Here is a 57,671-nt window from a genome sequence, read left to right as displayed (position 1 = left end):
TATCCTAACGAAGAGGTTATTTCTCCTGGAACTGTAATTATTTCGGCAGCAGGAAATTGTAATGCAATTTCTAAAGTTGTTGAGCCTTTATTTAAGAAAAATGCTGGAGATATTTATTATATAAATCTATCTCAAGATCATTATAAATTAGGAGGAAGTTCTTTCGCTCAAATTTTAAATAAAGTTGGTAACGATGCGCCAAATGTAAATGATTCTACATTTGTAAAAACAGTATTTAATACCATTCAAAAACTAATTAAAGACGAGCAAATTGTTGCAGGACACGATGTTGCTTCTGGTGGTTTAATTACTACTCTGTTAGAATTATGCTTTGCAGATACTAATATTGGAGCAGAATTGGATATTACAGCTTTAAACCAAAAAGACTCTCATAAAGTATTATTTGCTGAAAATGCAGGTATTGTTTTTCAGTCTAAAGATGCCTCAATAGAAACTGTTTTAAATGAAGCAAATATTGAGTTTTTCAACATAGGAAAAGTTACAGATACAGATGTTTTAAGTATTATTAATAATGCTGAAGTATTTACCATGACTGTATCGCGTTTACGTGATGTTTGGTACAAAACGTCTTTCCTTTTAGACCAAAAACAAACCGCTAATAATCTTGCTGAAGCACGTTATAAAAACTATGCTGTTCAGCCTTTAAAATATACATTCCCAAAACATTTTACTGGAAAACTACCAGTATTTGATGCTAATAAACCAAGACCAAAAGCCGCAATACTACGTGAAAAAGGATCTAACTCTGAACGCGAAATGGCAAATGCAATGTATTTAGCTGGTTTTGATGTTAAAGATGTACACATGACCGATTTAATTTCTGGTCGTGAAGATTTAAAAGACATACAGTTTTTAGGTGCAGTTGGAGGTTTCTCTAACAGTGATGTTTTAGGCTCTGCAAAAGGTTGGGCTGGAGCCATTAAATACAACGAAAAAGCGAATAGAGTTATAAACGACTTCTTTAATAGAGAAGACACGCTTTCGGTTGGTATTTGTAATGGTTGCCAGTTATTTATGGAATTAGATCTTATTAATCCTGAGCACGATGTACATGGAAAAATGATTCATAACGACTCTAAAAAACACGAAAGCTCGTTTACTTCTGTAAAAATTCAAGAAAACAATTCTGTAATGCTTTCTACTTTAAAGGGAACAGAATTAGGTGTTTGGATTTCGCATGGCGAAGGTAAATTTAACTTACCAAAACCCGAAGAGCAATACAATATTGTAGCTAAATATGGTTATGAAGGTTACCCAAACAATCCTAACGGATCTGACTTTAACACCGCAATGCTATGCGATAAAACAGGAAGACATTTAGTAACTATGCCACATATTGAACGTTCTACTTTCCAATGGAATTGGGCAAACTATCCTGAAGGTAGAAAAGACGAAGTGTCACCTTGGTTAGAAGCTTTTGTAAACGCAAGATTATGGATTGAGAATAATTAATACCATTATACATTTTTAACAGTCTCAAGCTATTTTATAAATATAAGACGCTTTAATATGTAATTGATTTCAATTTGAAATATATTAAGCTACAAAAATGCACTAATTTTAATAAGAAAAATCGTATTTTTGTAATGCTACTTAATTGATAAATTACAACCAACCATATGATTTATAAAGCTTACAAGAGTACAGACTCTTGTAATTTAATAGACGAGTTTTTTGAATTAAAAATAACAAAATCCGCATTACCTTTTCAAAGTAAAGTACTTCCTCTTGGCAAGCACTCTATGGCTTATACATATAAAGGTTTACACAAAATTACTGTAGGAGACAAAGTGTTTAATGGAAAAGAACTTATTGTTTCTGGACAAATAAAAAAATCTTATTTATTAAATGTTGATGAAGAAACTCATTGTCAAGGCATATTGCTTCACCCAACAACACTTTATAAATTAACAAAATTAGATGTTTCCACTTTAAATGATAAACACATACCTTTAAGTGTTTTTTCTCAATCACTCCACAACATATTAAATCCATTTTTTGTAAAAAAAATGAATGGTGATAATGCTCTTAAAGCTTTAGAAGATATTATTAAAAAGCAACCACTTACACTAAATAATCACACTAAAAACGTAGATAAAGCCTTAGCTATAATTAATAAAAAGGAAGGGAAAATTTCTATTAATAACCTTTTAGAGCAAATACCAGTTTCTCAAAAAACACTAGAAACCAAATTTAAACTCATGGTAGGTTTAACTCCAAAAAAATATGCTAGACTATATAGGTTTGGTTTGTTAATGAGAAAATGCAATGAAAAAGAATTAAGTTTTAAAGACTTAATAGAAATGTATAATCTTCATGATAGCTCACACTTTTTTAAAGAATTTAGGTATTTTATGAACCAATCTCCAAAATCTTACTATAAAAACGAGAGTGATTTTATAAAAAAGTATTTAAAACCCTAAACATTACGATTTTTTACATTTTTTTTTTAATATAACTGTTTATCTTTACGAAGAATTTATGTAATATTTATTTAATTAAATGAAAGTTAAGGGATTCATTTAAAAATAGTTAGTTATTAAATAAACAAAATTAAAACATAAATTCTTGCTATCAATCTATTAGCTGAGGAGCTGTTTTTAACAGCTCCTTTTTTTTCATACTATTTGAAATGCACTTAAAAATTCATACTTTGCAAGACTTTTAACTTCCAATAAAAAGAATGACAGAAATCACACGCCTTTTCGATTTTCCATATTATCAACTTGAAAAATATAATCTCGAAGCCGCTTTAGTAACTAAATACGACGGTATATGGACTCCTATGTCTACAAAAGAATATGTGGATAAAGCAAACGCGGTTAGTCGTGCTTTACTAAGAATGGGAATTCAAAAAAATGATAAAATTGCTGTAATTTCATCTACTAATAGAACCGAATGGAATATTATGGATATAGGAATTCTGCAATTGGGAGCACAAAATATTCCAATATATCCAACAATTTCATCAGAAGACTATGAGTATGTTTTAAATCATAGTGAATCTATATATTGTTTTGTTAGCGATGAAGAAGTTTTAGCCAAAGTCAATAAAATAAAAGCTAATACAAAACTTAAAGAAGTATACTCTTTTAACCATATTGAAGGTTGTAAACATTACTCAGAATTATTTGAACTTGGTAAGGATGAAAGTAATCAAAACGAAGTGCAAGCAAGAATGGATGCGGTTTCTCCACACGATTTAGCAACCATAATTTATACTTCTGGAACAACAGGTAAACCAAAAGGTGTTATGTTATCTCATAATAATATAACAAGCAATGCTTTAGACGCTTCGGAACGTTTACCATTTATGAATAGTGAAGAAAATAGAATTTTAAGCTTCCTCCCTATTTGTCATGTATTCGAACGTGTACTTATTTATTTGTACCAATACGCAGGAGCTTCAATTTACTTTGCAGAAGGCATCGATAAAATTGGTGATAACGCAAAAGAAATAAAACCTCATTTAATGAGTGTTGTACCTAGGTTACTTGAAAAAGTTTACGATAAAATCATGGCTAAAGCAGAAGAGTTATCTGGTGTAAAAAAAGCACTATTCTTTTGGGCCGTTAATTTAGGTGAGCAATGGCAACCTTATGGAGCCAATGGTGCTTGGTACGAATTTAAACTAAAAATTGCTAATAAACTTATTTTTAGCAAATGGCGTGAAGCACTTGGTGGAGAACTTAATACAATGGTATCTGGTTCTGCAGCTTTACAAGTAAGACTTTCTAGAATATTTTCTGCAGCAGGAATGCAGGTTATGCAAGGCTATGGTTTAACAGAAACATCTCCTGTAATCTCGGTAGAAATGTACCGAAATAATCATTTTAGATTAGGAACCGTTGGTAAACCTATAAAAAATGTTGAAGTAAAAATTGCCGAAGATGGAGAAATACTTGTTAAAGGACCTAACGTAATGTTGGGCTATTATAAAGATCCTGAAAAAACCACAAGTGTAATGACAGGAGACTACTTCCACACAGGAGACAAAGGCGAGATAGATACAGACGGTTTTTTAAAAATTACTGGGCGTAAAAAAGAAATGTTTAAAACCTCTGGTGGAAAATATGTTATACCAACACTTCTAGAAAACGAGTTAAAACAATCTCGTTTTATAGAGCAAGTAATGGTTGTTGGAGAAGGAGAAAAAATGCCAGCAGCTATAATTCAACCTAATTTTGAATTTATAAAAGAATGGATTCAAAAAAAGAAAAAAAACATTGGCACCTCAAACCAAGAGATAGCAGAATCTCAAGAAGTTATAGATAGAATTCAAAAAGAATTAGATATTTGTAACAATCATTTTGGTAAGTGGGAACAAATAAAACGATTCGAACTTACTTCAGAAGTTTGGTCTATAGAATCTGGACATCTTACTCCTACCATGAAAATGAAGCGAAGTGTCATAAAAGAGATTCATCAAAATCTTTACGATAAAATTTACAGATAAATAAAAAAAAGCTCCTTTAATTAGGAGTTTTTCATTTTATAAACAATATTTTCTTAATTTATTATGCATGCATAGTAAATTTTTGTATATTTGAATATCAAAAATTTACTATATGAAAGATGCCACTATAGATTATGTACTTAGGACTACATGGTTAGCGGTAACCAAAATGTATAACGAAGAAGCCGCTAAATTTGATAGCACTATGGCTACAGGTTTTGCCCTACTAAGTATAGATCCTGTAAATGGTACGCCTTCTACTTCTCTTGGTCCAAAAATGGGTATGGAAGCAACTAGCCTTTCGCGTACTTTAAAAAATATGGAAAATAGAGGATTAATAATTAGAAAACCAAATCCTGAAGATGGACGTGGTGTACTTATATTTCTAACCGATTTTGGAAAAGAAAAACGTAATTATTCAAAAGAAAAAGTACTCACTTTTAATGAAACTATTAAAGCAAATGTAACTCAAGAAGAACTCGAAAATTTTCATAGAGTAGCAGAAATCATTAACAATATGATTTCAAACAAAAAAATATACAATCAAAAACAATCTGTTTAATATAATGAGCACACGTAGAATTAAAAAAATAGCAATTATAGGTTCTGGTATCATGGGATCTGGTATTGCATGTCATTTCGCAAACATTGGTGTTGATGTCTTACTATTAGATATTGTACCAAGAGAACTAAATGAAAAAGAAAAAGCTAAAGGCTTAACATTAGAAGACAAAGTGGTAAGAAACCGCTTAGTAAACGATGCCTTAACAGCATCTTTAAAATCTAAACCATCACCAATTTATCATCCATCATTTGCCAATAGAATTACTACTGGTAACTTAGAAGATGACATTGCTAAAGTAGCAGATGTAGATTGGATTATGGAAGTTGTAGTAGAAAGACTTGATATTAAACAACAAGTATTCGAAAAACTAGAAAAGTATAGAACACCAGGAACACTAATTACTTCTAATACTTCTGGTATTCCAATTAAATTTATGAGTGAAGGAAGAAGTGAAGATTTCCAAAAACACTTCTGCGGGACACATTTTTTTAATCCAGCACGTTATTTAAAATTATTTGAAATTATTCCAGGACCAAAAACAGACGCTTCTGTTTTAGAATTCTTAAATGGTTATGGTGAAAAATTCCTAGGAAAAACTTCGGTTATAGCTAAAGATACACCAGCATTTATTGGAAACCGTATTGGTATATTTAGCATTCAAAGTTTATTTCACACAGTTAAAGATTTAGATTTAACAATAGAAGAAGTAGATAAATTATCTGGACCAGTAATAGGTAGACCAAAATCGGCAACCTTCCGTACGGTAGATGTTGTAGGATTAGACACTTTAGTTCACGTAGCAAACGGAATTAGAGAAAACTGTCCAAAAGACGAACGTTTAGAGTTATTTGAATTACCAGATTTCATCAACACCATGATGGAAAACAAATGGCTAGGAAGTAAAACAGGTCAAGGTTTCTACAAAAAACAAGTATCGGCAGATGGTAAAAAAGAAATTTTATCATTAGACCTAAACACATTAGAATATAGATCTGCTCAAAAAGCAAAATTTGCAACCTTAGAACTTACAAAAACGATTGATAAAGTCGCAGATCGTTTTAAAGTATTAATAAAAGGAAAAGATAAAGCAGGAGAATTTTACAGAAAAAGTTTCTCTGCACTATTCGCATACGTTTCAAACCGTATTCCAGAAATTACAGACGAGCTATACAAAATTGACGACGCCATGAAAGCTGGTTTTGGCTGGGAACATGGACCATTCCAAATTTGGGATGCTATAGGTGTTGAAAAAGGTATCGAAATGATGCAAGCTGAAGGTTTAAAACCTGCAGACTGGGTTGCAGATATGTTAGAATCTGGTAGCGATAGCTTCTACTCTATTAAAGATGGAGCAACCTACTTTTACGATATTCCTAAAAAAGTACAACAAAAAATACCAGGACAAGATAGCTTTATCATATTAGATAATATTAGAAAAACTACCGAAGTCTTCAAAAACTCTGGAGTATCTGTACAAGATTTAGGAGATGGTATATTAAACCTAGAATTCCAATCTAAAATGAACACTATTGGTGGCGATGTTTTAGCAGGAATTAATAAAGCCATTGATATGGCAGAAAAAGATTTTGCAGGTTTAGTAGTAGGTAATCAAGGTCCAAATTTCTCTGTAGGAGCAAATATTGGTATGATTTTTATGATGGCTGCAGAACAAGAATACGATGAGCTAAATATGGCAATTAAGTATTTCCAAGACACAATGATGCGTATGCGTTATTCAGCAATACCTACAATTTCTGCACCTCACGGTATGGCTCTTGGTGGTGGCTGTGAAATTTCGTTACATGCAGATAAAATTGTAGCAGCAGCAGAAACTTACATGGGACTTGTAGAGTTTGGTGTTGGCGTTATTCCTGGTGGTGGAGGTTCTAAAGAAATGGCCTTAAGAGCATCAGATACCTTCAAAAAAGGAGATGTACAATTAAATACACTTCAAGAATACTTTTTAACTATTGGTATGGCAAAAGTATCGACTTCAGCCTACGAAGCTTTCGATTTAGGCATCATGCAAGAAGGTAAAGACGTAGTTGTAGTAAATAAAGATCGCCAAATAGCAACAGCAAAAGCACATGCAAAAATAATGGCAGACGCTGGATACACACAACCAGTAAAAAGAAACGATGTATTAGTACTTGGTAAACAAGCATTAGGTATGTTTTTAGTAGGAACAGATTCTATGAAAGACTCTAATTACATTAGTGAGCATGACATGAAAATCGCAAATAAATTAGCTTACGTCATGGCTGGTGGAGATTTATCTGAACCAACTAAAGTAAGCGAACAATATTTATTAGACTTAGAACGTGAAGCATTCCTTTCGCTTTGTACAGAACGTAAAACATTAGAAAGAATTCAACACATGTTAACAAAAGGTAAACCTTTAAGAAACTAAGAAAAAGATGAAAACAGCATATATAGTAAAAGCATATAGAACAGCAGTTGGTAAAGCACCAAAAGGCGTGTTCCGTTTTAAAAGAACAGATGAATTGGCAGCAGAAACCATCAAATATATGATGAAAGAATTGCCAAACTTAGACCCAAAACGCATTGACGATGTTATTGTTGGTAATGCAATGCCAGAAGGTTCTCAAGGATTAAATATGGCACGTTTAATCTCTTTAATGGGATTAGACGTTGTAGATGTTCCTGGAGTTACTGTAAACCGTTTTTGCTCTTCTGGAGTAGAAACTATTGGTATGGCAACAGCAAAAATACAAGCTGGAATGGCAGATTGTATTATTGCTGGTGGAGCAGAAAGTATGAGTAGCGTACCAATGACAGGTTTTAAACCAGAATTAAATTACGATGCCATTGTAAAAGCTGGTCATGAAGATTACTATTGGGGAATGGGAAATACTGCAGAAGCTGTAGCAAAACAATTTAATGTCTCTCGAGAAGACCAAGATGAATTTGCTTACAACTCACACATGAAAGCATTAAGAGCTTTAGCCGAAGACCGTTTTCAAGATCAAATTGTACCTATAGATGTAGAACAAACATATATTGATGCTAACGGTAAAAAAGCAACAAAATCTTATACTGTAACTAAAGACGAAGGTCCACGTGCAGGAACAAACAAAGAAGCACTAGCAAAACTAAGAGCTGTATTTGCTGCTGGAGGAAGTGTAACTGCCGGAAACTCATCGCAAATGAGTGATGGTGCAGCATTTGTAATGGTTATGAGTGAAGACATGGTAAAAGAGTTAGGTCTTGAACCAGTTGCAAGAATGGTAAATTATGCTGCTGCAGGAGTTGAGCCTCGTATCATGGGAATTGGACCAGTAAAAGCAATCCCTAAAGCATTAAAACAAGCTGGTTTAAAACAAGACGATTTAGCACTAATCGAATTAAACGAAGCTTTTGCCTCACAATCTTTAGCAGTAATTCGCGAATTAGACCTTAACCAAGATATTATTAATGTAAATGGTGGAGCCATTGCACTTGGTCACCCATTAGGATGTACTGGAGCAAAACTTTCTGTTCAGCTTTTTGATGAAATGCGTAAGCGCGACATGAAAGGAAAATATGGAGCAGTAACGATGTGTGTTGGTACAGGTCAAGGTGCTTGTGGAATATTCGAATTTTTAAATTAATTAAAAGAACTTAATACAATACTATAAAATGGCAGATACAGAAAAAGATATCCTACGTGGAGGTCAATTCTTAGTAAAAGAAACAAAATGCGAAGATGTTTTTACTCCTGAAGATTTTTCAGAAGAGCAAAACATGATGAAAGAATCCGTAATGGAATTCAACGAACGTGAAATTATTGCTCACAAACCAAGATTTGAAGCTAAAGATTATGCTTTAACTGAAGAAGTTATGCGTAAAGCTGGAGAAATGGGATTTTTAGGCGTGGCCGTACCTGAAGCTTATGGCGGATTAGGAATGGGCTTTGTTTCTACCTGTTTAACTTGTGATTATATTTCTTCTGGTACAGGATCTTTTAGTACTGCTTTTGGAGCGCATACAGGTATTGGTACTATGCCAATTACTTTATATGGAACAGAAGCTCAAAAACAAAAATACGTTCCTAAATTAGCCTCTGGAGAATGGTTTGGTGCTTATTGTTTAACAGAGCCAGGCGCAGGATCTGATGCTAACTCTGGAAAAACTACAGCAGAACTTACAGAAGATGGTAAGTCTTATAAAATTAACGGTCAAAAAATGTGGATCTCAAATGCAGGTTTCTGTAGTGTGATGATTGTTTTTGCTCGTATTGAAGACGATAAAAATATTACTGGTTTTATAGTTGAATACGATCCTGAAAATGCTAATGGTATTACATTAGGTGAAGAAGAACATAAATTAGGTATTCGTGCAAGTTCTACACGTCAGGTATTCTTTAACGACACTACAGTACCTGTAGAGAATATGTTAGCTGGTCGTGGTGAAGGTTTTAAAATTGCCATGAATGCTTTAAACGTTGGACGTATTAAATTAGCTGCTGCTTGTTTAGATTCTCAAAGAAGAATATTAACCACAGGAGTACAATATGCAAACGAAAGAAAACAATTTAAAACACCTATTTCAGACTTTGGTGCAATTAAAGTTAAGTTAGCTCAAATGGCAACTAATGCTTACGCTGGAGAATCTGCAACATATAGAGCTGCTAAAAATATTGAAGATCGTATTGCATTGCGCGAAGCTGCAGGAAATACACATCAAGAAGCAGAGCTTAAAGGTGTAGAAGAATATGCTATTGAGTGCTCTATTTTAAAAGTAGCTGTATCTGAAGATGTTCAAAACTGTGCAGATGAAGGTATCCAAATCTTTGGTGGTATGGGATTCTCAGAAGAAACACCAATGGAAGCCGCATGGAGAGATGCTAGAATTGCTCGTATTTACGAAGGTACAAACGAAATTAACAGAATGCTTTCTGTTGGTATGCTTGTTAAAAAAGCAATGAAAGGTCATGTAGATTTATTAAATCCTGCACAAGCTGTACAACAAGAATTAATGGGTATTCCTTCTTTTGAAACACCTGATTATTCTGAGTTGTTTTCTGAAGAAAAAGCTATGATTGCAAAGCTTAAAAAAGTATTCTTAATGGTTGCTGGAGCTGCTGTTCAAAAATTTGGACCAGATTTAGAAAAACACCAACAGTTATTAATTGCTGCTGCAGATATCTTAATTGAAATCTATATGGCAGAATCTACAATTTTAAGAACTGAGAAAAATGCTAAACGCACAAGTGAAAAAGAACAAGCTGTACAAATTGCAATGTCTAAATTATACTTATACAATGCTGTAAGTATCGTTGAAGGAAAAGGAAAAGAAAGTATTATTTCTTTTGCTGAAGGCGATGAACAACGCATGATGTTAATGGGACTTAAACGTTTTACAAAATATACAAATTACCCTGATATTGTTGATTTACGTAACGAAATCGCGGAAAAAGTAAAAGCAGAAAATAAATACTGTTTTTAATCTAGTTTTAATTTTTTAGTAGAAAAAAAGTCAATACTCATAGAGTATTGGCTTTTTTTATTAACTAAACTTTAGTTTTTATCAAGTGCTTTTAAGTAATCAAAATTGTAAATTTGAATATACCGCAACATTTTCACTAATATTTTAAAAACACTTTTTTATGGAATGGATATATAGTACTAGTGACCCAATCTTACAAACCTTAGTAGGTTGTTTTCTACTTTTTATAATAATTATATTCCTTACACGAATTATTGGTTTAAGATCATTTGCAAAATTTACAGCATACGATTTTGCTTTTACAATTGCCATAGGTAGTATAATCTCTTCTACCCTTACCTCTTCAACATCTATCGCTCATGGATTTACCGCTATAGCTGGTTTACTAATACTTACTTATATTTTCTCTGTATTACAACGTAAAATAAAACCTTTAAGTAAATTAATATCTAACGCACCATTACTATTAATGGATGGCAATACTATTTTAGAAGATAATTTAAAACATGCCAGAATTGAAAAAAAGCAACTTATAGCTAAACTTAGAGAAGCAAATGTATTAAACTACAATCAAGTTGTGGCAGTAGTTTTAGAATCTACTGGTGCTATTTCAGTACTTCATAAAACAGAAAATAGCGACGAGAAATTTAATAAAGAATTACTTTTAGGAGTTAGAAAAACACCATAAATATATTATATTTTAAAGTTTTAAAATATTTAAATAAGTCATTTAATCAAAAGACAACTTTTTATTTTTTACTATTTTTAGCTAAAATTTTATATATGAAAATTAATAAATTCCTTGTATTACTATTTACTTTATTTATAACTTCATTTTCGTTTTCTCAAGGTTTATTAGAAGAAAAAAATAATTTCACACATCAAGATACACTTCGTGGTAGCATAACACCAGAACGCGAATGGTGGGATTTAACGTATTACCATTTAGACATTAAGGTTAATCCTGAAGAAAAAACTATTATTGGTAAAAACACAATAACTTATAAGGTATTACAACCTTATCAGGTTTTGCAAATAGATTTACAAAAACCGTTAACGTTAACTAAAGTAACTCAAAACGATCAAGAATTAGAGATAAAACACGATGGCAACGCACATTTTGTAACACTTAAAAATCAACAAAACGTAGGAGACATTAACAGTGTTGTTGCACATTACAAAGGAAAACCACGTGAAGCTGTACGCGCACCTTGGGACGGCGGAATTTCTTGGAAAAAAGACAAAAACGGAAAGCATTTTATTGCTTCATCTTGTCAAGGTTTAGGAGCTAGTGTTTGGTGGCCAAATAAAGACCACATGTATGATGAAGTAGACAGCATGGATATTAGCGTTACAATACCAAAAGAATTAATGAATGTCTCTAACGGAAGACTTAAAAGTATTGTAGATAATAAAAACGAAACCATTACCACAAATTGGCATGTAGCAAACCCAATTAATAACTATGGTGTAAATATTAATATTGGTGATTATGTTAATTTCTCTGAAGTTTACAAAGGTGAAAAAGGCGATTTAGACATGAACTATTATGTACTAAAAGACAACCTTGACAAAGCAAAAGAACATTTTAAAGACGCACCAAAAATGATGAAAGCTTTTGAGCATTGGTTTGGCCCATATCCATTTTACGAAGACAGTTTTAAACTTGTAGAAGTACCTTATTTAGGTATGGAGCACCAAAGCTCTGTAACGTATGGAAACCAATATCTTAAAGGTTATTTAGGCAAAGATTTATCTGGTACTGGTTGGGGATTAAAATTTGATTTCATTATAATACATGAAGCAGGACACGAGTGGTTTGCTAACAATATAACTAACGTAGATATTGCAGATATGTGGATACACGAAAGTTTTACTGCATATTCTGAAAGCTTATTTTTAGACTATTATTATGGTACTCAAGCGTCTGCAGATTATGTTATTGGCACAAGACAAAGCATTCAAAACGATAGACCTTTAATTGGAAAATACAATGTAAATAATGAAGGTTCTGGAGATATGTATTATAAAGGTGCAAATATGTTACACACCTTACGCCAACTTATAAATAACGACGAAAAATGGAGACAAATACTACGTGGTTTAAACAGTGAATTTTATCATCAAACTGTTACAACGCAACAAATCGAAAACTATTTAGCACAAGAATCTGGACTAAATCTACAAGGTTTTTTTGATCAATATTTACGTACTACAAAAATTCCTGAACTACAGTATGCCATTAATGGAAAAAAACTAACCTACAAATGGAATAATGCAGTTAAAAACTTTGTAATTCCAATTCAAATTGAAGTTAATGGTGTTTCACAATGGATTACTCCTACTTTAGAAAACCAAACCTTAAAATTAAAAACTAAAAACCCAAAAATTGTAGTGGATAGAGATTTCTATATTAAAACTAAAACGCTTTAAAATGAATCAAGAAGAGCTCTATTTTAAAACAGATAAAGAATGGCGGGAATGGTTACATGAAAATCATGAAAACGATAATGGCATTTACCTTATCTTTTACAAAGTTGGACACGAAAAACAAAGCATGCGTTGGGAAGAAGCTGTAAAAGTTGCTTTATGTTATGGCTGGATAGATAGTACAGTTAAAAGTTTAGGTAATGGAAAACGCAGACAATATTTTTGCAAACGTAAACCAAAAAGTGTCTGGAGTGCTGTAAATAAAAAATATATAGAAGTTTTAATTGCTGAAAATTTAATGCATAAAAAAGGAATTGACAGTATTGAAATAGCAAAACAAAACGGCAGTTGGACAGCTCTAGATGCTGTTGAAAAAGGAATTATTCCAGAACTATTACAAACAGCATTTAATGCAAACCCAAAAGCATTTAAAAACTACAATAACTTTGCGCCTTCTTACAGAAAGCAATATTTATATTGGGTAAATCAAGCCAAACGAGAAATCACTAAACAAAAAAGAGTTTACGAAATTATAAAATTATGCGAAGCTAATATTAAGTCACGAGGAAATTGGTAAACCTTCTATTTTTGAAAGGCTAATTCTTTTTTACGACTGATTATAGAAACTAAAGAAAATGAACATTCAAAAAGTAACCTTTAGCAATACTAAAAACGAAACATTAGTTGGACGTTTAGAGCTGCCTGTTAATCAACATCCTCATAACTTTGCAATATTCGCACATTGTTTTACTTGTAACAAAAACTTATCTGCGGTAAAAAATATAAGTAGAGCACTTACAGCAAATGGTTTTGGAGTATTACGCTTCGATTTTACAGGTTTAGGTGATAGCGAAGGTGATTTTGAAAACACTAATTTTTCTGGTAATGTTGAAGATTTAATTCATGCTTCAAACTTTTTAAAAGAAAATTATAGTGCACCAACTTTAATTATTGGCCATTCATTAGGTGGCGCTGCTGCAATTTTTGCAGCTTCAAAAATAGAATCTGTTAAAGCTGTTGCTACTATTGGCGCGCCTTCAAACCCTAAACATGTTCAGCATTTAATACAAAGTAGCGTTGAAGAAATTAAAACTACAGGAATAGCAAATGTTAATATTGGAGGTAGACCTTTTACAATTAAAAAACAATTTTTAGACGATATTGAAAGTAAATCTTTACCAGAGGTTGCACAAAAACTTCGTAAAGCATTGTTGGTTATACACTCGCCACAAGATACAACGGTAGGCATACAAAATGCCGAAGATATTTATGTTGCAGCAAGACATCCAAAAAGTTTTGTTTCTATAGATGGTGCAGACCATTTATTATCAAACAAAGAAAATTCTAACTATGTTGGAAAAATTATTTCTAGTTGGGCTATACGTTATGTAAATATTCCTAAAACTGAAATTATAAATACACAACATGATGTGGTTGCAAGTTTAGATGCTTCTGAAGGTTTTACAACTAAAATGAAAGTAGGCAATTACTATATTACAGCAGATGAGCCTACAAGTTATGGAGGTAATGATTTTGGACCTTCGCCATATGAGCTTGTATCTGCAGGATTATCGGCTTGTACTGCTATGACTATACAAATGTATGCTAAGCGTAAAGGTTGGGATATTGAAAATGTTGAAGTGCATAGCAAATACTCAAAAACACATGCTGAAGATTGTAAAGATTGTGAATCAACTTCAGCAAAAATTGATACTTTTCATAGAGAAATAAAACTTACCGGTAATTTAGATGAAAAGCAAATACAACGTGTGCTTCAAATTGCAGATAAATGTCCTGTTCACAAAACATTACATAGCGAAACACAAGTAATCACTAAGTTGATTTAATGTTTTTTATAAAAAAAGCGCAGTTAAAAATAGCTGCGCTTTTTACTATTTCATTTTTATAAACCGCTTATAAAACTTCCATATGGGTCTTTAAATTGAATACCTTCAGTATAGCGATATTTACTAAGTTGTTTATACTCCACTAAAGCCCATAAAACAAATTCTTTAACAAAATAGCTTTCGGCTTTATCTAATTTTGGTTGGTATTCTCCTAACAAATCATCTAACGGAGAAATAGCATCTAGTAAGCCTTGGTACTCTTTGTCTCTTAAATCGTCTAAAAGTTCAAAACCATCTCGGTTATTAAAAAACCATGATATAACATCATCATAAGGACTTTCGTCTCCTTGTTTCTGTAGCTTTTCAATTTTAGGAAAAAACTCTGGGAATAAACTTTTTACAGCTTCGCCTATTAAATTAAAAGCAACTTTTGCAGCGCCTTCTTGTTCTCCTTCGTAGACCAATTCTACTTTTCCAGTAATAGCAGGAATGATACCTAAAAAATCACTTAAACGCACCATTGTTTTACTGTCTCCTGTTTTTAAAGCACGAAGTTCTGCTGTACTTAATAAATTTTCAAAAGCAGTAATACTTAATCTTGCACTAACACCACTTTTAGCGTCTATATATTCGCTTTCTCTGGCTTCAAAAACAATTTGTTCTAGTAAATCTTTAGCCAATTCTGGAATGGCAACCGCATTTGTTTGTCTTGTATCAAGCTTTGCTTCTTGTTCTGTAATTATTTTTGCAGTTTCAATATCTTCTGGATAATGCGTTAAAATTTGTGAGCCAATTCTATCTTTTAAAGGCGTTACAATACTACCTCGATTGGTATAATCTTCAGGATTTGCAGTAAATATAAATTGCATATCTAAATTTAACCTTAGTTTAAAACCTCTAATTTGTATGTCGCCTTCTTGTAAAATATTAAACAAAGCAACTTGTATTCTGGCTTGTAAATCGGGTAATTCGTTTATAACAAAAATACATCTATTGGCTCTTGGAATCATACCGTAATGTATTACACGATCGTCTGCATAACTTAGTTTTAAATTGGCTGCTTTTATAGGGTCTACATCACCTATTAAATCTGCCACAGTTACATCTGGAGTGGCTAGTTTTTCGGCAAAACGCTCGCTTCTATGCAACCATGCTATTGGAGTACTATCTCCTTTTTCTTTTGTTAACTCTATAGCAAAACGAGAGATTGGTTGTAAAGGGTCGTCATTAATTTCGCTGCCTTCAACTACAGGAATATACTCGTCTAACAAATTTAACATTAAACGTGCTAAACGTGTTTTTGCTTGACCGCGTAATCCTAATAAGTTAATATTATGTCTAGATAAAATAGCGCGCTCTAACTCTGGAATTACAGTGTTTTCATAACCATGAACACCTTTAAAGGTGGTTTCTTTATTTTTTATTTTTTCAATTAAATTATCTCTAAGTTCATCTTTAATAGATTTACTTTCGTAACCTGCATTTTTTAATTCGCCTAAAGTTTTTATTGTTTCTATTTTCATATTTATTTTTTTTGTGATAGCTCGACGACGCTCGACATTACACTTATATTTTGTACTTAATTATCCTTTAATTCGTTTTTTTCTATTGGTTTCATAATCTTCAAATATCATTTCTCCCAATCCTTTTAATCCTGTATAAAATGCTTTGCCTTGATTAGCTCTTGTAAATTCTTGAACAAACTGCATCAAATAATTATCTTGAGCAATCATAAAAGTTGTTATTGGTATGTGTAATTTTCTAGCTTGTTGTGCCATAGCATAACACTTATTGGTTATGTGAGGATTTAAACCGTTACTGTCTTTATAATAAGTACCATCTGGCAAACGCAAACAACTTGGTTTTCCATCGGTTATCATAAATATTTGTTTATTAGTGTTACGTTTTCTTCTTAACAAATCCATAGCTAATTGTAAGCCTGCAACTGTGTTTGTGTGGTATGGCCCAACGTTTAAATATGGTAAATCTTTAATTTTTATTGGCCAAGCATCATTACCAAAAACCAAAATATCTAATGTATCTTTTGGGTAACGTGTTGTAATTAATTCGGCTAAAGCCATAGCTACTTTTTTTGCAGGAGTAATTCTATCTTCACCATACAAAATCATACTATGGCTAATATCTATCATCAACACTGTACTCATTTGAGATTTGTGCCTTGTTTCTTCTACTACCAAATCGTCTTCGGTAATAGTAAAGTCACCAATTCCATTATTTATTTGAGCATTTCTAAGGCTTTCTGTCATAGAGACTTTATCCAAACCGTCACCATATTGGTAATTTCTAAAATCTCCAGTATGCTCATCTCCTATTCCAACACCTTTACTTTTATGGTTTCCACTTCCACTTCGTTTAATTTTTCCAAAAATTTGATCTAAAGCCGCTTGACGAATTGCACGTTCTGTTTTAGCTGTAATGCCAATTCCTTTTTTGCCATCTGGTTTTATTTCTTCTCTTATAAAACCTTTAGCTTTTAAATCTTCAATAAAATCGTCTATTGTATAATCTGCCGTGGTAAGTTTATATTCTTTATCTAATTCTCTAAGCCAATCTATGGCTTCGTCAAAATCACCTGAAGTATGTGTGATTAACTCTTTAAATATATCAAAAAGTTTATCGAAAGGTGATTGCGAAGGTGCTTCATAATTTTTAAAAACAAAGCCTTTTTTCTGTATATTATTTTCTTTCATTGCATTATAAAAATACAACAAAATGCCATCAAAATATACCTCTTAACACCTTTTTAAGATTATGTTGCTTAACTTTATGCAAACTAATCTACTAAAAATGAAAAAACTTTACATTTTACTACTATTACTCTTTTCTATTTCATCATTTTCGCAAGATTTCTCTATGGATTTGGTTAAAAACATGACACCAAGAAATATTGGTCCTGGCGGTATGTCTGGACGTGTTACAGCAATTGACGCTGTACATACAAATCCAGATATTATGTATGTTGGTACAGCTTCTGGTGGTTTATGGAAATCTACTTCTGGAGGTATTAAATGGGATCCTATTTTCGATAATGAAGTTACAGCATCTATTGGTGCTGTTGCTATACAACAATCTAACCCAAGTGTTATTTGGGTAGGAACAGGTGAAGGTAACCCAAGAAATAGCTTAAATGGCGGTTACGGTATTTATAAATCTTTAGACGCTGGAAAAAGTTGGAAATCTATGGGTTTAGAAAAAACACGACATATACATAGAGTTATAATAGACCCAACAAACCCAGATGTTGTTTATGCTGCTGCTATTGGTAGTCCTTGGGGAGAACACAGTGAGCGTGGTGTTTATAAAACTACAGATGGTGGTAAAACATGGAAAAATATATTATTTGCAAATAATAAAACTGGAGCTGCAGATTTAGTAATGGATCCTACAAATCCTAACAAATTAATTGCGGCTATGTGGGAGCACAAACGTGAGCCATGGTTTTTTAATTCTGGTGGCGAAGGTTCTGGTTTACATATTACTCACGATGGTGGTAAAACATGGAAAAAAATTACAGAAAAAGAAGGTTTCCCAAAAGGAAATTTAGGCCGAATTGGTGTTGCAATTGCTAGAAATAAACCTAATATAATTTATGCTTTAGTTGAAGCTAAAAAGAATGCGCTTTACAAAAGTGAAGATGGCGGATTTTCATGGAAAAAAATAAACGATAAAAGCGACATTGGAAACAGACCATTTTATTATTCTGAAATATATGTAGATCCACAAAATGAAAACCGTGTATATTCTGTATTCACTTATATTAATGTAAGTGAAGATGGCGGTAAAAGTTTTAAGCAACTTATGCCTGCTTATGGTGCAAATAATGGTGTGCACCCAGATCATCATGCCTGGTGGATACATCCTGAAAATGGAAATTTTATGATTGATGGTAACGATGGCGGAATGAATATTACAAAAGATGGCGGAAAATCATGGCGCTTTATTGGCAACATGCCAGTGGCTCAATTTTACCATATAAATGTAGATAACGAGTTCCCATACAATGTTTATGGTGGTATGCAAGATAATGGTTCATGGCGTGGTCCTGCTTATGTTTGGAGAGCTCAAGGTATTAGAAATAGCTATTGGCAAGAAATAAGTTTTGGTGATGGTTTTGATGTTATTCCAGATCGTGATAATTCGCGTTACGGTTGGACAATGAGCCAACAAGGTTATGTAAGCCGTTACGATTGGCAAACAGGTAATAATTATATGGTTAGACCAACACATCCAGATGCAGATGTTTTACTTCGTTTTAATTGGAATTCTGCCATAAACATAGACCCATTTAATAATAGTACAATTTACTTTGGAAGTCAATTTGTGCATAAATCGACAAACAAAGGTGATACATGGAAAATTATTTCGCCAGACTTAACAACTAATGATCCTGAAAAACAAAAACAACGCGATAGTGGTGGATTAACAATTGATGCTACAGGTGCAGAAAACCATTGTACAATATTAGTTATCGAACCTTCACCTCTAGAAAAAAATATGCTATGGGTTGGTACAGATGATGGACGCGTACACATTACAAAAAACGGTGGTGACACTTGGGAAGACGTTAGTAAAAACCTTAGTGGTTTACCAAAAGGCAGCTGGATAGTACAAATAAAAGCAAGTAATAAAAATAAAGGTGAAGCGCTTTTAGTTGCAAATGATTATAGAAGGTTTAATTATGAACCTTATGCATACAGAACAAAAAACTATGGTAAAACATGGCAACGTATTGTAGATAGTAATGATGTTGAAAGCTACGCGCTTTCAATTGTAGAAGATATTGAAGAACCAAACCTTATGTTTTTAGGTACAGATGACGGATTGTACATATCTACAAACGCAGGAAATAAATGGACAAAATGGACAGAAGGTTTCCCAACAGTTCCTGTAAAAGATTTAGTAATTCACCCAAGAGAACACGATTTGGTTATTGGTACTTTTGGTCGTGCCGCATGGATTTTAGATGACATTAGACCATTAAGAGCTATTGCTAAAAACGAAATTTCTAATAAAAAACTAGAATTATTTTCGCCACCAACAGCCTACAAAGCAGCTTACCAACAACCAACTGGTAGCCGTTTTGGAGCAGACGCTATGTATAACGGCGAAAATAGAGGTTCTGGAGCAAGATTTAGATATTTTGTTAAGGTAGATGAGCCAACAAAAAAAGATAAAGAAGATAAAAAAGAATCAAAAAAAGAGGAAAGCGAATTAGATGAAAATATTGTAAAATGGGACTCTATAAGCATTAAAATTTACGATAACGATAGACTTATTAGAACGTTAAAACGAAAAACTCCAGATACAACAGGTATATATAACTGGACTTGGTATATGCGTGAAAGCGGAAAAGATAGGCCATCAAAATCATTACGCAAAAGATCAAGCGAACCAGGAGGCGTGACAGTAAAACCTGGAACTTACAAAGCTGTAATGCATTATGGTAATTTAACTTCGGAAGAACTAATTACTGTAGAAGAAGATCCTAGAATAGAAGTTTCTACTCAAAATACAAACGAAGTTTATACAGCTCTAAAGGCTATTGAAGATTTAAGACAAACCATGGCAGATGCTACAAAGCAATTAGCCGAAAGTAAAAAAACAGCAGAAAAATTCAAGAAAAACCTTAGCAGTTTAGACAAAAAGAAATACAAAGAAGAGATAAAAGCATCTAAAGAAATAATTAAAAAAATAGACGAACAATTTGCTGTTTATTTTGGTAAAGAAGATGACAGACAAGGTATAACGCGTAGTAACCTACCAACAGTTAATTCTAGAATAGGAAATGCAAGTAGTTATATAAGCTCGAGACAAAACGGTTTAACTAGTACAGAAACAACACTACTAAACCATGCAAAAACAGCCTTAAAAGAAGCTTTAAAAGAAACAAACACCTTTTTTAATACAGATTGGAAAAACTATAGAAACACCATTGAAAATTTAGATATTTCTGAATTTAAAGCCATTGAAAATTTTTCCATAGATTAAAGAAAAAATTATTTTTTGATGAGTAAATAACTAAAAATGTGAGATATAAAATTTAAATTTAATCTTAAAGCATAAATAATTAAAAGATACTTGCAAAAAACTATTAATAACCTTAAATTACCTATAATGATAATTAAAAAAACTAATCCAATGAAAAAAATAGTATTATTAGCACTTTTAGGTGCATTTACAAGTCTTACCAGTTGTAAAAAAGATGCAAAAGATAAAGTTGAACCAGTTACAGAAGCAGAAAAAGCTGTAAAAGTTAAGTTCGCTTTATCACCAAAAAGCGACAGTAATGTAAAAGGTAATGTTGTTTTTACACAAGAAGACGGTACAGTAGAAATGACAGCCATTTTAGAAGGTTTAGATCCTGGTGAACATGCAATACATATTCATGAAAAAGCAGATTGTTCTTCTACCGATGGAAAATCTACTGGAGGTCACTGGAACCCAACTGCAGAACCACATGGAAAATGGGGAGACGCAGCAGGATACCATAAAGGTGATATAGGAAATTTTAATGCAGACGAAAAAGGTTTTGCTGCTGTAAACTTTTCTACAAACGAATGGTGTATAGGCTGTGGAGACGACACAAAAGACATTTTAGGAAAAGCCATTATTGTACACCAAGGTACAGATGATTTTACTTCTCAGCCAAGTGGTGCTGCAGGTAGCAGAATTAGCTGTGGAGGTATAATTCAATAAATTTTATAAAAGTATATGCAATTAGAAACATTAGTACTTAAATTTCAAGAAAAGGATGAGAAAGCCTTTGAGAAATTATACAATATGTATAGCGAAAGCATGCATGGTGTTATATATAATATCGTTAGAGATCATGACATTGCACAAGAAGTTATGCAGGATGTTTTTATAAAAGCATGGCATAAATCAGACTCTTATAACTCTAAAAAAGGACGTTTTTTTACTTGGATTCTTAATATTTCGAGAAATGCAGCAATAGATAAAACGCGCTCTAAAAGTTTTAAAAACAGTTCTAAAAACCTTAGCTCTGATTATTTCGTAGATATCATACCAACTCAAGATGACCTCAACACTTCTACCGATGCTATTGGCATTGCAAAATATGTTGGGAAGTTAGCCGAAAAGTGTAAAAAAGTAATAGATCTACTTTACTTTAAAGGTTATACGCAAAAAGAAGCATCTGAAACATTAGAAATTCCTATTGGGACAATAAAAACTCACAATAGAAATTGTATTAAAGAATTAAGAGAATTGGTATTAAATTAATATGGAAAAAGAACAATACATAGCATCTGGAATACTAGAACTCTATGTTGCTGGTTCGCTAACCGAAGCAGAAAACGAAGAGGTACTTAGTATGATGCAAAAACATCCTGAAGTTCTTCAAGAAGTTTTAGATATTGAAGCTGCTGTAATTAAATTAACTAAAGCTGCAGCTCCAAAAAATAAGATTTCATTTAAAACGATCCTTGATAAATTAAAAGGAACAGATAGCCAAAATAAGGTAGTAACTTTAAACAATAAGCCTAAAAATAATTGGTATAATTATACTGGTTGGGCTGCTGCACTTATTTTAGGTGGTGGATTATTATGGATGAATAATCAAAATAATACATTAGAAAATAAAATTACTGAAATACAAACTGAAAAAGATTTCTTTGAAACACAAATAGAAGATTTAAACAGTGATTTAGCAGACTCTAAACAAATAATTAATGTCTTTAGGGATAAAGATGTAATTGGTGTTCCTCTTGCAGGACAAGCTGTTTATCCTGAAGCTTATGCAAAAGCTTATTGGAATAAAGACAACAAAACTGTTTACTTAGATTTAGCAGGTTTACCAGAACCTCCAGAAGGTAAAGTTTACCAAGTTTGGTCTTTAACTTTAAATCCTCTTACACCAACAAGTTTAGGTACTATTGATAATTTTATATCTGATGATAACAAAATATTTAGCTTAGAAAACACAAACGAATCTCAAGCATTTGGTATTACCTTAGAACCAGCTGGAGGAAGTGTTTCTCCAACGCTTGAACAATTATATACTTTAGGAGTTGTTGAAAAAACTTCTTAAATATATAATTTTAAATATTTATTTAAGTCGGCTGTTATTTTATAACAGCCGACTTTTTTTTATAAAACAGTTTTGTAAAAACAATTAAACATTTACTTAATAATAGCGCATAAAAAAGCTCAGATAAAAACCTGAGCTTAGTTAATAAAGTAATTGTCTTCCCTTACATTACTTTATTTTGATAAAGAAAGTCCTTACTTATATAGTTAGGAATAAGCAAGGCACTTTCCAAATCAACCAACAAAAAAACAAACAAAATTTATATCTTTTTCATAGCTTTAAATCTTATATTTTAATGTTAATGGATGATTTTAAAATACTTACGTAAAATTCATCCATAAGGTTTTAAAAATTATAAGTTAAAGTTGCTTTAGCATTAAATGGAGTTCCTGGTGTAAAATGAATTTCTTCTGTAGAATCAATTTCATTTTGTAGTCTAGACTCTGTTAAGAATTGAGTTTCGTTCCACTCTGTATCAAATATATTTTCTATTGAAATACCTAATGTTAGGTTTTTATTAAACTTATAATTAAGATTAAAATCTGTTACAAAATAACCTTCTGCTGTAACAGAATAGTCTTCGTTTGCAGCTCTATCATCTAAAAATCTATAACTTAAAGCTCCAGAAAAACCTTTATAATTATTTAAAGCTAATCCTCCAACCATAGTAAAACTTGGTGCTAATGGTATATAATCTTCACCATCATTTTCTTCAATACTTCTAGCTTTTGTTAATGTTGCATCTGTATTAAAATATAAATAATCGTTTAATTGGTATCTTAATCCTAAATCTAAACCTAGACGTTCTGTTTCTCCGCTAGGTTCTACAATTCCAGCATCTCCAACGTAAACAAATTCTTGTTCTAAAAACAAATACCATGCTGTAGTATTAATCACTAAATTTTTAGTTGGTTTCCATACATTACCTAAATCTACTCCATAAGCTTTTGGTAAAATATCTCTTCCTTGTTGGCTTACTACTACTCTAGCATCGTTAGAATGAAAACCAATTCCAGACTTTAAAAACCATTGTAGATTATTGTTTTGATTGTATTGTATGTTAAGCTTTGGTAATAATGCTGTTTTAGTTTCAGATTGCGTTTCATAATCTTCGCTTAAAGCATCATTATATAAAAATTTAAAATATTCTAATCTTAATCCTGGAGTAATTTTAACTTTTCCTAAATCGAATCCAGCTTTATAATAAGCAAACGCATTGGTTTGGTTTATATCGCCAAGTTGTATAAATTCTAAAGTGGTATTTCTATTTAGTGTATGAGATAACTCTACATCATTAACCTTATCATATCTTAACCCAATTCCGCTAGTAGTCTCAATAATTTCATTATTAAAGGCATTTTGTTCTTTTATTTCGGTATTAAATCCAAAAATAGAGCGGTCTTCTTTTTGTTTTATCTGGTCTCCATTAATAGGGTCGTCAAGAAAAAAGGTAAAGTTAGAATACAGTTCAAAATCATAATGAGAATAAAATGCATTAGACTTTACTGTGGTATCATCACTTGCAAAAAACTTGTGTTCTAAGTTTATGTTTGTTCTACTTGTATTGCCTCCTTCGGTATCATCAATAGCACCAAAACGGTCTATCAATCCGCTTTCAACAGCACGATTTGGTATTTGTCCAGAAGCATCCCAACGACTATTAAAGTGAGTAACAGTTGTTGTAATTTTATTTCTATTTTGTAATAAAGTAGAATACTTACCAATAAGATTAAGTCTGTTGAAGTTTTGAGAGCTATTAAATGGGCCATCGGTTTCAATATATTCTATACCTGCATAGGCGTTAGAATTTTTATTGTTATCTGTTAAATTAAAAAGACCTAGTGTTCTAATGGTATTAAAATCTCCATAAGATAATTTAATAGTATTATTTTCTATACTACTTTTAGTTTTAAAATCTACATAACCTGCTGTTGTAAAATCTCTAGCATTAGCATAATATGGTCCTTTACCAAAGTTAATACTCTCGATAGTTTCTGGAATAACAAAGTGTAAATCGCTGTAACCTTGACCATGTGCATGAGATACATTGTTTACCGGAATTCCATCCACATTTATAGAAATATCTGTACCATGATCGATATCGAAACCTCTTAAAAAAATCTGTTCGGCTTTACCTCCACCAGCATGCTGCCCTATTATTAATCCTGGTATTTTTCTTAATATTTCTTGAGAAGAATTTATAGGTGACGTTTGTACATCTATTTTTGTTAATGTATTTAATACATTTTCTTGTTCGGACAAGACCAATTCATCTAATTGAAAAATTTTACGTTCTAGATTTATACTAATTGTAGTATTAAAATCTTCTTCTTTAAGAACTATGTTTTTCTTTTTAAAGCCTAATAAACTTATAGTTATTGTGTCGTTTACTTTATTGTTTTCTAAAACAAAATATCCATTATCTGCAGTGTGAGAGTGCGACTTTGTATCTAAATTATAGATATAAGCGGTAGCTAAAGGCTGTTTATTATTTAAAACATATCCTTTTACTTGTTGTGCAGTAAGAATTTTGAAACTTAGAAAAAAGATAAAGAATAATGCAATGCGCAGAATACTTTTTGGGTTTTTCATTTTTTATTTATAGTTGGTTAATTTTAATTTCGGTTACAGGTCCTAACTCGTATGTTGCACCAAGTAGTTCTTTTTTTAATGGTTGTAGTTCATCATTCATATTATTTGCCTTATATATCTCGGCAATATGATATAATACTTCTGGTTCGAATGTTTTATTAATTATATGTTTATCTACAATTTCTAAAGCTTTTTTATATTCACCTTTATTGTAATAAGCCCAAGCCAATAAATCGTAAGATTGAGGTGTTGCTCTATTTTCTATTTCTTTTTTAGAAATTGTAATTGCAGAGTCAATTAGCGTTTTGTCTTCAGCAAATAACTTAGCGTTATAAGCATTATACATCTCGCCATATTTACTATTTTGTACTGCTTTTTTATAAGACGCAATATAATTATTTTTAGAATTTTCGTCCTTTAAATATTCTGAAATTTCAGCTTTTAACAGTAAGTAATCTGGCGCACTATACGTTTGAGTAATTGAGTTTAAAATACGTAACGCCTCTTCTGGATTACGCTCGTAAGAGTATATAATCCAAGCTATACCTTTTTTTGCATAAGAATTATTGGGATCTAATTCTAAAGCTTTAAGAAAGTATTGGTAAGATTTATCTAATTGGCCATCGTGACCATAAAAATCTGCAATATTAGTATAAGACCAAATTTTTAAATTTTTAAGATTTGAAGACTCTGCTTTAATCATAGCCATTTCCATATATTTAATAGCAGCATCTAGATTTCCAATATGGTCATTCCATTTTGCTGTTCTAATTAAATAATCGAAACTGTTTAAATCTACTAATTTTTCTAGGTAGGATTTAGCTGTATCAAAGTTGCCAAGTTCCATATGCACATCAAACATCATTTTTTGAGTGCTTTCTAAATCATCACCAATAGTTTCGGCTTTTTTTAAAAGTTCTAAAGATTCTTTAAAACGGTGTTGAGAAATGTAATTTCTTGCTAAGGCTCTTAATTCTCCACATTTTTCAAAATTATTTTTAGTGTTTAGTTCTAATAAATAATCTTCAGATTTTTTAAGATTTTCAATATTTCCTGTGGCATCAAATAATTGGTTTTGAGCATTTGCAAGTTGGGAAAAATAACTTACAGGATGTGGTGTTTTTTCTTGTTTTGCAGACCAAAATTTATATTCTTCGGTTGCATTTTCTAATTTTTTATTTTCTGCAATTAGATATCCATCATAATTTTCAGAATTTGTAATTGTTTTGGCTTTTTCTTCGCAACTAAAAAACAAAGTTAAAAAGAATAGGAAGTATAAATATGTTTTCATGTCTGTTTGTGTTTGTTGGTAAGTATATTATATAAAAAAACCAGAGCACTAAAAAAAGCACTCTGGTTTAATATATTATTTAGTGAGGTGTTGCTAAATAAGGGAAAGATGTTAAAAAATCTTTATCGTTTCCTGCAACATAATCCGTTGTTAAAGTAGGATTATCTGTACCCATTGGTCCACCAAAGATTAATAACAATTCTGTATCAATAACATCGTCTGCAAGAGTTCTTCCTGTTAAAACGTTAGTACCATCGAAAAAAGTGGTAACACCATCTAAATCTACACTTAAAACATCTGTAGCTAAAACGCCTGTAAAATCTTCTGCATTTAATCCTAAAGCATTAGTAGTATAAGCTCCGTTTAAAGCTAATAATCTAGTTTCGAAACTTGATTGAAAAGCTGGTCCTTGTGCAGAAGGCACTGTTGTATTAAATGTGTTTTTCTGGCTATCGCCTACACTAAACACAGTGTTTATAGCAGGTCTACCCATTTGGTCGTCTTGTGTGTAAGTACCTGAGAAATCTATAGTAGCTTCTCCTATTGGTGTTACTGCATTATCATCATCATCAGAGCAATTAAATGCTGCTCCAGAAATTAATAATGCTATCATTAATGTTTTTATATTTTTCATAATTATATATGTTTTTAGGTTGATTATTATTATTTAGACTTAGTTTCTAACCAAGTATTAATTGTACCAGTTCCACCAATTAAAGTTTTTGGTACTTCTACAACTATTGACAGTACATTTGTACCAGCAAACTTATCTGTTCCTGGGTTGTTAAATCCTCCTGGTGCATTACCAGCTAAGATTTCATTGTACTGATCGAAATCAAAATAAAATGGATCATCTCTAGGTCCTGCAAATGCTTTAACTCCATTAGAAGCGTTAGTTGCTGTAACTGCTGCATCATTGTAACCTGTAATATCTACTACTGTTAATGGAGCAGACGTGTTAATTGTACTATTTAATCCTGCTGAAGATCCAGCTGCAAATGGTCCAAATACATACATTTTTCCATCTCTTGCTACTGCTTGAATTAATAAGTCTTCTACAGTATCTGCATCTGTATCAATGTTAATTTCTACTAATACATTCTCATCAAACTGTGCTGAAGCTGATGCTGTTGGACTTAATAAGCCTTGTACATTTGCAACAAATGCAATGTTGTCTTGATCTTGTGCTCTAAAAGCATAGAAATCTGTAATGTCACTTGTTCCACCTGCAACTGCTGGTGCGTCAATGTGATCGGCTGCTACCATAAAGAAACCTGCAACTGCAATAGCCGAAATTCCTAATAAAATTTTTAATTTTTTCATAATTTAATGAGATTTTTGTTAATTAATTTTTTGGTTCTCAGTCTACATACGAGAAAATGCAGAAGTCGGTTTTGTTAAACTTGTGTTAACAACTTGAACCACTTATAGTCTATAAGTTTCATTTAGTATAAGTAACTTAGCGGCTAAAAACTAATAATAAGTGAACCCATCTTCATTTGGCTGGATAAATAAGCAAACTTTAATATTTCATAAAGTTTTCTCTAACAAAGCTTTAACACTTATAAGTCTTTATCAAGAATTAATAACTTGTGGTTATATATATGGTAGCAATACGGATATAGCTCTATCTTATATTGATAAGGCAGATTTTTCTTCTGAAGAAATATGTAAAATCAATCATCTTACTGCTTTAATGGTTGTACATCAATCTGTTAAAGCAAATGAAAATTTTATAGAAGATACCGTTTTATTTTACAAAAAAATTAATGCACATAAAACGCATTTTCTATCTGAGATTATAAAGAAAAACAATAGTACTGAAGCTTTAGAAAAAATAATACATAAGCGCATTCAAATAGATAGCAACCTTATTAATAAAAGCTTTAACTATTTTATTACAAATGCATTGTTATTTATAGATGTATTGGCTTATAAAGAATATTTAATTTCAGGACATATTACCGAAGCCTCTATTATTAACGAAGAAAGTGCAATAGAAACCATAGTTTTAAAAACTTTAAATGCTAAAACCGAAAAAACTAAGTACGATAATAGCCTTATTAATCTATTTGAGCAGTCTTTACGTTACCAGCAAACGAACCAGCTTACTTATGCTCAAGCTATTAAATATTTAAAAACACCTTTAGAAAAGCAATACATACTAGATTTAGCATGTATGGCAACCTGGACAGATAAAACTATTGATGATAAAGAGCGTTACTTTTTATTTAATTTAGGTAAAGATCTAAAGCTAAAAAATACAGATGTAACAACTGCCATGCAGTCTATTTCTACTTTTTATGAAACACATAAAAAAGATATTGTATTATTAGGTTCTAAAAATATTGTAAAATCTTTTTATGATAACTCAAGTAAAATTGTAATTAAACTAATCTCTAGAAATAGTAAACGTTTATTAAAAGAACTATCTCAAAGTAAAGAGTTAATGATTTTATTAACAAAATCAACAGTTAAGGACCTCTCTAAAGAAGAACAAAAAAAAGTAAACGAGCAATTATTAGATATTTTTAAAGCCATACCAAGTCTCGCTATTTTTATATTACCTGGAGGCGCACTATTACTTCCGTTAGTTATTAAATTTATTCCTAAATTATTACCATCTGCTTTTGATGATAATAGAATTGAAGATTAACTATTCTAACCAAGACTTAAATTTTTTAACACGCTCACGAGCTACAATAACTTCTTCTCCTTTATAAGTTTTTAGTTTTATTTGTAACCTTGAATTTGTGTAGCTTACCATATCTTCTATTGCTTGAATATTTACAATAAATTTTCTGTTTATTCTAAAAAAATGTTCTGGAGCTAACTCTTCTTCTAAACTATCTAAAGTAGTATCTAACAAATAACTTCTGCCTTGATTTGTATGTAAATAAGTGCCTTTATTTTCACTATAAAAACATTCTATATCTTCTATATTAACTAATTTTAAATGCTGGCCTACTTTTACCGAAAAACGTTTTTTATACTCTCGTTCTATAGGATTAATTAAAAGTTTTTTAATTTCATTAAAGTCTAAAGAAACTGTTTGTTTTTTGGGTAAGCGTATTTTAAATTTAGATACCGCTGCTTCTAACTCTTCGTCATCAATAGGTTTAAGTAAATAATCAATACTATTTAATTTAAATGCTTGAAGCGCATACTCATCGTAAGCAGTTGTAAATATTATAGCTGAAGTTATATCGATTGCATCAAAAATTTCAAAAGACAAACCATCGCTTAACTGTATATCTAAAAATATTAAATCTGGATGCTCGTTATTTTGAAACCATTCGATGGATTCTTCTACAGAGTGTAACATGGTATCGGCCTCAATATCTAGCGCTTTTAACATGCGTTGTAAACGTCTGGCAGAAGGTTTTTCGTCTTCTATTATTATTACTTTCATAATTATAGGTTGGTGAACTTTTAAAAAATTACTTAATAGTTTTTAGCGCTTTAATTTAAAGATAATTACTCCCACACATTGTTTTCATTCTCCATAATTTCTTTAATTTTTCGTTCTTCCCAATTTGTTCCTAATATAAAATTAGGTAAAAATACAGTTAGACCATGGATAATTAATGGTATTCCCCAAATGGTTAATGTTATAAAATTATACCATTGAAAATAAGATTGTCCGGGTTTTAAATTATCAATATTTATAAACACAATAACTGTATTAATTACAATATAAATTAACAAGTGTGTATAAAAACCTTTTATTCTTTTTACACGTTTTTTTGCACGTTCTAAACGTTGTTGATCTATTTGATTTGTGTTCATGTTTACTCCCATTTTTTATTTTCTTCTTTTAAATACTTTTCTATTTTTCGTTTTTCCCAAGCTTTACCAAACAAAAAGTTTGATCCAAAAACGCCTAAAAAATGAAACAACAATCCAATTCCCCAAAAAATTACTGTTGAAAAGACATTAAACGACCAAAATTTTTCTCCGTTTAAATTTTGAGAAATAACATATAAAATAAAAATATTAATTACTATATAAGATGCTAAGTGCCAATAAAAGCCAAGAATTTTTTTAACTCTTTTTTTAGCTCTTATATAAGCTTCTTCTCTATCAAAATTTTTATGAGAATTAGTGTTGTTATATGGATCTATATTTTGAGACATAATTATAGATTGTATTGGTTACCTTCTTCTTCTTTCATAAATTTTTCAATTTTACGCTCCTCCCAACTTCTGCCTAAAACGCCATCGTTTACAAAAACCTTATAAGCGTGTATACTTAAGCCTAATCCCCAACCAAAAAGCGGAAAGAAAAACCATTTAAAATCCCAATATGTGTTATAATTTATAAATATTAAAAATGGAATAACACAGCAGTAAGAAATTAAATTATAATAAAATTCTTTTAATTCGTCTACTCTTTTACGAGCTCTTATATAACTGTCGTCGTATTGTTTTATTGGTGTTTGTTTCATAACTATAATTTGTTTTGTTAGCATTGGAATAGCGACCTTAAATTTGGTTTTATCCTCTGTTATACTAACTGTTTTATTTGATAATAGCTGGTAACGCTGTTTAATATTACTTAAGCCTACTCCGCTACTCTTTTTTATTACTTGTTTGGTTTGTAAATTGTTTTCTACAATTAAATTTCCGTTGTCTTCGTAAATTTTAATGTGTAAAGGTTTGCTTTCTGTTACTGTATTATGTTTTACTGCATTTTCTAGAAGTAATTGTAGTGATAATGGCACTACTTTACTTTCTGGGTTTGATGCTTTTTCAAGAATATTAAATACAATACTGTCTTCAAAACGCATTTTTAAAAGCGACATATATGTTCTTGCAAATTTTAGTTCTTCGTCTACAGTAACTAAATCTTTATTTTTTTGCTCTAAAACATAACGATAAACTTTAGATAGACTAGTTGTAAATTTTTGTGCACTATCCGGATTTTCTTCAATTAAACTAGTTAATACATTTAAGCTATTAAACAAAAAATGTGGGTCTAACTGGTTTTTTAAAGCATTAAACTTTGCACTTGCAGTTCCAGCAATTACTTTTTGTTCTTTTACCTTACGATCCTGTTTATTTTTGTAATAATAAATACTATAAAAAATTACAGTAATTAAAATTGAAATTCCTAAAGCAAACAGATAACTACTTAGTGTTTCGGTTTTTAAAAAATTACTAAACGTGCTGTTATAAATTATTACTCTTGTTATGTATCGAATACAAAAAATAGATAGTATCGAGACTCCAATAGATAATATTACAGCCATAATAAGGTTTTTAAACTCGAAGAGTTTGTAACCCATTTTATCTGTCATGTAATTAATTGAAAAAGAATTTGCTAAATATAAAATAACCGAATAAGCTTGATTATATATAAAATATTCCAGTAGATATTTATCGAACGCAATAGTATCTCCATTAATAAATCTAAAAATACCTATTACAATAAATACTAGAATACCAATGCTAAAGGCTTTACCAAATGCTTTTAAGAATTTAATCATACTTATTAATTACAAGATTTAATCATTTGCTCTGCTCTTTCCTTTCCCCAATTTGGGTGAAATTTAGATTCTGGTTTAAAGTTAACAAAAAGTTCTAAGGCTTTATTAAATTCGTTACAAAATGGCTTAGTGTCTTGACCAAAATATCTTGCGCTTCCTATGTTCCACTCGGCTCTATTTAATACTACTCTTGGGTTTTTAGAATCAAGTTTATATGCTTGTTCATACAACTGTGCTACTTTTGGCGCTAAGGTCATGCCATATTTTGCTCCATCACTTGCAACATAAACGGTATGCAATAATGCTTGCATAACTAGAATTTCGACGTTTTCTTTACTGTTTGTTTTTGCATCGTTAATAAAATTTTGAGCTCGTTTTAATTGCGCATCTAATTTTTCTGAGTCTTGAAGTTTTGTAAATCCATCAAGGATTAATACTTGAGCTGCATAGTAACTTGGTAACCAATTTTCGTTTTCTGCACTCGAGATACGCTCGAATAAATTTACAGCTTCCTCTGTTTTTTGTTCTTCCCATAAGCTAAATGCTTTTAACATACCGGTTTCATATTTACTTTCGGTTTGTGCATTTAAATTAGAAGTAATCATCATAATAACTAATAGTGCTAATCTGTACATAATTTTGTGGTTTTAATTGTTAGGACAAATATCTTGCACAAATACTTGTTTAAAAAAAACGAATTACCGAACTGTTATTTTTTAATACTGAATTGTAAAAAACTATAAAACATTACATTCCTTAACAATTTGGAAGCATAAATTTTAAAATTAATTACTTAACTTTAAGCTGCTATTAATTTAACTATAAACACTAAACAATGGATTATACATTAATTGTGCAAATTGTTATTGGCATAACCATTTTATTCCTAATACTTTTTAATATCTATTTGTATTTTAACGATGTAGAAAATGACACTGTAAATTTTCTAATCAAGCGTTGGGCATACCATAAATATTTTTTTCTAACAACTGCTTGGGGAATTTTAGGTGGACATTTTTTTTTAGGAACAGAAGTTCCACTTTTAGGACCTAACGCCTGGCTTCCAGTTGTTTTAGTAGTTGTTTTATTAATTGCCTTATTAATAATAGGATTAAAACAGGACAAAGATTTTGTAATGAAACGACGTATACAATTACTACTATTAATTTTGGGAGTTATTTATGGTCACTTTTTTTGGTCGCAGCGTCATTTAGATTATTTAGACATATTTAATTAAAAATCATGCAAAACTTAGAAACGTATTTTGAAACACATCCTAAATTAGTTCGCATAGTGCAATATATTTTAATTGGCTTATTTGTACTGCTAATTATATTCGATATTATTTTAGCGGCGACTAATAATATTACCATTAGCGAAGTTATTAAAGGTGAAACCGAAAAGGCATTTTTTGTACTTACTTATTTTTGGGGAGCAGTTGCTATAAACTTATTTTTTACACGAAAAAGCAAAAAATTAGTTCACGAAGTTACTGGTACAATTATACTTTTTTCAATTGCGGCATTAATTTATTTTTTAAAAATTGGACCTTTTTTAATTGAAACTGTAGCAAAAATACCTAACCAACCAACACAAAACGAAATACGCATAGCACATGCAATATCTATGGTCTTTGGATTATTAATTGGTTATTTATTTTGGAGACAAGATCATGTGGAATAATCTAAAATTTATGGATTTAAATAAAAATGAAATATTAAGTAATACTATAAAAATGAAACCAATAAAACACCTTTTTTTAAAAAACACACTACTTCTTTTTTGCGTATTACTTTTAGCTAACTGTAAAACCTATTTAGCACCTAGCTATAACCAAACAATTATAGATAAATCTACAGAGGCTACAACAGAGACTTTTTTATTTTTAGCAGAAATTGCTGGAGGTACAAATGAAGAAAGTTTTTCTAGACGAGAAAACACATACAACTCATTAATAAGCAAGTTTGAAACCTTAAATCTACTTGCTAAAGCACGACCAATACCAAGCAACAAAACTACAGAACATATAAATAATTTATTAGCAGAACGTAATAGTCCAACCTCATCTAGCGATTACCCAAGCGCTTTTGCCTTTAATCGTATTGTAGAAAACTTGGTTAAAATGAAAGAAAAAGACCAATCTTCTGGTTTAAGCCCAATAGTAATAGAAACTTTTAAAGGTGAAATTAAAATATTTTTAGATCAAGCCGTAACCTACGAAAGCTTTTTAAAACGTTAATATTATGAATAACAAAACAGCTAACTTAATAGATTCTATAAAAAACGTAGCTTCTAACATATTAGAAAAAGATATTGCTTTGGTAACAGGTTTTAGCGAGCGGCAAGCAGAAGCTATTTCTAAACAAGCTCTTATTATAAAAGCAGGTATTGCTACTGGAGAAATTGAAGACGACCTTATCGGGTTCTTTCTCGATGGCTTAAAGCATATGGTTACCAACTTTGTTAACACACTAAAAGGAATCCTTAAAGTTGTTTTAGAAAAAGTATGGAACGGTATTGTTACTGTCCTTTATGAAGCTATTGGGATTTTTAATGTTTAAATAAAAAATAAAGTTTACAAATTATCCAGTTGGTTATCATTACCGTTTTCGCTAATAGTCCAAAAGAAACCTACAAAAAAGAACTGATCTGCGGCAGGACGCAAAGCACGACTAGCAAAATTATTATTTACATCTGGTGTTGTTGCATATTGGTAACCGTTTACGTTTTTAAATCCTAAAGCATTATTAACAGAAAAATATAAAATTTTCTGAGGACTTAATAAATACGCCCAATTTAAACTTAAACTATTATAGCTTTTGGTTTTTTCATTTAAAAAACCAGCTTTATTTGGGTTGGTATAAGTTCTCCCAGAAGCAAAACTATAACTTACACCTAATTGACTTTTCCAATTTTCAATCCAATATTTTCCAACCACAGAAAGGTTATGCTTATTAGCAAAATTAGGTTGTGCAGCCGTTAAGTAATTTTTATAATCTCTTTCTGTATCTAAATAAGAGTAACTTAGCCAATAATCGATATTCTTTATGCTCTTATTATCACGGTAAAATAAATCTAATCCCTTAGCAAATCCAGTTCCTAAATTATTATAATTACTTTCCAATCCAGCAAATTCTGTATTGTATTTTACTAAATTATTATAACCTTTATAATAAGTTTCTGCTCTAAATATTTTACCATCATTATTGTATTGGTAATTTAAAATATAATGTTGTGTTTTTTGTGCTTTTAAATCTTGTTCAAACTTTAAAATACTACTGTTTGGATTTTGATAAAAATCGCCATAAGCTAAAGATAATTGGCTTTTAGCTCCTGTTTTATATGCTAAAGACAAGCGTGGTGCGATATTAGTTTCTTTAAATAATTGGCTATATTCTGTACGCAAACCTGCTTTTAAAGCTATTTTTTTAGAGAAAATTATATCGGTTTCTGTAAATATTGAAGCAATATTATTTTTAAATCCATAATTTAAAGGCGCCATTAACTCGTTATTAAAATCTTCGTTAAAATCTGTTGCAAAATATTCTGCTCCAAAATTTAGTTTAAAACGATTGCTAAAGCTTTTTCTAAGTTTTAGCTTAGCATGAAAAGAGTTTTCAATATCATCAATATTACTATTATCTATATTCATTTTGCTTTTAGCATGAGTATAACTAATTCCTGTAGCTAGTTTCCATCTGTTTTTTAACTTTTCGGTATAAGAACCATTAAAATAAAGGTTTGCATTATTTAGTTTAAAGTGTATTCCTTCTGGTTGATTGATATCTTCTTGAATGAGTTCAAAATTTGTTGTATCGAAAGCCGAGTATAATTTAAGCAGCCCATTATTAGTTTTATATCTGTAAACAGCTTCTCCAGAAAAATTTTCAGGAGATTTTTTCCAATCGTTTCTATCTTTAAAAATGGCTTGATATGGTTCTAAATTAATATAAGAAGCATTAACACTTAACGAGCTTTTCTCCCATTTTTGTGTATTGCCTAATGTTGCTCCCAACGTCATAATACCAATGTCGGTTTTTTCTTGTTCTGGCTCGTCTATAGTATTTAATAGTAAAACACTTGATAAGGCTTGCCCATATTCTGCACTGTAACCGCCTGTAGAAAAAGTAATACCATCAAACAAAAAAGGAGAATAACGTCCGCGAGTTGGTGTGTTATTTGTAGAAGGTGAATAAGGTGTAAACACGCGAATACCATCTATAAAAATTTGAGTTTCTTCTGCCTCACCACCACGAACAAATAATCGACCATCTTCTGCTACTGTTGTAGTTCCTGGCAAAGTTTGTAGAGCACCAACATAATCACCAAGGGCACTTGCAGTAGTAACAACATCTAAAGATGTTAAAGCTGATACTTTACTATTATCGCCTGCCGAAAAAGTACCTGCCGAAAGCACTACTGTATCTAACGCGTTTACATCTTCGCGTAACGTTATTTTTAAATTGTTTAAAGTAGAAACATCTCCTGTTAATGTGTATGTTTCGAATGAAATAAAAGAAATATTTAAAGTTTGCGTTCCTGTTTCTGTTGTTTTAAAAACAAAATTACCTTCTGCATTGGTAGTTGTACCGTCGTAAGTGCCTTTTAAATAAACATTGGCACCTTCTATAGGATTGTTTTTAACATCTATAACTTGTCCTGTAATAGTTTGTGCAAAGCATTGACCACTGATTAATGTGATTAGAATTGCGGTAATAAATTTCATAATTGTTGCGTTTTTGGTTAACTAAAAAATATATTCAGCCTGATTGATGGTCCAAAAATGCAACCGAAGTTTAGTTTTTAAAATTGATTATTACCGAATTGTTGTTTTTAAATGATGAAATGTATTTGTTCTCTATTTTTTATTAAAAGGCCTAATTATTAATCGTGCTGCTTTATCAAAATTTATATAATTATAAGTCCAATTAAAAAAAATAATTACACGATTACGAAAACCTACAAGCGACATTAAGTGTACAAACATCCATACAAACCAAGCAAAAAAACCAGAAAACTTAAAATGTTTTAAATCTACCACTGCTTTATTTCTACCTATTGTAGCCATTGAACCTTTATCTTTATATATAAAGGCCTGCATAGGTTTTCCCTCTATTAGTTTTAAAATATTTTTACCTAACAATTTTCCTTGTTGAATTGCTGGTTGTGCAACTTGTGGGTGTCCTTTTGGGTATGCTTCTGTTTCCATATAAGCAATATCGCCTAAGGCAAAAATAGAGTCTACACCTTTTATTTGGTTGTATTGGTTAACTTTATAACGGTTAGAACGTTCTTGCAAAACTTCTGCATTTAAACCATAAACTGGATCTCCAGTAACACCTGCTGCCCAAATAAGTGTTTCGCATTCTAAAGTTAAATTTGTATTTGTGGTTACTGTTTTTCCATCATAATCTTTAACCTGTGTGTTACAGTGTACTAAAACGCCAAGTGCTTTTAAAAAGTGTTCTGCTTTTTTAGATGCATGAGAACTCATTGGTGGTAATACACTTTTACCTCCTTCTAGAAGATAAATTTGCATCATCTCTGGATCTAAATCTCTGTAATCTCTTGGTAAAATATTATTTTTAAGCTCTGCAATGGCACCAGCGAGCTCAACACCTGTTGGTCCTGCTCCAACTATTACAAAATTAAGAAAGGCTTTTCTTTTATTTTTATCGCTTGTTATTGCTGCTTTTTCAAAATTTTGAAGAATTAAACTTCTAATATCCAAGGCTTGCGATACTTCCTTCATTGGCATACTGTAGTTTTCTATTTTTTTGTTTCCAAAATAATTAGTTTTTGTACCTGTAGCCAAAACAAGGTAATCGTATTTAAGGTCTCCTATGGTTGTATTAATTGTTTTATTTTCTGCATCTATATTATTTACCTCGGTTAATCTAAAAAAAGAATTTTTATGCTTTTTTAAAATTTTACGTAAAGGATAAGCAATAGAATCTGGTTCTAATCCTGAAGAAGATACTTGGTAAAGTAGAGGTTGAAAAGTATGGTAGTTATGCTTATCTAGCAATACAACTTGTACTTTTTTATTGGCCAGTGTTTTAGCAAGATTGATACCAGCAAAACCGCCACCAACAATTACAATTCTTGGAAGATTAGTTTTGGGAATATTCATAAAAAAAAAGATGTTTTATACTATACTCAAAGATACAATATAAGCTTTATAAAGACTATTTATTTTATATAGAATCCATGGTTTTTAACACTATATTGGCTTGCATTAAGGATTGAAAGGTTTGTTTGAGCTCCTCGCAGAGAGCGAGCCTTGAAAGCCTGACCAACCGGAGCTTTTTTGCGGAGGTTGGGAACGCCAAAAATTAAATTATAAAAAATTTGTAACATATTTTACATTTATTCTACTTATAGTGTAACCTAACCAAAAACATTGAATAAAGAACTTGAACATAGCTTTGTAGAACTGCTGGAAAAACACCAGAACATTGTGCATAAAGTATGTAGATTATATACTAATAACTACGATGCGCATAATGATTTGTTTCAGGAAATTACCATACAGTTATGGCGTGCGTATCCTAAATTTCGTGGAGACTCGAAGTTTAGTACGTGGATGTATAGAGTAGGTTTAAATACGGCTATTACATTATATAGAAAGTCTAAACGTACTATAAATACAACAGAGTTTGATACGGTACAGTTTAAAATAAAAGCGGAGGATTATGATGATACCGAAGAACAACAATTAAAACTTTTATATAGTGCTGTACACCAATTAAATGATATTGAAAAAGCTCTTGTTTTCTTGTATTTAGAAGACAAAAATTATAAAGAAATTAGCGAAACAATGGGTATTACTGAAGTGAATGCTAGAGTAAAAATGAATAGAGTGAAAACAAAATTAAGAACCATTTTAAATCCGTAAACATATGGATGAATTAGATTTATTAAAAAAACATTGGCAGAAGGATACTGTTGAAGAAAAGCGATTAAGCTCTAAAGAATTGTATCCTATGTTATGGAAAAAATCGTCTTCTATTGTTAAGACGCTTTTTTACATTAGTATTGCCGAACTTATATTTTGGATTGCAATTACTTTTCTACCAAAATTATCTGCTTCTTATAGAGCAAAGGTTGAAGCTACGCATGTTAATGAAGGCTTATTGTTAGGTTTAACAATTTTAAGCTTTACCGTAATATTAATATTTATTTACTTACTGTATAAAAGTTACAAAAGCATATCTGTTACAGATAATGCTAAAAAACTTATGGAAAGTATTATTAGTACTAGAAAAGTAATAAAATACTATGTGGCTTATAATTTAATTATGGCTTTTGTTTCTATGGTTTTAGGCTCTTATTACGCAACAAAAACAGATCCTAAATTAGAAGAGGTAATTACTAAATTAGATACTAGTGGCAAAATTACAGTTGCACTTATTATGCTAGTAACCACAATAGTTTTTGTTGGTTTAATTTGGCTTTTTTACAAGTTAATTTACGGTGTTTTAATGAAGCGCTTAAACAGAAATTACAATGAGCTTAAAAAAATGGAGGTTTAGAAATTAATAATTTTTAAGTTAAATTTTTACTTATTGTAAATTGAAACGAGCTCCCTAGATTTAATTGAGAGTTTACCACAATAGTTCCATTGTGGAGCTCTATTATTTTTTTACAATGCGCTAAACCTATTCCTGTTCCAGGATATTTATTATTTTGATGTAATTTTTGAAAAATAAGAAATATCTTTTGTTTAAATTTTTCGTCGATTCCTATACCATTATCTTTTACTGTAAATTTATAGTTAGATTCTTTTTCTTCTGAAAATATATTTACAATTGGAGCAACATCGGGTTTTGAAAACTTAATTGCATTGCTTATTAAATTTTGAAATAAAAGTCTTAACTCTACTTCAAAAGCATAAATTACTGGTAATTTTTCTATAATAATATTTGCTTTAGATTTTTTAACCAATGCGTCAAGATCTTGTAATACTTCGTTTACAAGAAGGTTACAGTCTATTTTTTTTAATTCTGGTTTTTGACCTAGTTTTCCATAATCAAGCAATGCATTTACGAGCTCTTTCATTCTATATGAAGCATTATGGATATACTTGAAATTTTTTTTCTCTAAATCGCTTAAAGTATTATTAGGTTGATCTTCCAACATGTCTATAAGACTAATTACCGTATTAATTGGCTCTTGCAAATCGTGCGATGCTATATAGGTAAACTGCTCTAATTCTTTGTTTTTTTCTTCTAATGCTTTTAAAGACTGTTCTAATAACCGTTTATTTTTTCGAAGTCTTAACAAATTCATTACTTGTTTTGAAAGCGCATCTAAAGATAGTATTTGGTCTTTTGTTAACGTTTTTGGCTTGTTATCTATTACACAAAGAGTCCCTAACGGATAGCCGTTTTCGCTAATTAATGGTACTCCTGCATAAAAAACTATATTTGGGTCTCCAGTAACTAATGGGTTATCATGAAAGCGCTCGTCTTTTCTAGCGTCTTCTACAATAAAAATATTATTAGAATCATTTATAGCATGTGCACAAAAGGCATAATCTTTAGGTGTTTGGCTTGTTTCTAAACCATGGTGAGATTTAAACCATTGTCTTTTATCATCTAACAAACTTACCAAGGATATTGGTGTATTACATATTTGCGAAGCTATTCTTGTTAAATTATCATAATCACTCTCTGGTAAGCTGTCTATAATAGAATAAGATTCTAGGTCTCTAAGCCTTTCTTCTTCATTATTATGCTTTTTAGGTGTAATCATAATTCTTATATTTTTTTACAAAAAACAGCACCACTATTTTAAAAGAAAGTAATCATACCAGAATTTAAAAATAAATGTCTGGTTTTACTATGAGTCTAACCATTCTCGTTGTTTATTAAGTTCTTCTTGGGCTAACAACTCTTCTTGTGGAATAACTTTTAAAAATGAAGGATGTTGCTCGATAGCATATTCTATTTTCTCTACAATACTGTCTATAGATTCATTATCGTAATCGATTTCTAATGGTTTTTTAATTTCAAAAGATTGGTAGACGTTTTTCTTTTTTATAAACAGTCCTTTTTTATCGAAAGAGCGTCTAAAACCATCTATTACAATTGGTACTACTACTGGCTTATATCTTTTAATAATATGTGCTGTTCCTTTACGAATTGGCTTAAATGGTGTTGTTGTGCCTTGCGGAAATGTTATTACCCAACCATCTTCTAAAGCTTTAGAAATAGCAGAAATATCACTCATTTTTACTTGCCTATTTACATCTTTACCTTCGCTTCTCCATGTACGCTCTATACTAATGGATCCTGTGTAAGCAAATATTTTAGGTAAAATACCCGATTTCATAGTTTCTTTTGCAGCAACGTAATACATGTTTAATTTCGGGTTCCATAAATAACCAACATTTTTAATAGAATCTTCTCTATTACTTAAACTTGCGTTAAATACATGAAACATTGAAAATACATCTGCAAAATAGGTTTGATGATTAGATATAAATAAAACGTTAGTATCTGGTAAATCTTTAATAATTTCGGAGCCTTCAATTTTTAAATTATTAAAACCTCTAAAGCGCCTATGAGAAAGTAAGCCCAAAATTCTAATGAGCCACTTTTTCACAAATAATATATGTCCGAAAGGATTTCGTTTAAATAAACCCATAAATTTTAAAAGTTCTAGGATATACAAATGTAGCGAAATCCAACTATTTAAAGCTAGCCTTTAACAAGTCTTTCACTTCACTTAACATCATTGCTGTTGCTCCCCAAACCAAATGATTCTTTAAACCATAGGCTGGAACACTCACTTTCAACCCATTAGCCATAGATACTGTTTTAGTTGTTAATGCGTTTTTATTTAAAAAATCTTTAAGTTTTACTTCTAATAAAGCTTCTACTTCGGTTTCTTGCTTTATAAAATTTGGTGTTTTTTCTACGTAACCAATAAAAGGCTTCACATTAAAATTACTTGGTGGAATGTACATTTGTGTTAACGCTCTTAAAACAGTTATTGTATTTTGTTTTACACCAATTTCCTCTTCTGTTTCTCTTAACGCTGCTTGTTTATTTGTTTCGTTTTTTTCTAATTTTCCTCCCGGAAAACCAACTTGTGCAGAGTGTACACCTTTATAGGTTTTTCTTAAAATAAGAATAATACATGTTTCGCCTTCGTTATTTGGATAAAACAATGCCATTACAGCACTATTTCTTGCTTTCTTTATTCGTTCGGCTTGCATTTTTATTAAATCTGCTCTGTATGGAGGAGACATTTTAAATTGTGAAGTTTCACCTGGTAATGGTAAATTTTCTATTTTTACAATAGATTTTAAAAACGATTCAAATTTCATTTATGAGACTAGTTCTACTTTTTAGCTTAATTTTATTATTTAACTGTGAAGATAAAAAAACTAAACCAAAACCTGTTAAAAGTAAAGTTACAAAAGTTGATACGGTAGCACCTGAAGTAGAAGAAAAAGTTATAGAAATAGATAGCTCTAAGCTTACCTTAGAAGAACGCTACCTTCCACTAAACGATGATAATGCCATGGATTTTTTTGAAGAGTATGGCAAAATTAATAAAGAAAATAAAGTACGTATTTATACCAAATTTGGAAATATTGATTTAGAACTTTTTAATAAAGTTAAATACCATAGAGCCAACTTTATTTTTCTTACAAAAAACAAGGCTTTTGATGGTACACAATTTCATCGTGTGGTAAAAAACTTTGTTATTCAAGGTGGTAATAGTGATGAACCTGAAGTTTTAAAAAAACGCAGAAAAATGGGACGTTATCTTTTACCTCCAGATGTTAGATATGGTTATAAACATAGAAGAGGTACAATTTCGATTCCTAGTGGAGAAATTGATAATGCCTACAAATTAGCTTCTCCATTTGAATTTTTTATTACTCAAAAAAATCAATTTCATTTAGATGGAGAATACACTGCCTTTGGACGTGTTATAAAAGGTATGGATGTTGTAGATAAAATTGCAGACCAAGAAGTTGATGGTGGACATTGGCCAAGACATAATATTTATATTAATAAAGTTGAAGTAATAGATTAATTTATTTCAAAAAAAAAGTACTTACTTAATACAAATTTGGTAACCTCAACTTAAATTTTACTGCTAAAATACGAGTGACAATTACAACTAATCCTGCTATAATAAAAACAAAATTTCCTTCTAGTGGTAAACGTTTTATAATAAAGTAAGCAATACCTCCCAATATGCAGGCTGTTGCATAAATTTCTTTCCTAAAAATAACAGGTATTTCATTACATAAAATATCTCTTATCACACCTCCAAAACAAGCAGACATTGTTCCTAAAGCAATACAAATAATTGGATGCAAACCTGCCGAAATACCTTTCTCTACTCCTACAACTGTATATAAACCAATACCAATAGTATCGAATAAAAATAGTGACTTACGTAAGTAATCGATTTTAGATTTAAAAATTATAGCCATTATTGTAGAAGCTAACACTACATAAACAAAAGTTATATCTTTCATCCAACTTACAGGAGTTTCTCCTATTAAAATATCTCTTAAAGTTCCACCTCCTACAGCAGTTACAAAAGCAATAATTAATATTCCAAAGGCATCCATTTTTTTATTTAACGCAACTAAAACTCCAGAAATGGAGAAGGCAATAGTTCCTAAAATATCTATTATATAAAACATTACTTTTTGCGGTCTATTATTAATATAATTTTACAAAAAGTAAAATTTACATATTCTGTGTATAATAATTATAATCTTTAATTACAGTATCTAAAAAAGCTATAGGCTGTTCTTCTGGTTCAATCTCCATAATATCCTTCACTTTAATAAATAATTTTAAGATTACATTATGGTTTCCATTTCTTTTAGCTTCATCAAACAAATTTTTAATAGTTTGTATTTCAGAATCTTTAAACAAAGTTACTTGACTATATGTTGGCACATAATCTGGCTCAATATCTCTAATAATAGTATCTTTAATACTAACTTTTCTTTTTTCTGAAATTACTGTTGTTTGCGCTGCAATATCGCCTATTCTCTGCCCATTTCCTTTTAACAATATTACAAGTGCTGCCAATCCTCCTGAGGTTAAAACTACATCAATAATACGCAATAGCCAACGCACAAGATAATTAGCAAAAGTTGGCTTAGAACCATCTAATTTTACCACCCTTATCTTCATAAGATTTTTACCAACAGTCTGGCCATTCCAAAAAGTTTCAAGTAATACATAATATAAAAATGCAGGTAAAGAGACTAGCAAATAAATAGCCCAAGTATCTCTAAAGTCTAGTTCTAATAATACTAATAATAGTATAGTAGCAAATAAATAAAAATAAATAATAAATGAATCTATTAAGTAAGCCCACATTCTATCCATTATATTTGCTGCATTTTGAATAATGGCAACATTTTGGGCGGTTTCTATTTGAAATTCTTTCATATTTTCTTTTCTTTGAAAGCTTAATAAGATATTACATGCGTGAAGCTGCTTTCGTAAAGCAAAATAAAGATAAATGGTTAACATTTGAAAATGTTCTTTCAAATAATATACTAATTTCACCAGACGAACTTTCTAGTTTATATATTGAAATAACAGATCATTTAAGCTACGCTAAAACTTTTTATCCAAATAGCAACACAGAAGCTTATTTAAATGGCTTAGCCTCTTCTGCTCACCAAAAAATTTACAAAACTAAAAAGGAATCTAAAAACAGATTAATTACCTTTTTTACTCATGAGTTTCCATTAATGTTTCGCCAGCACCATCGCGAATTATTGGTTGCTTTTTTAGTCTTTATATTATTTGTTGTTATTGGAGCTTTTTCGGCTGCTAACGAAGGTGATTTTGTTAGAAGTTTTCTTGGTGATGGTTATGTAAACATGACTATGGAAAACATAGAAAAAGGTGATCCAATGGGAGTTTATAAAGAACAAGGTGAGTTTAATATGTTTTTAGGTATTACATTAAACAATATTAAAGTGGCTTTAATGGCTTTTGCATACGGCATTATGCTAGGTATTGGTTCTTTATTTATTATGATGCAAAATGGCATTATGCTTGGCAGTTTTCAATATTTATTTTACGAGCAAGGTTTACTTTGGCAGTCTGCAAGAACCATCTGGATTCATGGTACCATAGAAATATCTGTAATAATAATTGCAGGATGTTCTGGGTTAGTTTTAGGAAATGGTATGCTTTTCCCTGGAACTTATACACGCTTAGAATCTTTTATTAAAGGTGTTAAAAACGGACTTAAAATATTAGTTAGTACTATTCCTTTTTTTATAATAGCAGGATTTCTAGAAGGTTTTGTTACAAGACATACCGAAATGCCCGATTGGCTAGCCATTTCAATAATTATAAGCTCACTAGCTTTAATAATTTTTTACTATATAATTTACCCAATAAAATTATCTAAAAAAGAAAAACTAAAACAAGAATAAACCTGAAATAAAACCACCATTTAATATGAAACAGTTTATACAATTTAAAAAACAGCGAGAGTTAGGAGAAATGATAAGTGATGTTTTCGCATTTTTAAGAAACGAATACAAACCATTTTTCGCTTTAATATTACAAATTACATTACCATATTTAATATTATTTTTTGTTGGGTTAGGTTTTATGCTTTACAGTTTTGGAGATTTAACATCTGTACTAGAAGGAGCCTCTACTTTCGATACTGAAGAAATGGGCTTTTTAACGCTTGGTATATCTATATTAGTACTTGTTATTGCAGGAATAATGGTATACGCTCTAGCATACTCTGCAACGTTACATTATGTAAAATCTTATACAGAAAACAATGGCACTATAAATACAAGCCAAGTAAAAACAGAAGTAAAAAACACATTTTGGAGTTTTATAGGATTAAGTATCCTAAAAGGTCTTGCCTTGTTTGTAGGATTTATGCTATGCTTTTTACCTGGAGTTTATCTTGTAGTACCAATGGCTGTAGTGTTTTGCATCATGATTTTTGAAAACAAAAGCGTTATGGATGCCTTTAGTGATAGCTTTAAATTTGTTAAAGACGAATGGTGGATGTCCTTTTTAACATTATTTGTTGTCACGCTTTTAATTGGTGTTATAGGTTTTGTACTTAACCTTCCTGCAACCATTTACACTTATATAAAAATGGGTATATTTTCTGGAGAATTTAATCCAGAAGCTAATCCGCTGGCCGTATATAAAGATCCAATTTATATTATTTTAAACCTTGTTAGTTATGCATTTAAATTCTTTTTAAACTTTATAACAATAATAGTAACAATCTTTATTTACTATAATATTAACGAAAAGAAAAACCACACTGGTACTTTTGAGCAAATTGATTCTTTAGGAAACACTCAGCAATAACATGCAATTATTAAGATTTCTTTTTTTAATACTGTTTATTGGTAATTTTGGCTATGCTCAAGATGCTGTTATTACTGATGATAATACTGCTCCATATTACCAAAAACAAGATATTAGTAAAGAAAATCTTGATACTTATAAAAATAAAAAAGCTTTTAATTACGAAGAAAAAGTAGCTGATGAAGATTCTCTATGGACAAAATTTAAACGCTGGTTAAAAGGCATCTTACACAGGTTCTTCTCCTCTATTTTTGGTATGGATGCCGCCACAGGTATTTTATGGTTTATATTAAGAGTTTTACCGTATATAGTTTTAGCCATCTTAATATTTTTATTAATAAGATTCTTTTTAAAAGTAAATAGCAGAAACCTAATTTATGGCGAACAAAAAAAGGCCGAAATTTTATTTACAGATGAAGAACAAATTATTAAAAATGAAAATATAAACGCACTAATTACCGAAGCTGTAAAACAAAATGATTATAGATTAGCGATTAGGTACTACTATTTATTAGTAATAAAAGAACTCTCTGAAAACAATATAATAGACTGGCAGCAGCAGAAAACAAACGAAGATTATATAAAAGAAATAAAAACTAATAGTATACAAATGCAGTTTGAAAAAATCACCAAAATTTACGATTACATATGGTATGGTGAATTTAAAATAGATGCTATTAAATTTGAAAACTTAAAGCTAAATTTTATAAATCTTAATAATCAAGTAAAAAAATAATTTGGATAGAAGAGGCAAAATATACATTATCCTAACTGCTTTAGTTGTTATACTTATTATAATTATTGAATATAATAAGCCACAGAAACTAAATTGGTTTCCTAGTTATGCTAAACACCACAAAATTCCATATGGCTCTTATGTATTTTACGACCAATTAGAACGTGTTTATAATAATAACATAACAGATACAGAGCGTCCACCTTTTGAGTATTTAACCAAAAACGATTCTATTTCTGGTACCTATTTCTTTTTAAACGGAATTATAGATTTCGACGAAGCAGAACTTAACAAACTACTAAATTGGACAGCAAAAGGAAATACTCTAGCAATTGCTTCAACTACAATTTCAAAAAAAATTTTAGACACCTTAAATTTAGAAACCTCATTAATAAGTAATTTTAATAATTTCGATAACATTTTCGATGTACAATTAAAAAACAAAGACTTAAACAATCAACAAAAATACACCTTTACAAAAGCAAACTTTTTAAACTATTTTTCTGTAATAGATTCTACTAAAACAAAAGTAATTGGCATAATTTCAAACACAGAAAAAAACGATTCAATTATACCAGAGCAACACATAAATGTTATTAAACAAACATTTGGTAAAGGTGAAATTACATTAAATTTATTTCCGCAGGCATATACTAATTATTTTATTTTAGAAGATAATAACAAGGATTACACAGCAGGATTGCTATCCTATTTAAACACTAATCAACCGTTGTATTTTGATAAGTATTACAAATCTGGAAAAAAAGTAGCAACATCTCCTATGTATGTGTTTTTAAAAGCTAAAGAGCTACGTTGGGCATATTACATTATGATAATTGGAGCATTATTTTACGTTATTTTTGATGGTAAACGTAAACAGCGTGCTATACCAATTGTAAAACCTTTAAAAAATCAAACTTTAGACTTTACACGTACTATTGCAAATATGTATTATGAAAGTGGTAAGCATACAGATATAGCACAACATAAAATTCAGCATTTTTTAGAATACATTAGAACAAGCCTACATTTAAATACCAATACCATAGACGATGCTTTTATTAAAAATTTAGCATCGCGTAGTAATAATACAATAGAAGATACCAAAGCATTATTTAAAGATATAGAAACAATATCTAGTAGCACAAAAATAACAGCAGAAGCTTTAGAAAACCTAAATGCTTCTATAGAAAACTATAAATCCAATAACACATGGACAACCAAGATTTAAAATTTAATAATAGAATTCCTTTAGAAGATTTAAAAAATACAGTAGAAGCCATTAAACTAGAGCTAGGCAAAGTTATTGTTGGGCAACAAGAATTTATAGAATTATTAATTGTAGCACTTTTAGCAGATGGTCACGTTCTTATTGAAGGTGTACCAGGTATAGCAAAAACTGTTACAGCAAAGCTGTTTTCTAAAGTGTTAAAAACCGATTTTAGTCGTATACAATTTACACCAGATTTAATGCCTAGTGATGTATTAGGAACTTCGGTTTTAAACATGAAAACTTCAGACTTCGAATTTCATAAAGGTCCTATTTTTTCTAATATTGTTTTAATAGACGAAATAAACCGTGCTCCTGCAAAAACGCAGGCCGCTTTATTTGAAACTATGGAAGAAAGACAAGCCACCGTAGATGGTACAACCTATTCTTTCGAAGCTCCATTTATGGTATTAGCTACACAAAATCCAATAGAGCAAGAAGGTACTTATGCTTTACCCGAAGCACAATTAGACCGCTTTATTTTTAAAATTAAAGTAGACTATCCTACGTTAGAAGACGAAATTAAAATTATACAAACGCATCATGACCGTAAAGGCGAAAAACCTCAAACATTAATAAAGCCTATTTTAAACGCTCAAGAATTAGCTGCATATAAAACAAAAATTCAATCTATTGTAGTTGAAGAAAAAATAATAAAATACATAGCCGAATTGGTTTCTAAAACTAGAAATCATCCACACTTATATTTAGGTGGTTCGCCAAGAGCTTCAATTTCTATATTAAATACAGCAAAAGCTTTTGCTGCAATTAATGGTCGTGATTTTGTAACACCTGAAGACGTAAAAAAATCTCTAAAACCAGTATTAAACCATAGAATTATTTTAACTCCAGAACGCGAAATGGAAGGTATGAGTACAGAAAATGTTATCGATATGATTGTACAATCTGTAGAAGTACCTAGATAACCACATGAAATTTATTAAATCTCTATATTTACATAATGGTTTCTTTGTCTATTTGGCAAGTGCTGCTGTATGTTTTCTATTATCGTATTGGATACCTATGCTATATCCAATAGCTTGGATAATTACAACTGTAATTATAGTGCTATTTTTAATGGATTTACTCCTGCTCTATCGTATTAAAGATCCTATTTCTGCTAGACGATTATTACCAGAAAAGTTTTCGAATAGCGATGAAAATCCGGTACCCATTACAATAACCAACAAATATCCATTTAAAGCAGAAATCTCTATAATAGACGAGTTACCTATACAATTTCAAAAAAGAGATTTTTATTATGTAACCACACTAAATCCAAACGAGGTACACGATTTTACATATAGTGTTAGACCCGTAGAGCGTGGCGAATATTATTTTGGCTATTTAAATGTTTTTTGCTCTTCTTCTTTAAAAATTGTAAAACGAAAATTTAAGTTTCAAAACGAGCAAATGGTAGCCGTTTATCCGTCTTTTATTCAAATGCAGAAATACGATTTTCTTGCTATGAGCAATAATTTAACAGAATTTGGCTTAAAGAAAATTCGCCGTATTGGTAATACTTCAGAATTCGAACAAATAAAAGATTATGTTCAAGGCGATGATTTTAGAACCGTTAATTGGAAAGCCACAGCCAAAACAGGCAAATTAATGGTAAACCAATATCAGGATGAAAAATCGCAACCCATCTACTCTATAATAGATACAGGACGCGTAATGAAAATGCCTTTTAATGGTTTAAAACTACTTGATTACGCTATAAATTCTACTTTAGCTTTTAGTAATGTAGCATTAAAAAAACACGATAAAGTTGGTATGCTTACGTTTTCGAAAACAGTAAATTCATTTTTACCAGCTATTCAAAAACTAACCTATTTAAATACTATTTTAGAACGCTTATATAATATCGATACCAAATTTACAGATAGCGATTATGGTCTTTTATACGCACAATTAAAACGAAAAGTTACGCATAGAAGTTTACTTATGCTATATACTAATTTTGAACACATTAGCGCTTTAAAAAGACAATTACCATATTTACAAGCCATTTCAAAAAAACATTTATTAGTTGTTATTCTTTTTGAAAACACAGAGCTAGATGCACTTATCGCCGAAGATGCAGAAAACTTGCAAGCTATTTACCACAAAACTATAGCCGAGAAATTCTCTTTCGAAAAACGTTTAATGGTAAAAGAACTTCAAAAATATGGAATTCAAACCATTTTAACTGCTCCAGAAAAATTAACAGTAAACACTATTAATAAGTATTTAGAAATTAAAGCCAGAGGTTTACTTTAATTTAAAAAATTGTTCTTTATCCTTAGTTTAAGCGTTTTAATCGCTAAAGTTTCATTTATTTTTTAAAATTATAATTTTTAGTATATCTTGCTATTGCTATTAATTAATTCAAATAAAACCCAATGAAACCGTTTAGCTTTTTTTTTCTAACAATAGCTTTTATTTTAAGTATTCAATTTACTAATGCACAAACCATAAATAATCCATGGATAACAAGCTTTGGAGCCAATGCAATTAACAATCCTTTACGCGAACAAGAAGCTGGTTTAGCACGTTTTAAAACTTGGAATTTAAATGCTGCAGGATTTAGACTATCTGCAGGCCGATTAATTAAACATCGAGTAACTTTTGAAGCTGTTGCTTCGTTAAATAGCTTAGAAGAAAACTTTCCAACAGAAGAAACTGCAAATTTAGAATTCCCATATGTTTCTTTAGATGGTATGTTTAAATATCAATTTACAAATGGACTAAAAATATTAGATCCTTACATTACAATTGGTGGTGGTTATACCTGGTTAGACACTATTGGAGCAGGAACAGTAAACGGTGGAATTGGCACAAATATTTGGGTAGGTAACTCCTTTGGATTTACTATTCAATCAACATATAAACATGCTTTTGAAGATTACGGTTTAAAACATTGGCAACACTCTGCCGGTATTGTATTTCGTTATGGTGGAAAAGATAAAGATAAAGATGGTATAAATGATGATGAAGATGCATGTCCAGAATTATTTGGAACCTTTGAAACAAATGGATGTCCAGATACAGATAAAGATGGTGTAATAGATACAGAAGATTTGTGTCCTAATGATTATGGACCTTCTACAATGCGTGGTTGCCCAGATAATGATGGAGATGGCACACCAGATAAGTACGACAAATGCCCTAAAGTTAAAGGTGAAATTGAAGACGATGGTTGCCCAGTTTTTGACACCGATAAAGATGGTGTTATTGACAGAATAGACAAATGTCCACAACAACCTGGACCGCCTCAAAATGGTGGTTGCCCAACACCGCAACAAATACAACAACAAAAAACAGCAGAACGTCAAAAAATTATAGATCGTAATAATAAAATTAAAGCACAAGTTATTAGTCAATTAGAAACTTTTGCAAAAAACATTAAGTTTGAAAATGGTAATACTATTTTAACTAATGACGCTAAAACTAATTTAGATAAAATTGCAGATATTATAATCTCTCAACCAAATATGAAATTTCATATTGCCGGACATACCGATAGTGTTGGAAATAATGAAAATAATATGCTACTTTCAGAGAAAAGAGCTAGCGAAGCAAGAAAATATTTAATTTCTAAAGGTGTAAATTCAAAAATTATTACCTCTCAAGGTTACGGTGAAAACAAACCTATAGCAGATAATAATACTAAAGACGGAAGATTAAAAAATAGACGTATAGAAATATTTATTGTTAATTAACACTTGGTCTCTTAAAAACTACAGTTCGGTTTATTATTTTTTAGTATAAGCTATTTAAAAATGATATTTGATTAATCAATAACATTAAAACGCTTTAATTATGAAATCAATTATCTTAACTTTTACTTTTATTTTTTCTTTCGTATTTTCTTTTTCACAAGATAAAAATACACAAAACATTACTGTTACAATTTCTAATATTAAAAGTGATAAAGGAAAAGCAATATTAACGTTACACAATGAGAATACTTTTATGGTTACAGAAGGTATTCAAAATATAGAATCAAATATCGAAAATGGTAAGATTATAGTCACATTTAAAAATGTATCACCAGGAACGTATGCTATTATGGCAATGCACGATGAGAACGATAATAAAAAAATGGATTTTAGTACAAACAGAATGCCACTTGAAGATTACGGCATGTCTAACAACCCAATTAATTACGGTCCTCCACAATTTAATGACGCTAAGTTTAAAGTAGAAAATAAAGATTTAGAAATGAGAATTACATTTTAATTAATCTTTATAGCTTATAAAAACAAAGATAGAACAACATAATTTTGATTTTATGTTTAAATACAATTAGAAAAAGCGTCTTAAAAAAAGACGCTTTTTCATACTAACCAACCAAAAATATGATAATTACTTACTCTTAATTTAAAGTAACCACACTTTAAAATAGTCTATGTAAGAAATCTCGAAATAAGTATTTCAAATTGTATGCCAAACTTTATTTCTTACTTTTTTTTATCCTATTTTAATTTGGTATTTTGCAGCAACTAATTAAAAAAATATGGACATTACTCTTCCGTTTAATAACGATGCCATTGTTTTTGGCTTACTATTTCTAGCCTTAGGCCTTGTGTTTTATACAGAAAATATTAAAACAGGCTTTTGGAAAACATTTTACAAGTTTGTACCAGCATTATTAATGTGCTATTTTATTCCATCGTTATTTAGCCTGTTTGGTTGGGTAGACCCAAAAACATCTCAAGCTTATTTTGTAGCTAGCCGTTATTTTTTACCAGCTTCATTAGTATTATTTACATTAAGCATAGACTTAAAAGCTGTATTTAATTTAGGACCTAAAGCATTAATCATGTTTTTAACAGGTACAATAGGTATTGTAATTGGAGGTCCATTAGCAATTTTATTAATATCTGCATTTTCTCCAGAAACAGTTGGCGGAGCAGATTTTAATGCCGTTTGGAGAGGATTATCTACACTAGCTGGAAGCTGGATTGGTGGCGGAGCAAACCAAGCGGCCATGTTAGAAATATACCAATACAATCCAGAAAGATATGGAAACATGGTAATTGTAGATATTTTTGTAGCCAATGTTTGGATGGCAATTTTATTATTAGGAATTGGTAAGAGAACTAAAATTGACAAATGGTTAAAAGCAGATAATACAGCAATTGATGCACTACAAAAAAAGATGGAAAATTTTGCTGAAAAAACAGTAAGAAATCCATCTTTAAACGATTATATGGTTATACTTATGATAGCTTTTACAGCCGTAGGTATTGCACATTTAGGTTCTGAAATTATAACTACATTTTTAAAAAATAATTTTGAAGCCGTAAGCGATCCCAAAAGTGCATTATCCTCTTTCGGTAGTGGTTTCTTTTGGTTAATCTCTATTTCAACATTAATAGGCGTACTACTATCTTTTACAAAAGCAAAAACTTACGAAGGTGCAGGAGCAAGTAAAATAGGTAGTGTATTTATATATATCTTAGTAGCTACTATAGGTATGAAAATGGATTTAGGAGGAATTCTTGATCAACCAGGCTTAATTATGATTGGTTTAGTTTGGATGGCTATACACGCAGGATTATTAATATTAGTTGCAAAATTAATTAAAGCACCATATTTCTTTTTAGCAGTAGGAAGTCAAGCCAATGTTGGTGGTGCAGCCTCTGCTCCAATTGTTGCGGCAGCTTTTCATCCATCATTAGCCACTGTAGGAGCTCTTTTAGCTGTCTTTGGTTACGTTGTTGGAACATATGGAGCAATACTTTGTGCCGAATTAATGAGAATAGCAGCCGTTGGTTAGCATTTAATTAATTTTTATATCATATTTGCGCTCTCAAAATTTTAAAATTAAACATGCAAAAATTATTTATTCTATTAGGATTATGTCTTTTATTTTCTTGTGGAGATAAAACTTCAGATTCACTTATTGTAAAAGGAAATATTAAAGGATTAAAAAAAGGAACCGTTTATTTAAAAAAAGCCAAAGACACAACCATAGTAACTATTGACTCAATGGTAATTAACGGAAACTCAAATTTTGAGTTACAAAGCAAAATTGATACTCCAGAAATTTTCTATTTGTATCTTGATAAATACAATAATGAAGATAATAGAATTACATTTTTTGCAGATAAAGGTATCACAGAAATTAATACTTCCTTAAAACGATTTAATTATGATGCCAAGATTAAAGGATCTAAGCAACAAAAAATCTTAGAAGAATATATTAGTGTAGCTTCAAAATTTAATAACAAAAATTTAGAACTAATTAAAGAAAATTTTGATGCTATAAAAGCTAATGATACCGCATTAATTAATAGCACCGAAAAAACTTATAAAAATCTTGAGAAGCGTAAATATTTATATACTGTAAATTTTGCCATTAATAATAGAGATAGCGAAGTTGCTCCTTACTTAGCTTTATCAGAACTATATAATGCAAATATTAAGTATTTAAATATGATAAACGACACATTAACTCCAACTATTAAGACCTCTCATTACGGCAAAGAACTACAAGGTTTTATTAACAAAATAAAAGAAGAAGAGAATTTATAAAATACTAATAAATTATAGAAAATCTAAAGGACTTGGTATATTTTGTAACGTTTTTTGTGTTACATGAGTATAAATAAGAGTAGTTTTAATAGAACTATGTCCTAATAATTCTTTTATAATTCTAACATCTGTACCTTTATCCATTAAATGTGTTGCGTAAGCATGCCTTAAACTATGCAATGTAATTTTCTTATTAATATTAGCTTTACGCAATGCCAATTTAAAAACTTTACGTAAACTTTCTGGAGCATATTTTTCGCCATTTCTACCACAAAACAAATAAGTTTTAGGCTTATACTGAGTATAATAACTCCTTAAAAGAGTTTTTAAAGAATCCGGCAAAGGTAAAACTCTATCTTTATTTCCTTTACCAGATCTAATTAAGATTTGATTTCTATCACCATTAATATCTTCAATCCTCATATTAATTAATTCTCCACTTCTTAATCCCAAAGCATAAATTACCGTAAGCATAGCTCTATGCTTTAAATTATTATGGCTTTCTAAAATTGCCTTAACCTCTTTTGTAGAAATAATATTGGGCAAAGGACTAGGTCTTCTTGTAGGGTAAACTGGTAAAAAATCGATTTCCCGATTATACATTTCTTTATAAAATAATTTTAAAGCAGCGCAGAGTTGTTTATGCGTAGTATACGCTAATTCCTTTTCCTTTACAATTTGAATAATTAATGCTAGTAACACTTTATTTTCAATTGTATTTAAATCGATTTCAAAGCCAACATACTTATGAAAAGATTTAATTAAACCTAAATAAGTATTAATACTATTATCGCTATATCTTTTAATTTCTAAAAGTTTTTTAAAGTCTAAAAAAGTTGCGATATCCGACATAAAATCAAATATATACAAACTTTAATAAAAGTTGGTATATTCTTACAAATTAGTTTGTTAAACAGTACAAAATGATTATGTTTGGTATATAAACACGTTGGCAGCAATAGTCAAAAAAATTCCGTAATCATTTGAATACATAGTTCTAATTATGAAAAACATACTCTTTATACTAACTATTCTTCTTATTCCAATTGGAATTTTACTCAGAATATATGACATAGTTGGTGGACATATTCTGTTGACTCTTGGCTTTTTAGGATTATTAATTTTTTATGTAAAAAAAACAATTAGTGGATTTCAAGATAAAGTTTCGAAAAAAATTATTGTCTTGAATATCTTATTAGTTTTAATGTCTTTTTGTTTATTTACAAAGTATCTCTATCATATTTTCGGAGATTATCCAACATTAGTAATTCTTCCAATTTTCATAATTTCTGCTATAGTTTATCTAATTACAGAAAGAGAAAAGCAAACAAAATTGACAATAGTTACACTTCTATATTTAATATTGACAATTCCTTTATTCGGTTTTGAATTTAATGAATCACCAAGACGTTATATTCCTCAGTCTTGGTATGATAGATATGGCGAACCTAAAAGTTACGTTAAGTCAATACCTTTCGAATTTGAACTTATAGAAACCGAAGAACTTAACGAAAAAGGAAATGAATTAAAAAAACGAGGACTTTTTACTGAAGCAATAAAAGTATATGAAAAAGGAAGAAAACTAGAACCTAAAAATGTAAGCTTACTGTTTGAACTATCCGAAGCGTATGCCAATATAAATGAATTAGAAACTGCAATTGCACTTATGGACACAGCTATAAGTATCAATCCAAATTACCCTGAATTTTATAATAATAGAGGTTTATTCTATTATAAAATAAGTAAGGATAAAGAAGCTATAGAAGATTATGAACAAGGTATAAAATTAGATTCTACTCAATGGTCATTATACGCAAATTTGGCAATGGTCTATTATTATCAGGATTCATTTGAAATTGCTTGTGCGAAAATTAAAAAAGCGGAATCACTAGGTTTAGAAATAACCGATTTTAAACTACTTAGAGAAATAAAACAGGAACATTGTAAATAAAACTACGGCTGCCAACACCGTGTATAATTAATTGCTAGGTCCTTCCCTACTTGCGAAAATTCCTGCGGAATTTTCTCTGGTTCGTGAAAGTTTACTAAATTAGTTGCTTAACCACGCAACTAATCATACACAAAACCGTTGTGCATAATGTAAAACCAACCAATGAGCCATAAATTAACTACAGTAAAAATTGAGAATTTTAAATCAATAAAAACGATTGAATTTGAACTTTCTGAATACACACCATTAGTTGGATATAACAATGCAGGAAAATCGAATATTCTAGAGGCAATAAAATGGGTTTTGCGCAAAAGCTCGTTAAAAATAACTGATTTTAATGACCCAAATAATTCAGTTATTATGACCGCTAAAATTGAAGGAATCAGTCAAGATATTCTCGACAACCTAAATAATACTCACCGACAACGAATAGAACCGTTTTTAAATTCTGAATCATTAACTATAAGAAGAACTCAATTAGTACCAAATGCTACAGCTGCTCAAATCCGACTTGAAGTTCTTAACCCAACAGATGGACAATGGCAAAATAACCCAACAGGAATTGATAATGCAATTAAAGACTTATTTCCTGAGCCTATACATATTGGAGCTATGGAAAATTC

54 protein-coding genes (2 of these 54 running past the window's edge) are annotated in these 57,671 nt (G+C 30.5%); 35 read left to right on the top strand and 19 right to left on the bottom strand.

The window, feature by feature from the left end; translation table 11 throughout:
- From purL to BWR22_RS05525, 11 genes are all read left to right on the top strand, one after another.
- On the top strand, positions 1 to 1,473 hold the 3' portion of the coding sequence (purL, locus tag BWR22_RS05575; RefSeq protein ID WP_076732427.1) for a phosphoribosylformylglycinamidine synthase. Its footprint begins 2,190 nt before the window's first position; only the last 1,473 of its 3,663 coding nucleotides appear in the window; the start codon falls outside the window, past its left edge; the stop codon is at positions 1,471 to 1,473.
- A 167-nt stretch (positions 1,474 to 1,640) separates the two neighbouring features.
- On the top strand, positions 1,641 to 2,444 hold the full coding sequence (locus BWR22_RS05570) for a helix-turn-helix domain-containing protein (protein WP_076732426.1): 804 nt from the start codon (positions 1,641 to 1,643) through the stop codon (positions 2,442 to 2,444).
- A 260-nt stretch (positions 2,445 to 2,704) separates the two neighbouring features.
- Positions 2,705 to 4,477, top strand: coding sequence for an AMP-dependent synthetase/ligase (locus BWR22_RS05565; protein WP_076732425.1), 1,773 nt, complete (start codon positions 2,705 to 2,707; stop codon positions 4,475 to 4,477).
- Between the two features lie 112 nt (positions 4,478 to 4,589).
- Entirely contained in the window at positions 4,590 to 5,039 is a 450-nt protein-coding gene (locus BWR22_RS05560; RefSeq protein WP_076732424.1) for a MarR family winged helix-turn-helix transcriptional regulator, read from the top strand.
- A gap of 4 nt (positions 5,040 to 5,043) precedes the next feature.
- On the top strand, positions 5,044 to 7,452 hold the full coding sequence (locus tag BWR22_RS05555; protein WP_076732423.1) for a 3-hydroxyacyl-CoA dehydrogenase/enoyl-CoA hydratase family protein: 2,409 nt from the start codon (positions 5,044 to 5,046) through the stop codon (positions 7,450 to 7,452).
- Positions 7,453 to 7,459: 7 nt separating this feature from the next.
- A complete protein-coding gene (locus tag BWR22_RS05550; protein ID WP_076732422.1) occupies positions 7,460 to 8,653 on the top strand; it encodes an acetyl-CoA C-acyltransferase in 1,194 nt (397 codons plus the stop codon).
- A gap of 28 nt (positions 8,654 to 8,681) precedes the next feature.
- Positions 8,682 to 10,490, top strand: a complete 1,809-nt coding sequence (locus BWR22_RS05545) for an acyl-CoA dehydrogenase family protein (protein WP_076732421.1) — start codon at positions 8,682 to 8,684, stop codon at positions 10,488 to 10,490.
- Between the two features lie 160 nt (positions 10,491 to 10,650).
- Complete coding sequence (locus tag BWR22_RS05540) at positions 10,651 to 11,178, top strand: DUF421 domain-containing protein (RefSeq protein WP_076732420.1); 528 nt, start codon at positions 10,651 to 10,653, stop codon at positions 11,176 to 11,178.
- A gap of 95 nt (positions 11,179 to 11,273) precedes the next feature.
- The gene (locus tag BWR22_RS05535) at positions 11,274 to 12,923 is read left to right on the top strand and encodes a M1 family metallopeptidase (RefSeq protein ID WP_076732419.1); all 1,650 of its coding nucleotides are present in this window, start codon (positions 11,274 to 11,276) and stop codon (positions 12,921 to 12,923) included.
- Between the two features lies 1 nt (position 12,924).
- Positions 12,925 to 13,497, top strand: coding sequence for a YdeI/OmpD-associated family protein (locus BWR22_RS05530; protein ID WP_076732418.1), 573 nt, complete (start codon positions 12,925 to 12,927; stop codon positions 13,495 to 13,497).
- 58 nt (positions 13,498 to 13,555) lie between these two features.
- Positions 13,556 to 14,767 carry a bifunctional alpha/beta hydrolase/OsmC family protein gene (locus tag BWR22_RS05525; protein WP_076732417.1) on the top strand — a complete coding sequence of 404 codons (1,212 nt, stop codon included), beginning with the start codon at positions 13,556 to 13,558 and terminating at the stop codon, positions 14,765 to 14,767.
- A gap of 56 nt (positions 14,768 to 14,823) precedes the next feature.
- Here the strand turns inward: BWR22_RS05525 and BWR22_RS05520 are convergent, their stop codons facing one another.
- Together BWR22_RS05520 and BWR22_RS05515 are read right to left on the bottom strand one after the other, a co-directional pair.
- A complete protein-coding gene (locus tag BWR22_RS05520) occupies positions 14,824 to 16,290 on the bottom strand; it encodes a sigma 54-interacting transcriptional regulator (protein ID WP_076732416.1) in 1,467 nt (488 codons plus the stop codon).
- A gap of 60 nt (positions 16,291 to 16,350) precedes the next feature.
- Complete coding sequence (locus BWR22_RS05515) at positions 16,351 to 17,478, bottom strand: vWA domain-containing protein (RefSeq protein ID WP_076732415.1); 1,128 nt, start codon at positions 17,476 to 17,478, stop codon at positions 16,351 to 16,353.
- A gap of 97 nt (positions 17,479 to 17,575) precedes the next feature.
- Between BWR22_RS05515 and BWR22_RS05510 the strand changes: the two genes are divergently transcribed.
- From BWR22_RS05510 to BWR22_RS05495, 4 genes are all read left to right on the top strand, one after another.
- Complete coding sequence (locus BWR22_RS05510) at positions 17,576 to 20,776, top strand: VPS10 domain-containing protein (protein WP_076732414.1); 3,201 nt, start codon at positions 17,576 to 17,578, stop codon at positions 20,774 to 20,776.
- 150 nt (positions 20,777 to 20,926) lie between these two features.
- Positions 20,927 to 21,484, top strand: a complete 558-nt coding sequence (locus tag BWR22_RS05505) for a superoxide dismutase family protein (RefSeq protein WP_076734373.1) — start codon at positions 20,927 to 20,929, stop codon at positions 21,482 to 21,484.
- Between the two features lie 15 nt (positions 21,485 to 21,499).
- Complete coding sequence (locus BWR22_RS05500; RefSeq protein WP_076732413.1) at positions 21,500 to 22,030, top strand: RNA polymerase sigma factor; 531 nt, start codon at positions 21,500 to 21,502, stop codon at positions 22,028 to 22,030.
- Between the two features lies 1 nt (position 22,031).
- Positions 22,032 to 22,838 (top strand): anti-sigma factor, encoded by an 807-nt coding sequence (locus BWR22_RS05495; RefSeq protein ID WP_076732412.1) that lies wholly within the window; start codon positions 22,032 to 22,034, stop codon positions 22,836 to 22,838.
- 345 nt (positions 22,839 to 23,183) lie between these two features.
- On the opposite strand, the gene BWR22_RS05490 is transcribed toward BWR22_RS05495, so the two are convergent.
- From BWR22_RS05490 to BWR22_RS05475, 4 genes are all read right to left on the bottom strand, one after another.
- On the bottom strand, positions 23,184 to 25,430 hold the full coding sequence (locus BWR22_RS05490; protein WP_076732411.1) for a TonB-dependent receptor: 2,247 nt from the start codon (positions 25,428 to 25,430) through the stop codon (positions 23,184 to 23,186).
- Positions 25,431 to 25,437: 7 nt separating this feature from the next.
- Positions 25,438 to 26,721, bottom strand: coding sequence for a tetratricopeptide repeat protein (locus tag BWR22_RS05485; protein ID WP_076732410.1), 1,284 nt, complete (start codon positions 26,719 to 26,721; stop codon positions 25,438 to 25,440).
- Between the two features lie 79 nt (positions 26,722 to 26,800).
- Complete coding sequence (locus tag BWR22_RS05480; protein ID WP_076732409.1) at positions 26,801 to 27,355, bottom strand: DUF4331 family protein; 555 nt, start codon at positions 27,353 to 27,355, stop codon at positions 26,801 to 26,803.
- Positions 27,356 to 27,384: 29 nt separating this feature from the next.
- Positions 27,385 to 28,044, bottom strand: a complete 660-nt coding sequence (locus BWR22_RS05475) for a DUF4331 family protein (RefSeq protein WP_076732408.1) — start codon at positions 28,042 to 28,044, stop codon at positions 27,385 to 27,387.
- Positions 28,045 to 28,204: 160 nt separating this feature from the next.
- Here BWR22_RS05475 and BWR22_RS05470 point away from each other — a divergent pair, with 160 nt between their 5' ends.
- Entirely contained in the window at positions 28,205 to 29,377 is a 1,173-nt protein-coding gene (locus BWR22_RS05470; RefSeq protein ID WP_076732407.1) for an LETM1-related biofilm-associated protein, read from the top strand.
- On the opposite strand, the gene BWR22_RS05465 is transcribed toward BWR22_RS05470, so the two are convergent.
- From BWR22_RS05465 to BWR22_RS05445, 5 genes are all read right to left on the bottom strand, one after another.
- The gene (locus BWR22_RS05465; RefSeq protein WP_076732406.1) at positions 29,378 to 30,133 is read right to left on the bottom strand and encodes a LytR/AlgR family response regulator transcription factor; all 756 of its coding nucleotides are present in this window, start codon (positions 30,131 to 30,133) and stop codon (positions 29,378 to 29,380) included.
- Between the two features lie 65 nt (positions 30,134 to 30,198).
- Positions 30,199 to 30,510 (bottom strand): 2TM domain-containing protein, encoded by a 312-nt coding sequence (locus BWR22_RS05460; RefSeq protein ID WP_076734372.1) that lies wholly within the window; start codon positions 30,508 to 30,510, stop codon positions 30,199 to 30,201.
- Between the two features lie 2 nt (positions 30,511 to 30,512).
- Complete coding sequence (locus tag BWR22_RS05455; protein ID WP_076732405.1) at positions 30,513 to 30,857, bottom strand: 2TM domain-containing protein; 345 nt, start codon at positions 30,855 to 30,857, stop codon at positions 30,513 to 30,515.
- A 2-nt stretch (positions 30,858 to 30,859) separates the two neighbouring features.
- Positions 30,860 to 32,209: a 2TM domain-containing protein gene (locus BWR22_RS05450; protein WP_076732404.1), complete on the bottom strand. Its 1,350-nt coding sequence runs from the start codon at positions 32,207 to 32,209 to the stop codon at positions 30,860 to 30,862.
- 5 nt (positions 32,210 to 32,214) lie between these two features.
- Entirely contained in the window at positions 32,215 to 32,844 is a 630-nt protein-coding gene (locus BWR22_RS05445; RefSeq protein ID WP_076732403.1) for a hypothetical protein, read from the bottom strand.
- A gap of 200 nt (positions 32,845 to 33,044) precedes the next feature.
- On the opposite strand from BWR22_RS05445, the gene BWR22_RS05440 reads away from it, so the two are divergent.
- Genes BWR22_RS05440 through BWR22_RS05425 form a run of 4 tightly spaced genes read left to right on the top strand, consistent with a single transcriptional unit; the run spans position 33,045 to position 34,770 of the window.
- Positions 33,045 to 33,446 (top strand): hypothetical protein, encoded by a 402-nt coding sequence (locus BWR22_RS05440; protein ID WP_076732402.1) that lies wholly within the window; start codon positions 33,045 to 33,047, stop codon positions 33,444 to 33,446.
- 5 nt (positions 33,447 to 33,451) lie between these two features.
- The gene (locus BWR22_RS05435) at positions 33,452 to 33,892 is read left to right on the top strand and encodes a hypothetical protein (RefSeq protein WP_076732401.1); all 441 of its coding nucleotides are present in this window, start codon (positions 33,452 to 33,454) and stop codon (positions 33,890 to 33,892) included.
- A 10-nt stretch (positions 33,893 to 33,902) separates the two neighbouring features.
- Positions 33,903 to 34,448 carry a hypothetical protein gene (locus tag BWR22_RS05430; RefSeq protein WP_156875576.1) on the top strand — a complete coding sequence of 182 codons (546 nt, stop codon included), beginning with the start codon at positions 33,903 to 33,905 and terminating at the stop codon, positions 34,446 to 34,448.
- A gap of 4 nt (positions 34,449 to 34,452) precedes the next feature.
- On the top strand, positions 34,453 to 34,770 hold the full coding sequence (locus BWR22_RS05425) for a hypothetical protein (protein WP_076732399.1): 318 nt from the start codon (positions 34,453 to 34,455) through the stop codon (positions 34,768 to 34,770).
- A gap of 14 nt (positions 34,771 to 34,784) precedes the next feature.
- Here the strand turns inward: BWR22_RS05425 and BWR22_RS05420 are convergent, their stop codons facing one another.
- Both BWR22_RS05420 and BWR22_RS05415 read right to left on the bottom strand, forming a co-directional pair.
- Positions 34,785 to 36,935: a TonB-dependent receptor gene (locus BWR22_RS05420; RefSeq protein WP_076732398.1), complete on the bottom strand. Its 2,151-nt coding sequence runs from the start codon at positions 36,933 to 36,935 to the stop codon at positions 34,785 to 34,787.
- A gap of 132 nt (positions 36,936 to 37,067) precedes the next feature.
- Positions 37,068 to 38,342 (bottom strand): NAD(P)/FAD-dependent oxidoreductase, encoded by a 1,275-nt coding sequence (locus tag BWR22_RS05415; RefSeq protein ID WP_076732397.1) that lies wholly within the window; start codon positions 38,340 to 38,342, stop codon positions 37,068 to 37,070.
- Between the two features lie 270 nt (positions 38,343 to 38,612).
- Between BWR22_RS05415 and BWR22_RS05410 the strand changes: the two genes are divergently transcribed.
- A complete protein-coding gene (locus BWR22_RS05410) occupies positions 38,613 to 39,107 on the top strand; it encodes an RNA polymerase sigma factor (RefSeq protein ID WP_076732396.1) in 495 nt (164 codons plus the stop codon).
- A 4-nt stretch (positions 39,108 to 39,111) separates the two neighbouring features.
- On the top strand, positions 39,112 to 39,744 hold the full coding sequence (locus BWR22_RS05405) for a hypothetical protein (RefSeq protein ID WP_076732395.1): 633 nt from the start codon (positions 39,112 to 39,114) through the stop codon (positions 39,742 to 39,744).
- 13 nt (positions 39,745 to 39,757) lie between these two features.
- Here BWR22_RS05405 and BWR22_RS05400 read toward each other — a convergent pair whose 3' ends face one another.
- The 3 genes from BWR22_RS05400 to BWR22_RS05390 all read right to left on the bottom strand — a co-directional run bounded on the left by BWR22_RS05400 (position 39,758) and on the right by BWR22_RS05390 (position 42,545).
- The gene (locus BWR22_RS05400; RefSeq protein WP_076732394.1) at positions 39,758 to 40,966 is read right to left on the bottom strand and encodes a sensor histidine kinase; all 1,209 of its coding nucleotides are present in this window, start codon (positions 40,964 to 40,966) and stop codon (positions 39,758 to 39,760) included.
- Positions 40,967 to 41,053: 87 nt separating this feature from the next.
- A complete protein-coding gene (locus tag BWR22_RS05395; protein ID WP_076732393.1) occupies positions 41,054 to 41,860 on the bottom strand; it encodes a lysophospholipid acyltransferase family protein in 807 nt (268 codons plus the stop codon).
- Positions 41,861 to 41,903: 43 nt separating this feature from the next.
- Complete coding sequence (locus BWR22_RS05390) at positions 41,904 to 42,545, bottom strand: NUDIX hydrolase (RefSeq protein WP_076732392.1); 642 nt, start codon at positions 42,543 to 42,545, stop codon at positions 41,904 to 41,906.
- Between the two features lie 2 nt (positions 42,546 to 42,547).
- Between BWR22_RS05390 and BWR22_RS05385 the strand changes: the two genes are divergently transcribed.
- The gene (locus BWR22_RS05385) at positions 42,548 to 43,264 is read left to right on the top strand and encodes a peptidylprolyl isomerase (RefSeq protein WP_076732391.1); all 717 of its coding nucleotides are present in this window, start codon (positions 42,548 to 42,550) and stop codon (positions 43,262 to 43,264) included.
- A 25-nt stretch (positions 43,265 to 43,289) separates the two neighbouring features.
- Here BWR22_RS05385 and BWR22_RS05380 read toward each other — a convergent pair whose 3' ends face one another.
- Entirely contained in the window at positions 43,290 to 43,886 is a 597-nt protein-coding gene (locus tag BWR22_RS05380; RefSeq protein WP_076732390.1) for a trimeric intracellular cation channel family protein, read from the bottom strand.
- Positions 43,887 to 43,932: 46 nt separating this feature from the next.
- Positions 43,933 to 44,649, bottom strand: coding sequence for an RDD family protein (locus tag BWR22_RS05375; RefSeq protein WP_076734371.1), 717 nt, complete (start codon positions 44,647 to 44,649; stop codon positions 43,933 to 43,935).
- Between the two features lie 35 nt (positions 44,650 to 44,684).
- Between BWR22_RS05375 and BWR22_RS05370 the strand changes: the two genes are divergently transcribed.
- From BWR22_RS05370 to BWR22_RS05325, 10 genes are all read left to right on the top strand, one after another.
- Positions 44,685 to 45,653, top strand: coding sequence for a stage II sporulation protein M (locus BWR22_RS05370; RefSeq protein ID WP_076732389.1), 969 nt, complete (start codon positions 44,685 to 44,687; stop codon positions 45,651 to 45,653).
- A gap of 25 nt (positions 45,654 to 45,678) precedes the next feature.
- Positions 45,679 to 46,566, top strand: a complete 888-nt coding sequence (locus BWR22_RS05365) for a hypothetical protein (protein ID WP_076732388.1) — start codon at positions 45,679 to 45,681, stop codon at positions 46,564 to 46,566.
- 1 nt (position 46,567) lies between these two features.
- The gene (locus BWR22_RS05360; RefSeq protein ID WP_076732387.1) at positions 46,568 to 47,302 is read left to right on the top strand and encodes an FUSC family protein; all 735 of its coding nucleotides are present in this window, start codon (positions 46,568 to 46,570) and stop codon (positions 47,300 to 47,302) included.
- Position 47,303: 1 nt separating this feature from the next.
- Positions 47,304 to 48,533 (top strand): DUF4350 domain-containing protein, encoded by a 1,230-nt coding sequence (locus BWR22_RS05355; protein WP_076732386.1) that lies wholly within the window; start codon positions 47,304 to 47,306, stop codon positions 48,531 to 48,533.
- Complete coding sequence (locus BWR22_RS05350) at positions 48,515 to 49,498, top strand: AAA family ATPase (protein WP_076732385.1); 984 nt, start codon at positions 48,515 to 48,517, stop codon at positions 49,496 to 49,498. Before BWR22_RS05355 ends, BWR22_RS05350 begins: the two co-directional genes overlap by 19 nt.
- Positions 49,499 to 49,502: 4 nt before the next feature.
- Complete coding sequence (locus tag BWR22_RS05345) at positions 49,503 to 50,834, top strand: DUF58 domain-containing protein (protein WP_076732384.1); 1,332 nt, start codon at positions 49,503 to 49,505, stop codon at positions 50,832 to 50,834.
- A 122-nt stretch (positions 50,835 to 50,956) separates the two neighbouring features.
- Positions 50,957 to 52,276, top strand: coding sequence for an OmpA family protein (locus tag BWR22_RS05340; protein ID WP_076732383.1), 1,320 nt, complete (start codon positions 50,957 to 50,959; stop codon positions 52,274 to 52,276).
- A gap of 100 nt (positions 52,277 to 52,376) precedes the next feature.
- Positions 52,377 to 52,796 (top strand): DUF2141 domain-containing protein, encoded by a 420-nt coding sequence (locus tag BWR22_RS05335; RefSeq protein WP_076732382.1) that lies wholly within the window; start codon positions 52,377 to 52,379, stop codon positions 52,794 to 52,796.
- Positions 52,797 to 53,073: 277 nt separating this feature from the next.
- Positions 53,074 to 54,339 (top strand): DUF819 family protein, encoded by a 1,266-nt coding sequence (locus BWR22_RS05330; RefSeq protein ID WP_076732381.1) that lies wholly within the window; start codon positions 53,074 to 53,076, stop codon positions 54,337 to 54,339.
- 53 nt (positions 54,340 to 54,392) lie between these two features.
- A complete protein-coding gene (locus BWR22_RS05325) occupies positions 54,393 to 55,097 on the top strand; it encodes a DUF4369 domain-containing protein (protein ID WP_076732380.1) in 705 nt (234 codons plus the stop codon).
- Positions 55,098 to 55,109: 12 nt separating this feature from the next.
- Here BWR22_RS05325 and BWR22_RS05320 read toward each other — a convergent pair whose 3' ends face one another.
- Positions 55,110 to 55,949 (bottom strand): tyrosine-type recombinase/integrase, encoded by an 840-nt coding sequence (locus BWR22_RS05320; RefSeq protein ID WP_076732379.1) that lies wholly within the window; start codon positions 55,947 to 55,949, stop codon positions 55,110 to 55,112.
- 151 nt (positions 55,950 to 56,100) lie between these two features.
- Between BWR22_RS05320 and BWR22_RS05315 the strand changes: the two genes are divergently transcribed.
- Both BWR22_RS05315 and BWR22_RS05310 read left to right on the top strand, forming a co-directional pair.
- Entirely contained in the window at positions 56,101 to 57,048 is a 948-nt protein-coding gene (locus BWR22_RS05315; RefSeq protein WP_076732378.1) for a tetratricopeptide repeat protein, read from the top strand.
- A 162-nt stretch (positions 57,049 to 57,210) separates the two neighbouring features.
- Positions 57,211 to 57,671 carry the 5' portion of an ATP-dependent nuclease gene (locus BWR22_RS05310; RefSeq protein ID WP_076732377.1) on the top strand. The gene runs 1,306 nt beyond the window's last position, so the window shows 461 of its 1,767 coding nt (coding positions 1–461); its start codon is at positions 57,211 to 57,213; its stop codon lies off the right edge, out of view.

Origin of the sequence: Lacinutrix venerupis, from assembly GCF_001971745.1 — a bacterium.
GTDB lineage: Bacteria > Bacteroidota > Bacteroidia > Flavobacteriales > Flavobacteriaceae > Lacinutrix > Lacinutrix venerupis.
Note: the sequence above shows the minus strand (reverse complement) of the source record. Positions and strands in the feature narration are given on the sequence as shown.

Excerpts from the sequence above, each read along its gene's own strand:
- BWR22_RS05440 (WP_076732402.1), top strand. The coding sequence starts at position 33,045 with ATGGATTATACATTAATTGTGCAAATTGTTATTGGCATAACCATTTTA.
- BWR22_RS05460 (WP_076734372.1), bottom strand. The coding sequence starts at position 30,510 with ATGAACACAAATCAAATAGATCAACAACGTTTAGAACGTGCAAAAAAA.
- BWR22_RS05415 (WP_076732397.1), bottom strand. The coding sequence starts at position 38,342 with ATGAATATTCCCAAAACTAATCTTCCAAGAATTGTAATTGTTGGTGGC.
- BWR22_RS05555 (WP_076732423.1), top strand. The coding sequence starts at position 5,044 with ATGAGCACACGTAGAATTAAAAAAATAGCAATTATAGGTTCTGGTATC.
- BWR22_RS05475 (WP_076732408.1), bottom strand. The coding sequence starts at position 28,044 with ATGAAAAAATTAAAAATTTTATTAGGAATTTCGGCTATTGCAGTTGCA.
- BWR22_RS05420 (WP_076732398.1), bottom strand. The coding sequence starts at position 36,935 with ATGAAATTTATTACCGCAATTCTAATCACATTAATCAGTGGTCAATGC.
- BWR22_RS05565 (WP_076732425.1), top strand. The coding sequence starts at position 2,705 with ATGACAGAAATCACACGCCTTTTCGATTTTCCATATTATCAACTTGAA.
- BWR22_RS05405 (WP_076732395.1), top strand. The coding sequence starts at position 39,112 with ATGGATGAATTAGATTTATTAAAAAAACATTGGCAGAAGGATACTGTT.
- BWR22_RS05465 (WP_076732406.1), bottom strand. The coding sequence starts at position 30,133 with ATGAAAGTAATAATAATAGAAGACGAAAAACCTTCTGCCAGACGTTTA.
- BWR22_RS05435 (WP_076732401.1), top strand. The coding sequence starts at position 33,452 with ATGCAAAACTTAGAAACGTATTTTGAAACACATCCTAAATTAGTTCGC.
- BWR22_RS05510 (WP_076732414.1), top strand. The coding sequence starts at position 17,576 with ATGAAAAAACTTTACATTTTACTACTATTACTCTTTTCTATTTCATCA.
- BWR22_RS05430 (WP_156875576.1), top strand. The coding sequence starts at position 33,903 with ATGGATTTAAATAAAAATGAAATATTAAGTAATACTATAAAAATGAAA.
- BWR22_RS05400 (WP_076732394.1), bottom strand. The coding sequence starts at position 40,966 with ATGATTACACCTAAAAAGCATAATAATGAAGAAGAAAGGCTTAGAGAC.
- BWR22_RS05450 (WP_076732404.1), bottom strand. The coding sequence starts at position 32,209 with ATGATTAAATTCTTAAAAGCATTTGGTAAAGCCTTTAGCATTGGTATT.
- BWR22_RS05375 (WP_076734371.1), bottom strand. The coding sequence starts at position 44,649 with ATGAAAGAATTTCAAATAGAAACCGCCCAAAATGTTGCCATTATTCAA.
- BWR22_RS05530 (WP_076732418.1), top strand. The coding sequence starts at position 12,925 with ATGAATCAAGAAGAGCTCTATTTTAAAACAGATAAAGAATGGCGGGAA.
- BWR22_RS05560 (WP_076732424.1), top strand. The coding sequence starts at position 4,590 with ATGAAAGATGCCACTATAGATTATGTACTTAGGACTACATGGTTAGCG.
- BWR22_RS05340 (WP_076732383.1), top strand. The coding sequence starts at position 50,957 with ATGAAACCGTTTAGCTTTTTTTTTCTAACAATAGCTTTTATTTTAAGT.
- BWR22_RS05500 (WP_076732413.1), top strand. The coding sequence starts at position 21,500 with ATGCAATTAGAAACATTAGTACTTAAATTTCAAGAAAAGGATGAGAAA.
- BWR22_RS05520 (WP_076732416.1), bottom strand. The coding sequence starts at position 16,290 with ATGAAAATAGAAACAATAAAAACTTTAGGCGAATTAAAAAATGCAGGT.
- BWR22_RS05545 (WP_076732421.1), top strand. The coding sequence starts at position 8,682 with ATGGCAGATACAGAAAAAGATATCCTACGTGGAGGTCAATTCTTAGTA.
- BWR22_RS05480 (WP_076732409.1), bottom strand. The coding sequence starts at position 27,355 with ATGAAAAATATAAAAACATTAATGATAGCATTATTAATTTCTGGAGCA.
- BWR22_RS05370 (WP_076732389.1), top strand. The coding sequence starts at position 44,685 with ATGCGTGAAGCTGCTTTCGTAAAGCAAAATAAAGATAAATGGTTAACA.
- BWR22_RS05385 (WP_076732391.1), top strand. The coding sequence starts at position 42,548 with ATGAGACTAGTTCTACTTTTTAGCTTAATTTTATTATTTAACTGTGAA.
- BWR22_RS05330 (WP_076732381.1), top strand. The coding sequence starts at position 53,074 with ATGGACATTACTCTTCCGTTTAATAACGATGCCATTGTTTTTGGCTTA.
- BWR22_RS05540 (WP_076732420.1), top strand. The coding sequence starts at position 10,651 with ATGGAATGGATATATAGTACTAGTGACCCAATCTTACAAACCTTAGTA.
- BWR22_RS05550 (WP_076732422.1), top strand. The coding sequence starts at position 7,460 with ATGAAAACAGCATATATAGTAAAAGCATATAGAACAGCAGTTGGTAAA.
- BWR22_RS05395 (WP_076732393.1), bottom strand. The coding sequence starts at position 41,860 with ATGGGTTTATTTAAACGAAATCCTTTCGGACATATATTATTTGTGAAA.
- BWR22_RS05335 (WP_076732382.1), top strand. The coding sequence starts at position 52,377 with ATGAAATCAATTATCTTAACTTTTACTTTTATTTTTTCTTTCGTATTT.
- BWR22_RS05495 (WP_076732412.1), top strand. The coding sequence starts at position 22,032 with ATGGAAAAAGAACAATACATAGCATCTGGAATACTAGAACTCTATGTT.
- BWR22_RS05570 (WP_076732426.1), top strand. The coding sequence starts at position 1,641 with ATGATTTATAAAGCTTACAAGAGTACAGACTCTTGTAATTTAATAGAC.
- BWR22_RS05320 (WP_076732379.1), bottom strand. The coding sequence starts at position 55,949 with ATGTCGGATATCGCAACTTTTTTAGACTTTAAAAAACTTTTAGAAATT.
- BWR22_RS05365 (WP_076732388.1), top strand. The coding sequence starts at position 45,679 with ATGAAACAGTTTATACAATTTAAAAAACAGCGAGAGTTAGGAGAAATG.
- BWR22_RS05350 (WP_076732385.1), top strand. The coding sequence starts at position 48,515 with ATGGACAACCAAGATTTAAAATTTAATAATAGAATTCCTTTAGAAGAT.
- BWR22_RS05505 (WP_076734373.1), top strand. The coding sequence starts at position 20,927 with ATGAAAAAAATAGTATTATTAGCACTTTTAGGTGCATTTACAAGTCTT.
- BWR22_RS05325 (WP_076732380.1), top strand. The coding sequence starts at position 54,393 with ATGCAAAAATTATTTATTCTATTAGGATTATGTCTTTTATTTTCTTGT.
- BWR22_RS05525 (WP_076732417.1), top strand. The coding sequence starts at position 13,556 with ATGAACATTCAAAAAGTAACCTTTAGCAATACTAAAAACGAAACATTA.
- BWR22_RS05380 (WP_076732390.1), bottom strand. The coding sequence starts at position 43,886 with ATGTTTTATATAATAGATATTTTAGGAACTATTGCCTTCTCCATTTCT.
- BWR22_RS05515 (WP_076732415.1), bottom strand. The coding sequence starts at position 17,478 with ATGAAAGAAAATAATATACAGAAAAAAGGCTTTGTTTTTAAAAATTAT.
- BWR22_RS05485 (WP_076732410.1), bottom strand. The coding sequence starts at position 26,721 with ATGAAAACATATTTATACTTCCTATTCTTTTTAACTTTGTTTTTTAGT.
- BWR22_RS05490 (WP_076732411.1), bottom strand. The coding sequence starts at position 25,430 with ATGAAAAACCCAAAAAGTATTCTGCGCATTGCATTATTCTTTATCTTT.
- BWR22_RS05360 (WP_076732387.1), top strand. The coding sequence starts at position 46,568 with ATGCAATTATTAAGATTTCTTTTTTTAATACTGTTTATTGGTAATTTT.
- BWR22_RS05345 (WP_076732384.1), top strand. The coding sequence starts at position 49,503 with ATGAAATTTATTAAATCTCTATATTTACATAATGGTTTCTTTGTCTAT.
- BWR22_RS05390 (WP_076732392.1), bottom strand. The coding sequence starts at position 42,545 with ATGAAATTTGAATCGTTTTTAAAATCTATTGTAAAAATAGAAAATTTA.
- BWR22_RS05455 (WP_076732405.1), bottom strand. The coding sequence starts at position 30,857 with ATGTCTCAAAATATAGATCCATATAACAACACTAATTCTCATAAAAAT.
- BWR22_RS05315 (WP_076732378.1), top strand. The coding sequence starts at position 56,101 with ATGAAAAACATACTCTTTATACTAACTATTCTTCTTATTCCAATTGGA.
- BWR22_RS05445 (WP_076732403.1), bottom strand. The coding sequence starts at position 32,844 with ATGTACAGATTAGCACTATTAGTTATTATGATGATTACTTCTAATTTA.
- BWR22_RS05425 (WP_076732399.1), top strand. The coding sequence starts at position 34,453 with ATGAATAACAAAACAGCTAACTTAATAGATTCTATAAAAAACGTAGCT.
- BWR22_RS05535 (WP_076732419.1), top strand. The coding sequence starts at position 11,274 with ATGAAAATTAATAAATTCCTTGTATTACTATTTACTTTATTTATAACT.